A 57,671-nucleotide genomic window follows, 5' to 3' on the forward strand; every position below is an offset into this window, starting at 1 on the left:
TTCTACAGCAGCCTCTCTATCTGTCAAGCTGTTTTTCGAATTTGTTTCCGGAGAAACTTCTTTCTACTCAACCACTTGCGCCTTCAATCAGAACTTCTTCTCTCCAGCGGGAGGCGCATTCTACAGCGCTCAAAACCGCTGTCAACCACCTCTTTCAAACCGCTTTCGATCCATTCGACCGAAGCATCAACAGGATCAAACCACCACCCTGTCGACCGGCGCGCATTCTACACGCCTCACTTCGCTTTGCAACCCCTCTTTTAAACTTAACTTATTGATTAACAAGAAGTTTTTGAAGAGCTTCATCGCTGAAGTGGCGCGCATTCTACCGCCAGCAGAATGCACGTCAAGCAGAAATTGCAGTTTTATGACTTATAACGCTTCAAGTGCTTCACGCAGCCCGCTGCGTCGCTCCACGCGTCGCTGCACCGCCTGCTCAAAGATGCCTGGGCGACTTTCAATGAGGCTGAACCAGTGACGCGCTCGCGTGATACCGGTGTAGATCAGCTCTTTGGTCAGCACCGGGTTGAGGCTGTCAGGCAGGATCAACGCGCAATGAGCGAACTCCGAACCCTGCGACTTGTGCACGGTCATCGCGAACACGGTCTCCACCGCGCTCAGGCGACTGGGCAGGATATGGCGCAAGGTGCCACTGCCGTCATTACGCGGGAATACCACTCGCAATACCTGGCGTTCAGGTGCACCCGGAAATTCAGGCGGTTCCGGCAGGCGCAGTGCAATACCGATGTCGCCATTCATCAGCCCAAGACTGTAGTCATTGCGCGTTACCAGCACAGGCCGGCCTTCATACCAGCCCTGCGACTGCTCAAGGAGGCCACGGCGCACCAACGCTTCGGCGATGCGCTCGTTAAGCGTTTCCACGCCCCAAGTACCTTTACGAACCGCACAGAGCAGCTGGAACCGGTCGAACGCAGCCAGGACGTTACCGGCCCAGCCGTCCCAGGCATGGGAATCGGCATCTGAGGCGGGACGCTCGGCCTGCATCAGCTGCAGATAATGTGCATAGCCCTGCGGACGAGGCTCGCCGTCGCCCTGCCCGTCTATTAATAGTCGCTCCAGCGCGCGATCCTGCTCGCCCGACAGGCGCAGCACATGCAGGTCGTCCGCGCCAGCTGCAAGGATTGCACGGGCCGCCTGCGCATCGCTCTGGTTGACCGCACGCGCCAGGCGTCCGATGCCCGAGCCACTGCCGAAGCGCCGTGAGTGGCGCAGCATGACGATTTGCTGTGCCAGCGCCTGGTCACCGGATACCAGCGCCGGGTCTTCCAGTTGCTCGCCTGTCTGGCTTTCCAGCCAGGTACGCGTGGCTTCGCTGTAGCCACCACTTTCTGCCTCGCGACACAGGTCACCCAGTACAGCACCGGCCTCCACCGACGCGAGCTGATCCTTGTCGCCCAGCAGAATCAGACGCGCATGCGTCGGCAAGGCATCCAGCAGGCTGGCCATCATCTCCAGGTCGATCATCGACGCTTCGTCGACCACCAGCACGTCGAGCGGTAAGGGGTTGGCCGCATCGTGACGGAAATGGCGGCTGCCGGGACGACTGCCCAGCAGGCGATGCAGCGTCGTCACCTGAGTCGGAATCTGCTCACGCACGCGCTCGTCCAGTGCCAGCGACTGCACTTGCGCGCCGATGGACTCGGTCAGCCGCGCGGCGGCCTTGCCGGTAGGCGCCGCAAGACTCAGGCGCAACGGCTCGCCAGTGGCCATGGCGGATTCCTGCAACAGCGCCAGCAGACGTACTACCGTGGTGGTCTTGCCGGTTCCGGGCCCCCCGGTGATCAGCGTGAAGCGCCCCTGAGCCGCCATGGCGCAGGCCAGCTTCTGCCAATCGGTCAGGCGCTGGCCGTCCACCACCAGCGCGTCGGGAAAGAGGGAAGCCAGACGCGCGGCCAGATCGGCGGGTGCGGCTGCGTTCGCCTGCAGGCGCTGGGCGATATTGCCGGCCACCTGACGCTCATAATTCCAGTAACGACGCATATAGAGGCAGGCGCCACTGAGCACCAACGGCGCACCTTCTGACTCCAGCAATGAGCTGCCGGCAAGAGCCGCCAGCCAGGACTCCAGACTGAGCCCGGCCAGCACCTGCGACGGCAGGATCATCGCTTCTTGCGGGTCCTCACCTTCCGGTGGCAGAGACAGGATGAAATCAGGGTTAGCCAGCGTGGCCGCCAGGTCGAGACAGACATGCCCCTGCCCCAGTTGATGGCTGGCCAGTGCGGCGCCGAGCAGCAGCAAGGGCGAAGCGTCCGCATCCAGTTCGGCGAACAGCTGCGCCAACGCCCGATCCAGCTCGCGCAGCCAGCCACGTTCGCTCCATGTCGATAGCAGGGCAAAGAGTTCAGCGCGATCACGCAACGCCGGCGCCAACATCGCACTCATGCCGCGCCCTCCTCTGCTTCGCCCATGAACAGCGCATCCAGCCGCTCGATCAGCTCGCGAGGCGGCCGGGCCAGGTAAACGCCCTGCTGCGGTGCTCGGATAAAGAGGTAAAGCGCGCCCCCCAGATGCTGGTCGTAGTCGTAATCCGGCAGGCGCAGACCCAACTGCCGGTGCAGCGCCAGCACGTAGAGCACGTATTGCAGGTCGTAGCGATGGCTGGCGATGGCGTCCTCCATCGCTTCACGGGTGTAGGCGCCATCGTCGCTGCCGAGCCAATTGGACTTGTAATCCGCCACGTAGTAACGCCCCTGATGTTCGAATACCAGATCGATGAAACCCTTGAACATGCCGTTGAGGGTGTCGGCACGCAGCGGCTGCCTGGCGATACCCGGCAACTCGCACTGCTGCACCCACTGATCCAGCAACCTGACGTCCACCCCGCGCGCTTCGAACCAGAACTCCAGCTCGGGCTGATACTGCGTCAGTTGCGCCAGCACGACGGTATCCACGCCATCCAACGTGAGCGGCTGGGTCAGCAGCGCCAGTAGCCAGTCCTGCAACGGATCGATCCAGCTTTCCAGTCCACGACGCTGGCAACGCCTGGCCAGCGCCTCGCGCAGCCTCGACGGATCCTGCACCAGAGCCGCGAAGCCTTCCTGCGCCGCCATTTCCAGCAGGCCGTGGAGGAAGGTGCCGGGGTTCGGTCCGCGCGGAAAACGATGCAGCCCCTGAGCGGATGCCGGCAGCGGCGCCAGAGCCAGCAACGGATCTTCATCGTCGACGGCGTTCTGCATCGCCGGACTGTCGGGTGCGGCGTCTTCGTGGCGGCTGGCCTGGCGGGGCGCGTCCTCGTCCAGACGCAGCGCACTGTAGGAGGCGATCCACCAATGTTCGGCGGCGCGTCGTACAGGCGTACGCCAGTGCGGCTCGAACTGCTTGTCTTCGATCATGCGATAGCGCTGCTCGCTGGCGGCCGGCACCGGCGCCACGGTGCTTTCCAGCCCAGCGGCAAAGGGTGCGAGCCCAGCGGCGAGTTCGTGACTGGTTGTCAGCGACGCGCCACCACCGAGCAGGTAGCCCAACGCCGACTCATGCAGGCGCGACTTCTTGCCGTTGCCGATCTTCAGATCCGCCACACCCAGCCAGCAGGCATGCCGGGCGCGGGTCAACGCCACATAGAGCAGACGCAGGTCTTCGCCCAGGCGCTCACGCTCAGCGCGCGCCAGGCTGACTTCATCGGCCTTGAGCACCAGCCGGCGACGTTCACCGTCGTGGATCTGCAGCGGCTTCTTGTCGTCCACTGGGCGGAACGCGCAGATGAATGGCAGAAACACCAAGGGATACTCCAGGCCCTTGGACTTGTGAATGGTCACCACGCGTACCAGTGCCTCGTCGCTCTCCAGGCGCAACACCTGCTCGTCGGCAGCCTGCCCCTCACCGGCCAGCAGCTCGCCCAGGTGGCGAATCAGCGCCAGCTCGCCATCGAGTTCGGCGGCAGCCTGCTGCAGCAGTTCGGCCAGGTGCAGCAGGTTGGTCAATACCCGCTCGCCATCGTCACGTCCCATCAGCCGCTGCGGCAGCTCGAAGTCCTGCAGCAACTGGCGCAGCATCGGCAGCACACCCTGGCGCTGCCAGCGCCGGCGGTAGTCGCGGAACTGCATGACGCGGCGTTCCCAGGTGCGCTCGTCGAGGTTGAGCTGCTCCAGCTCGCTCAAAGTCAGCCCCAGTGTCGCGCTGGCCAGCGCCGCACGCAGCGGGCGATCCTGATCCGGCTCGGCACAGGCGCGCAGCCACAGCAGCAGGTCGCGTGCCTCCTGGGCCGCGAACACCGAATCCTTGTCGGAGAGATAGACACTGCGTACGCCGCGCGCTGCCAGCTCGCCGCGAATGGCCTGCGCCTCGTTGAAGTCGCGCACCAGCACTGCGATATCGCTGGGGCGCAAGGCACTCAGCGCACCCTCTTTGCTGAAGCCGGCCTGTCCGCGCTGGCCCAGATCCAGCAGACGCACGATCTCGCTGGCCGCGCCGGCCGCCAGGCCGTCCAGATAGGCGCCCTTGGCAACCGGCTCGTCGCTCGCCAGCTGCCACACCGTCAGGGCTGGCTGCGTCTGGCCGTCGACGCTCCAGACTTCGCGCCGGCCCTGCGCGCCCACCTCGATGAAAGGCAGATCGTCGCGCAGCAGAAAGGCCCCTTCGCCGCCGTCACGTTGTTCGGCACGCAGGAAAACCCCGTTGACGGCATCGACCATGGCTTGGCTGGAGCGGAAATTCTTCTCCAGGTTGTAGTGCCGACCGAACGTCGCCCGACGTGCGCGCAGATAGGTATGAATGTCGGCGCCACGGAAGGAATAGATGGCCTGCTTGGGGTCGCCGATCATGAACAGGCCGCAGTCGACGCGGTTGGCTTCGACCTCGTAGAGCGTATCGAAGATGCGGTACTGCAGCGGGTCGGTGTCCTGGAATTCATCGATCATCGCCACCGGGAACTGGCGGCGGATCACCTCAGCCAGGCGCGCGCCGTTGCTGCCTTGCAGGGCAGCGTCCAGGCGCAGGAGCATGTCGTCGAAGCCCATCTCCGCACGCTGGCGTTTCTCCCAGTCGAAGCGCTGGCGAACCCAGGCTGCCGCGTGTCGCAACGTCGCATCAGCGGGGTCAGGCAGGGCATCGAGTTGCGCCTTGAGCAGTGCCATGGCGTCCAGCGCTGGATGACCCGGCACTTCGCCCTTCCAGGCTTCTGCCAGGCCGTCGGGGGTAAGACGAGTGAACCCCGTGCCCAGGTCGAGGCGCGACTCTTCGCCGCCGGCCCACTCACGCAACTTGGCCAACCAGGGGTTGTAGAAACGCGCCTGGATTTTCTTGCCATCGACCTGTTTGGCCGCCACCGCCGCATCCAGCAACACCTGCAACTCATCGGCCCAGGCCAGCCACGGCGACTTGAGCTCGGCAAGCGCCTGCTCGCGCTGCTGCAATGCGTTGTCGAGCAGTTCGCCCAGCGCCTGCGCCGGAGCCTCGCCCTCTTCACTCAGCAGCGGTCGTAGCTTCGCTCCCAGCACGGCGGGCGTGCCCCAGGCACTTGCCACCCATTGCAGCGCCGCGCCCTGCAGCGGATAGCAGTGCTGGCGCCAGTAATCGCGCACCACTTCGGCCAGTAGTTCGCTGTGGTCGGTCTCCAGGGTCTGGCTGAACAGGCTGCCGCTGTCGAAGGCATGCTCACGCAGCATGCGCTGACACCAGCCGTGAATGGTGGACACGGCGGCCTCGTCCATCCACTGCGCCGCCAGTTCCAGGCGGCGGGCGCACTCGTCCCACTGCGTCTGGGTGAAATCACCGCGCAATTCGCGCAGCAAGTCGTCGCCCTGGGCATCGCCACGGAATACGGTCGCGGCCTCGACCAGGCGCGCGCGAATCCGGTCACGCAACTCGCGCGTGGCCGCATCGGTGAAGGTCACCACCAGAATCTGCGGCGGCAACAGGGCCTCGCGAAACGCGGCCTCACCGCCATGACCGAGGATCAGCCGCAGGTAGAGCGCGGAAATGGTGAAGGTCTTGCCCGTGCCGGCGCTGGCCTCGATCAGGCGGCTGCCGTGCAGGGGAAACGTCAGGGCCAGAGGGCGCTGTTGACTCATGCTGCGTCTTCCTCGAGTGCCTGGGGATTGCTGTCGAGCAGCGACTGGTAGAGCCGCTCGCTCCATGCCGGAAACTGGCCGTCGGCGGTGAGCGCAACGTAGTCTGGGAACTGCCTCGCCAGGCTGGCGCTGCTCTGGACTTCACCGGAGAGGTTGTAGCTCCCCTCATAGACGCTGCGGGTCTTGTCTTCGTTGTTGTCCTGCAACCAGGTCAGCGAGGTTTTCAGGGCGACCGGCAACGGCGCCTGCATGCCGGCACTCCAGGCGTCCAGCCAGGTGGTCAGCACACGGGCAGCGTGCTCCACAGGCAGAGGCTCGAAGGCCAGGCTGCGATCCTCGCCGACCAGCAGGGTGGTCAGCGGCACGCCGCAAGCCGCAGCGATGACGTGCAGTGCGTAGGGCCGCAGCAGGCGATGCCACTTCCAACTCTTGTCCTTGTGCAGCGCGCCCGGCAGCAGCTCCAGGCGCGCCAGGCTGCCGTCGGCCTGCTGGCGCAGCCCGGCAAGCCAACCGTCGAGCTCAACACCGGCTGCGGTGAAAGTCAGGCGTTGCGGTGACTCCAGCAGGGTCGGCCAGCACAGGCAAAGCCCCTGGTAACGCTGCACCTGCGCCGGCAGGGGTTCCAGCAAGGCATTGCGATACTGTTCGCCGAAGCCGGCCAGCGGCAGAACGCCGCTGCGCTGCAGACGGTCGGCTGCCGACCTCAGCGCATCGTCGCTGTCCCCGTCACCTGAGACCGCCGCCTTGAGCAAGGTTTCCTGCAACTGATAGCGCTGCAGACCATCGAGGGCGAACGGCTCGCTGTCGAGTTGCGCCTGCTGCTGCTCATCGAGAAACACCTTGAGGCGGCGGGTGAAGAAACACTTCACCGGATCACGCAGGAACGACTGCAACAGTTCGGGCGTGAGCTGTTGCCCTTCCTCCCAGACCGACAAGGGTGCAGCACTCTCGCGGGTAGAAACCTGGCCATGCAGGGCGGCCCACTCGTGGGCATAACTGAACAGCCGCGCCTGACCATCGAAATAGCGGCGGCTGAAGGGTTGCAAGGGGTGCTCGGTGGTCAGGCCATGCAACAGGTCGCCACCACCGACCAGCGTCCAGGCACTGGCCAGATGATCACGCAGTTGGCCAACCAGCACGGACGGCGGTCGCTCGCTGTTGTCGCGGATGCTGCGCCCTACCCAGCTGACATAGAGACGATCACGCGCCGCCAGCAGCGCTTCGAGCAGCAGGTAGCGGTCATCCTCGCGGCGCGAACGGTCGCCGGGGCGGTAATCGCCAGCCATCAGGTCGAAATCCAGTGGCGCCTGGCTGCGCGGGTAGTCGCCGTCGTTCATGCCCAGCAGGCAGACCTGACGGAACGGGATCGCGCGCATCGGCATCAGGGTGCAGAAATTCACCGCACCGGCGAGAAAGCGCTGACTCAGCCGCCCCTGATCGAGCCCACCAAGCCAGGCTTCGCGCACCACCGGCAAGGTCAGCGCTTCGTCCAGCGTCGCGGCCTCGCACAGCTCCAGCCAGGCATCCAGCGCATCGAGCAACTGAGTCGTCAGCACCTCTTCGCGGTCGCTCTGCGCCAGGAAGCAATCATCGAGCACGCGGCGCAAGCGTTCGCCCCACTGCCTCGGCGTAGCCGGCTCACGCAGTTGCTGCAGATGCCGGTCGAGGGTTTCCAGCAAGCGCGTCACCGGGCCGATCAGCGCGGCATCGAGCCCGCCGATCTCGTCATAGGGTTCGATGCCGGCGAAGGCATCCGCCGTGCCCACCGCGTAGCCCAGCAGCATGCGCCGCAGGCCGAAGCGCCAGGTGTTCTGTTCCAGGTCATCGCCCAGGCCGAGCGATTGCCGCTGGGTCGCGTCCAGCCCCCAGCGCACACCGGCGCCTTCCAGCCAGCGGCGCAGGGTGGGCAACTGATCCTCGGCGATGGCGAAGCGCTGACGCAGCGCGGCAACGTCCAGCAGGTCGAGAATCTCGCTCACGCTGAAGCGGCTGTCCGGCAGGCGCAACAAGTGCTCCAGCGCGATGACCATCGGCTCTTTGCCGCGCAGTCCCTGGTCGGCCAGGGTGAAGGGAATGAAACGCGGATCGTCGCTGGCGAACTGGCCGAACACGGCCTGGATATGCGGAGCGTAGGCATTGACGTCCGGCACCATGACGATCACATCGCGCGGCCGCAGCGTGGCGTCCTCGCTGAAGCTGGCCAGCAGTTGGTCGTGCAGCACCTCCACTTCGCGCTGGGCACTGTGGGCGATGTGAAAACGCAGCGAATGGTCATGCTCAGGGTCGACCGGCGGCCAGACGCTGCGCGTTTCCGCCAGCGGGCGCAGGTCGAGGATGTCGTTCTGCAGTTGGCCGAGCAGACTGCTCTCGCGGGCCGGGCTGAACAGGTCGATGCGTTCGAACTGCTCACGGTAGCGCTGCGGCTCGTCGTACTGATCCAGCAGGTTGATGTAGTCGCGCCCCTGCTTGCCCCAGGCGGCCAGCAGCGGTTGCCCGTGCTGATGCATGTCCTCCTGCTCGAACAGGCCGATCTGGGCATCCGGCCTACCCTTGCGCTGCTGCCGGCGGTACTCGTGGCGCAACAGATCCTTGTCCTCGACGATATCGCCCCAGTGGTGCTGACAGGGGTTGTGCACGTAGAGCATGACCTGGCTGAAGCGCGCCATGGCCGCCAGCGCCTCCAGCACCTGGGCCGGTAACGAGGAGATGCCGAAAACGCTGATGCGCCGTGGCAGCCCGGGTGGCGGCGTGTCCAGCTCGCCCATGCGGGCAACGAAGCGCGGATGCACACCGGCGCGGCTCTCGGCCAGGTGCTGCTCGCCGACATCCGCCAGCAAGGCGCGCCACAGCGCAGGTTGCCAGCAGGAATCGCCCTCCAGAATCCGCTCGCCACCGCGCGAGGTACGCAGGCGGTCCTGTCCCGCGGCCCAATCCGCCAGCCAGTCGGCGCGATAGACCTGGTATTGGTCGAACAGATCGGCCAGGCGCTCGGCCAACTGGTGACGCTTGCGCAGATCCTGGTCATCCGCAAGGAAGCGGCGCAACGGCGCGAACGCCTCATCGGCCAGCAGCCCCGGCAACAGCCGCATCAGACGCCAGGTCAGCGGCGCCTTGTCCAGCGGTGACTGCTGCGGAATCGCGTCCTTGCCCAGCACATTGCGGTAGGCCTGCCAGAGAAAGCGCGCCGGCAGATCAACGTCCAGCGCCGCAGCAATGCCACAGCCATCACGCTCGGCCAACGCCAGCTTGAGCCACTGAGCGATACCGTTGCTCTGCACCAGCAGCACTTCGTTCTCCAACGGCCGCAACGGATAGCGCCGCATCCACTGCACCGCCAGAGCACGCAGCTCTTCGAGGTGGTTGCCGTGAATGACGATAAGGCCGGGGGACAACTCCGGGCTGGCGGGCATCGACTGACTCCTGTCGAAAAACGAAGCGCAAGTTTGCCAGCATTTGGCGACAAGGTGCGTCATCCATCGCAGCCCTCTCGCATCAGACCAATCCGCCATTGGCGCGCAATACCTGGTCTTTGACCCAGGCTGCATCGGGCCCGGCCAGAAACGACACCACGGCGGTGATATCTTCCGGCAGCCTCACGCGCTCCGGCGGGGGGCATCTTGGCGAAGCGTTCGATCTGCTTGTCGCTCTCGCTGCTCAATAACAGCTCGAAGGTGTTTGCGGCCTACCGCGTGCTACCGCCCATGCCGATATCAATATCAACACCAGCCGAAACGGAGGCAGCGGTGAGTCAACTCCTGCCGGCCCTCATTTCCTTATGCATTGAAGCCCGCATCCACCGTGATGACAGACCCAGTCATGAAGCTGGCGGCCGGACTCGCCAGAAAAGTGACTGCGGCGGCGATATCAGCCGGCGTGCCATAGCGTCCCAGTGCGGTGAACTGTCGATTGATGTCCGCCCAGGGACCATTCGCGGGATTCTGATCGGTGTCGATCGGCCCAGGCTGCACCAGATTGACCGTGATTCCCTGCGGGCCAAGATCGCGGGCAAGCCCTCGCGTCAATGCCAGCATCGCGGACTTGGTCATCGAGTACACCGTCAGCCCGGGAAAAGGCACGCGCTCGGCAACGCAGGAGCCAATGGTGATGATGCGCGCGCCCCGCTTCAGATGAGGCAAGGCTGCCTGGGACGCGAGCACGGCGGCTCGTGTGTTTACGTGTAGCAGCGCATCGATGTCTTCGAGGCTCATCTGCGCGAAAGTACCGTCTCTAGAGATGCCCACGTTGTTGACAAGAATATCCAGCCCACCAAGGCCGCCGACCGCCTCTTCGATCGACCGCCGCACCGCAGCAGGGTCCGCACTGTCGGCTCGAATGGCGACGGCACGCCGACCTTTGGCCTCGATCATGCGAACCACTTCGGCAGCACGTTCCGGCGAGTTCAAAAAGGTGATCGCGACATCGGCTCCTTTGTCAGCAAGCGCCAGTGCAATCCCTGCACCGATCCCGCGCGAGGCGCCCGTCACCAAGGCGCGCTTGCCTTGCAGTTCCACTGTTCGTACAGCGCCAATCTGCTCTCCGGCAACATCGGCTTGTCTCGCTGCCGTGGCTAGGCTGGGGAGCGTGACCGCGGCAACGCCTGCTGCTGCCGTCATCAGCATCCGGCGTCTACCGATATTGGTCAGGGGAATCTCGCTCATGAAGGTTTCCTCGCTAGTGGTCATTTCGTCGGTTGATCGTCTGCTGGCGAACAGGGGCGCAAGGTAGGATTGCTATTGCCCCCTTGCCGCGCTCTTCAAGCACAAGATGTTCGGGATCAGCTGTCTTTGCCCTGTCACGGCGGCACGCTCGACCGCTGCAATCAGCCGGCTGCTGTGCAATGCGTGAGCAAAACCCGGGGTGTGGTACGTGCCCATCCTGAGATCGCGGGCAAGACTTGCGTAAACCTCGCCCACATTGATTGCTGCGCCGGCCCAAAATTCGTCGGCCGTCGGGCTGTTCCCCATTGCGACAGGGAGGTCAGGCAATGCAAACGGCACGCTCGCAGAAAGAGTCAGATCCCCGACCTGGACGCCCGCCAGGTGATGGCCGCGCAGCATGAGCGTACCTTTCGATCCACGGACCTCCATCACGAACTGCGGGTCGTTTTCAATGCCTGCGAGGACCTGCACGGACACAGAAGCGCCCTGGCTCGTTTCGGCGACCAGATCCAGGTGATCGGCAACTTCACGGTGAGATGTTTCGCCGGTATCGACCACCCTTACGGTCGGCCAGATCAGCTTTGTCCGTGCATCAACCTCCGTGATGGGCCCCAGCACGGCCTCGACCACGTCGAGCACATGCGCCACCGTGATTGTCAGAAAGCTCGCCCCGGATGCAGCCTTGTTGAAATAGTCGTAGTTGCTGAGCGTGGTCGGGCCGTACCCGAATGTGGTGGCTTTCACGTTCGCCGACAGCAATGTTCCAAGCTTGCCCGACGCAATGATCTCAATGGCGCGTCTTACCGAAGGGTTCAACCGCCCCTGCAGTCCGATTGCGGTATGCAGCGAACCCGTGGCAGCGGCCATTTCTTCGGTTTCTGTCAACGTCGCGCCCAGTGGGGCTTCGCAATACACGGCTTTGCCAGCTTTCAAAGCGGCCAGAACCAGGTCCCTGTGCGCCGGCACTTTCACCGCAACGGTGACGATATCAATGCTGTCGTCACGCAAGAGATCGTACGGGTTCGCGTACCAGCGTTCGGCGCCGAACGCGTTGGCGGCCAGCCTGGCACTTTCTTCCTTGCGGGTAGCGACAGCCGCGAGTTTCAGTCCGGGTTGCGCCTCAATGGCGGGAATGTGAGATGCGCCGGCCCAACTGGCCCGAATATCGGCGCCGATGATGCCGATGCGCAGGGGCATGCTTGTCATGGAATGTTCCTTCCAGAGAGAAGAGGGATGGAGTCGTGAGCGGTACAGGTCGGCGCACGTTGATGGACGCAGCTGCTTGCTCGATGGAAGTGAAAGTACGCCGACGATTGATCGTGAAAAAGAGCCAAAAACCCACATCAGTGTTAACTATTTATTTACAATGAGATCATGACTCCCTCACTGCTCCCCTCGCTTGCGTGGTTTGCCCACATAGCCCAGCACCGCAGCTTTTCGCGTGCAGCAGAGGCCATGGGGGTTTCGCGGGCGGCGCTATCGCAAAACCTAAAGGCGTTGGAGCAAGAGCTGGGGGTGAGGTTGATCAACCGCACCACACGACACATGTCCCTGACCGAAGCGGGACAGCAATTGTTCGACACCTTGCGGCCCAGTCTTGGTGAGATCGAATCGGCTATTCGTAATCTTGGCGACGCGACAGGGGTCCCTTCCGGTCTGATCCGGATCAACACATCACGCCTGGCGGCCAAGGCCCTGCTCGAACCGCATCTGACAGAGTTTCACGTACGCTTTCCGAAGGTCGCACTCGAACTGGTCATGGCCGATGGTCTGTCGAATATCATCGCCGACGGGTGCGACGCGGGCATACGACTGGGGCAGGCGCTGGCTGAGCATGTGGTCGCCGTCCCGATCAGCCAGCCTCTGTCCATGGCAGTCGCGGCGTCCCCGGCCTATCTCGAACGGCATGGCACCCCGAAGACCCCCTCGGATCTCGCCGCGCACAACTGCATCAACTACCGCTTCGCGGGCAGCGGTGCACTGCATGACTGGGACTTCACCGAGCCCGGCCAGAACGGACGCCACTTCACCCAGGCGGTAACCGGAAGCCTGACCGTCAACGACGATGGCTGCATGACTCGGGCTGCCCTTCAGGGGCTTGGTATGATGCAGGTCGTCGACATTGCCATCCAGCGACCGCTGGCAGAGGGTCGCCTGGTGCGCGTCCTGCACGATTGGACCCATCACCATGCGGCCTTCTGCCTGTACGTATCCTCACGGGAGCAAATGCCCGCCAAGATGCGTGCATTGATCGATTTCCTGGTGGAGAAACGAGAGCAACTTCTACACCGTTAGAGCGCTGATTTCGCTGAGAGCGATGCCGGCCCGGAATGATGTACCCACGCGTGTAAGCATGCTCACTGGTGATGATCCACGCTGGATAGCGAATAGTGCCGAGTAAAAACTATCGCCTTTCGTCACAGCGCCACGGCTTGTGCTACACGCAATGACCAGAGATCACTGCAAGCAGAAACCTCAGCCGCAGCAACACCCCTCCAGCCTGCGATTGCGGTACGGCTGCAAGAACGGGGTCACTATCAACATCAGCATCCCTACAGCCACCAACAGCCACAAGGCTGACTGGAAGTGGCCCGCACTGTCGCGCAGGTATCCCATGAGGAGCGGACCGGCAGCGCCGACCAGATAACTCTGCAACATCACAAAGGCCGTCCAGGCGCCAGCCTCCTCAGGCGTCGAAGCATTGTCCAGCGGTAAGGTCATGCCCAAGGTGAAGGCACCTCCGGTACCAAAGGCTGCAATCGCCGCTGTCACCAACGGCATGGCATCAGGCGCAACGGCCATCGCCAGGCTGCCCAGCAAGGCGATGCTGGAGCTCGCGGCAAGCAACAGACGCCGATCATCGCTGCGGCTGAGCAAGCCAAACACCGGGTTGGCGAGCATGAACCCCAGGGTATAGCTGGCCAGGATCAAGCCAGCCGAACTGGCGCTCTCGCCACGCTCGATATACATCGGTGCCAACCAGGCAATCAGGGCGTAGAACACCAGGTTGTTGCAGGCGAAGAACAGTGCGATCAGCCAGGCCGTAGGATTGCGCAGCGGCATCCTGGGCACCGGCTTCGATGAGACGGCGACGGGTTCGGCAAGACTGCGACGTTCGATCACTCCCCAGGCGATGATCGCCAGGAGTGCCGGCAGTACCCAGAAACCGCCTGCCCAACGCCAATCACCAATCAATTGATCGATCGGGCCGGTCGCCACCGCAGCGACTGTGCTGCCCAGGCCGATTGCCGTTGCATAAATACCCATGAACAACGCGATACGAGTCGGCGAGCGCGCCTTCACGTAACTGGAAAACAGCGTTCCGGCGACCGCGATACCTGCCCCGACTGCCGCAGTACTGGCAAACAACTGCCCAATGGAGCCAGCCAGCGCACGAAAGTGATCGCGGCGCCCAGCACGATCAGCGCCAGCAGGATGATCCGGTCACGCCCAAATCGATGCGCCAGCCAGGGTGCGGGCAATGCCAGCAATCCCATCAGCAAGGTCGGAATCGCGGTCAGCAGCGAGGCCTGGGTATGATTCAATCCCAGCTCATCGATGATGGCGGTCAGCAATGGCCCCATGGAAACGATGCCCGGGCGCAGCGTGAGCGCGACGAGCAGGATACACAGGATCACCCCTGCAACTGACGGAGCACGGACGTCGCTGCCAGCCAAGGCCGGATACGTCAGACCCGGCGTAACATCGCGTTTGATCGGTACGGATTTGACAGACATGACGAAGACTTCCTACGCAGTGAGCAGTTACGCAGGCGTGTCCTCGTACATTCGCATCGAGGCCACGCCGCCAGCTGTGAACGTCAGGCCGAGTAGGTCGGGTAGTCCGTCAGGCCCTTCTCCGTGCCACCATAGACAGTGGCAGGATCCAGAGGGTTGAGCGGCCAGCCATTGGCGATGCGCGCGGGTAGATCGGGGTTGGCGATGAAGGGACGACCGAATGCGATCAGGTCGGCCAGCCCCGCCTCGATCAGCCGCTCACCACGCTCGGCGGTATAACGACCGGCGTAGAGAATCTTCCCGCTGAAGCTCGAGCGTACGTCGCGGCGGAAGCTCTCGGGCAGATCCGGCGCGTTGTCCCAGTCGGCCTCGGCGATCGACACATAAGCCACACCTGCTGCCTCCAGCACCTTGATGGCTTCGATATAGGTGGCATGCGGGTCCTCTTCGACCAGACCGATGTACACCCGGTCCTGATCCGTGCCGGTGAACAACGGCGTGAAGCGCACACCAAGGCGATCCGCGCCTACGGCAGCGGCCACGGCCTCCACGATCTCGCGCAAAAAGCGCAGGCGGTTCTCCAGTGAGCCACCGTAAGCATCATCGCGCTGGTTGGAATGTGCGGAGATGAACTGGTTGACCAGATAACCGTTGGCTGCGTGAATCTCCACGCCATCGAAACCGGCATCGATGGCATTGCGCGCAGCCTGGGCGTACTGCCCGACCAGATCGCGGATTTCAGCCAACTCCAGTGCACGCGGAAGCGACGGCTGAACCAGCTCGCCGACACCAGGGCCGGTCTGAATGAATGCCTTGACCTTCTGCGCCTGAATCGCGGACGGCGCCACGGGCGCCTGCCCGTCAGACTGAAGCGCGCTATGGGACACGCGACCGACATGCCAGAGCTGGGCGAAGATCACCCCACCTTCGGCATGTACCGCTTCGGTCACCTTGCGCCAGCCATCTATCTGAGCCTCGCTGTAGATACCGGGCGTCCAGGCATAACCCTGGCCACGCGGTTCGATCTGGGTGCCCTCGCTGACCATGAAGCCGGCACTGGCACGCTGGCGGTAATAAGTGGCCATCAGATCAGTCGCGATATCGCCTGGCTGGGCGCTGCGCTGACGAGTCAACGGCGGCAGCACGATGCGGTTCTTGAGAGTGATACGCCCCATGTCGATGGGGGTAAACAGAGCAGCATGTTTCATGATTTCTATCCTGTTGTTCAGGCGACTGCACTTATCGACAGGCGCGCGGGCGCGACTGGACGCACCTGGCGCCCAATGAGCTTGATGATTTTTTGGGGGCGACGTCTCGGAGCAGAGAGGCCGCTCAGGCACTACTTCTTGATGCAATGCAATCGCAGACGCTCAGAGCGGGCGCACAGTGCGCCCGCTCATTACTTGCACGGGCTCGTCTGAACCTTGCAGATTGCCCGAATCAAGCCAGCAGTTTGAGCAAGGCGTTGGCCGCGGACTCGGAACTGGCAGGGTTCTGACCAGTGACCAAGCGCCCGTCGACGACGGTGAACGGCTGCCAGTCGCCGGCTTTCTCATAACGTGCGCCCAGTGCCTGGAACTCGTCCTCGATGAGGAAAGGCACCACGTCAGTCAGCTCGACAGCGGCCTCTTCGCTGTTGGTGAAACCCGTCACCCGGCGACCCTTGACCAGCGGCTCGCCATCCGCAGCCTTGACGTGACGCAGCACGCCCGGAGCATGGCAGACGAAGCCGATTGGCTTGCCGGCGCGCTCGAAGCTTTCGATCAGGGCGATGGATGTATCCGACTCGGCCAGGTCCCACAGAGGGCCATGGCCGCCTGGGTAGAACACCGTGTCGAAATCCTCAGCCTTCACTTCACTGAGTTTCACCGTACTGGCCAGGGCTTGCTGCGCGGCCGGATCGGCAGCGAAACGGTGGGTCGCCTCGGTCTGGAAGTCCGGCAGATCACTCTTGGGGTCCAGAGGGGGTTGGCCACCGGCTGGCGAGGCCAGCACGATGTCGGCACCGGCGTCCTTGAAGACGTAGTAAGGCGCGGCGAACTCTTCCAGCCAGAAGCCGGTTTTATTGCCGGTGTTACCCAGCTTGTCATGGGATGTCAGAACCATCAGAACTTTCATGATCATTGCCTCATAGTGGGTATTGCATTGGTTTCGACCGACCCTTGCCGGTCATGGGTTCACTGGTTATCAAGAAGACTTCGTGTCTGCAGCAGGGCCTCTTCGAACGCATGGGCCGTACGGGTGATCTTGGTCATCACACTGGCCCCCAACCACATCGCATAGAGCCTCAGTGCCAACTGAGCGGGCGTAGCAACGATGGTTAGCGTGCCCTCCTCCACACCTTTGCTGATCGCAGCCTCCAGCCGCTCGACGATCTGCGCGGTACCGCGCTCAAGTGCCAGGCGCATCGGTTCGGAAAGATCGGCGACTTCAGCGCCCAGCTTCACGGCCAGGCATTTACCGCACTCAACCTGACCGCTCTGGTTGGAGATCCACAGTTGCCAGTAACGCATCAGCGCGTCATGGGCGCTGATTGCCGGGTCCTGAAAAATACGATCCATGTCAGCCAAATAGGTCTCGAAGTAGTGCTCCAGCAGCGCCGTGCCGAACGCGTCCTTCGAAGCGAAATAGTGATAGAAGGACCCCTTCGGCACACCCGCGGCATTCAGCACCTCATTGAGCCCAACAGCAGAGAAACCTTTGCGGGCGATGATCGATTGAGCGGCGTCGAAAATGCGCTGCCGGGTCTGGTTGCTGTCAGTGGTTGTCATGGCTGCCCGTCTCAGTAGACCAGTCGTCTAGTTCGTTGGGGCCATGTTAGGAATCGCCACCGACAGCAGCAATGTCATATCCGCAAGGATTTCGGACATGCACGGCAAGCTGATTGCGCAAACCACCTAGCCCTCCGACAATCGACGCATGCCCGCAGAAAGGAAATGATCGATGCATACCGTGGCGTTGGTGGTTTATCCGCAATTCCAGGCGCTGAGCCTGTCGGTCGGTTCCGTTTTCGAGTGCGCCAACCTTCTGCATGGCGAGCCGGTCTACGGATTCACCCTGGTATCGGAGAGCGGTGGCGCGGTGATGTCGTCTCAGGGCTTCTCGGTCAATACCGAGGCGCTCGGCCTGGCTGGCTATGACACCATCATCGTCAGCGGCTACCTGGAGTTGGGTGAACCCAGCCCCGAGCTGTTGACCTGCCTGTCCAGCGCCAGCTCGCAATCGCGGCGTATTGCATCACTGTGTACCGGTGTCTTCGTGCTCGCCGAAGCTGGCCTATTGGAGGGCAAACGGGTCACGACTCATTGGTTGCACGTGCCCGAATTCAAGAAACGTCACCCCACCGTCAGAATCGATGATGACCGGCTATTCGTGGTCGACGGGCAGATCTGGACGGGTGCAGGCATGAGTGCCGGCGTGGACCTGGCCCTGGCCATGGTGGAGAACGACCTGGGCCCTGATCTGGCCCGTCGCGTAGCCCGCAAACTGGTCATCGCCCAACGCAGAGGCGCCGAGCAGTCACAGCTCTCGGCGCTGCTGGAAATCGATCCGAAATCCGACCGCGTGCAACTGGCCATGGCCTATGCGCGCGAAAACCTGCGCAGCGATCTCTCGGTCGAGGCACTGGCGGATGTCGCGCGACTAAGCCCGCGCCAGTTCAGCCGGGTGTTCCGCGAGGAAACCGGGAAGACACCGGCGAAGGCAATCGAAAGCCTGCGACTGGAGGCCGCGCGCGTCATGATGGAGACGAGTCGTCATCCCGTAGAAGTGATCGCCCGCGAAACCGGTTTCGGCGACCGCGAACGTATGCGCCAGGCGTTTCTGCGCGCCTACGGCAAACCGCCGCAGATGATGAGAGACGAGCTGTACGAAACGGCTAATGGCCACAGCTGAACATTCTGATCAGAGCCCGCCACCGATCGATGCACCTGATGGCACTCATGTTGACCACCACAGAGCGGTATCGGCCAGGTGAACGCCACATTCTGCCCTCTGCACAGTGCAGAGAACGCTCTGGCACCTGATGTGAGAATTTGCAGAGCCATCACTCGGCTGCTGACGACGCCTTCGAAGAGAGTTCTACCGGTTCGACCAGGGCTTTGTGGCTGCTGCGGCCAAGCAGGTTGCTGGTCATTTCCAGCTGCTTATCGAGATCGAGGTTGATAGCGTGCATACGCTTGATCATCCGCCGTGCGGAGCGCTGCAGATCGGCATCCTGACTGCGCAGTTGCTCGAACGCCATGAAGGTCACGGCCGAAGCCATACTCCTGACGCTACGCGTAGTCGCGCCGAGCAACTGAGCCAACAACTCATTGTTCGTCGTATCCAGGATGTCGCGGTACATATCTTTCATAGCCATGCCTTTGTACAAAGAGAGCGGAATGGGCGTCACCTCGGCGGACTGCCCGCCAACAGAGGGTGGCGCACCGATCCACCGATGCAGCCAGATTGCCATCACGCACAGAATGCGGAAAACATGATTGCCATCACATCAGAAGAATCCTAAAAGGCCCGAGCCCTGGCAGCACCGGCTGCGCGCCATGAAGCACATCAGCGCTCGATACATGAACGCCTGAGCGAGTCGTCCCCCATAACGTCATGCCCCGCTCACTGCCGCAGCCGTGAGGGAGCGCGGCACGCGCAATGAGATGACGTTTTGGGGGAGGCGCGATAGCTGCTGAGGCGCCTCAGGCGCAGCCACTCAGGCAGGGTGGCGATGGCAGCAGAACAGGTTCGCGCAAGAAGAAGGCTCGAAAGAGCGATGAGTCCGCTGCTCGGGATGCTCTTGGCGTGCCATGCCGCTCAGCGCTGTCTGCCGCAGAACCATCAGCAGGATGGACGTCCCTCATCAGGCGCCATGAAGTTCATGAAAAAATTATTTTCAGTCAATATGACGTTTATTTAGCGTCAAAATTTTGCACATTCGCCGTTGAAACTCAAAAACCCAAATCAAAACAAGCGCTTAAAAATAATTGGCGGCGCCTTTCCTTTTTCCTCCACGTCACCTAAACCTTAAGAAAATTCTGAAAATGTGCTGATCGACGAGCGGCATGCCTACCGCCTGAGCAGCCTTGGACGAAGCCGCGACACGACGCAAAACGCAGTGTGACCTCTGGAGCATGATATGAACGCTAAGACAAGATTGGCCTCACTCCCCCTGGTACTGGTGGCAGCACTGGGTTGTTCCACCAGCCAGGCGGCGACGCTCTCCGGAAAAATAACCGTCACCGGGCAGATCGTAGAAGCCCCCTGTACGTTGCAAAGCAATGTGCAACTCATCAGCACCTCTTGCTGGATCAATTACAAGACAATGGAACATGAGGTCCAGACCCAAGCGCTGCGCGCGACGAACCAGGCGTTCTACCTGGACGACAAGGGTCTTTCCATCGCTTACAAAGAGCAGCGGGCGAACACTCAGTTGTATCAGGTCGACTACCAGTAGCCTGCAGGCGGCAAGCACCTGCACGAAGAGCCACAGTCCGCCTCCTGATTACCGGCATGTGCAGAGCATTCGAACAGGCTCTTCATGGAAGCAGAAGACAGTAGGCCGCCTTGACGGCGGCCTTACTCCAAGCGCCCCGCCCACCCAACGGCCGAACAACCGACCGGCGAATGACACGAGATACTGGCCCAGGCTGCTCCGGCATCTGCCTGGCTATCTGAAAGCGCGCATCAGTCACTGCCCAGGGATATTGCGAGCATCGCTTGTTGCAATGAACGCTGGAGAACGGCCATGGCAGGCGAGCCCGATCTTGCTCGACTCTTGCGATAATGTGGAGGGCACAGCCTCGGCCCTGCACGTCATAGTCGTTTCAACCCAGGTGCATCACCCTGTTGGCCGGCAATCTATTGATAATCCAGCGCAACGAATGCCGTGGCATTGAAACGTTGAAGCACGATGTTGCGGCTGCTCTGGGCTGAGGGTTCGGCCTCAAGATAGGCTTGCAGAGCAATCGTCAGGTCTCCAGGTGCGAGCGCGAGACTCCATGCATCGTCGCCGTTGACCGGCAAAGCCTGGCCGCTTGCTGATTGCAGGCCGATGACCACGCCATTGGCCGTGCTGGTACCGTCCAAGGTGAGCAATCCTGGCAACTCGGTACTTTCACTTCCAGTCAGGCGCAGCCTGGCTCCGGTCAGTAGTTGGCTGTCGCACGCCTGCAGACGCAGCGCGAATGCTCGTACGGGAGTCAGGCCGTAGCGGTACAGGTAGCGGTCGATGACGCGCTTGAAATCCAACTGCACTTCGTTACTATCCGAATGCAGGGTACAGGGTGTATTGGCTGGTACCGCCGAGGGGTCAGGGTTATCCGTTGCCTGAACAAGGCCGCTCTGCAAGGCCATCGCCACAAGGATTAACAGGCTGGTTAAAAAGGTCTGTTTCATGTTGATCCTTTGCACTTGCAAGGTCCGCCAGCAGTGGACTGCGGGGTAAAAAAAGGCCGCACGGGTGGCGGCCTGAAAACAGGGATTCAGCAAACACTTGGCAGACTGTCGCAGTGAACCCCCGCTAGGGATGTGCCGCGAGGACTTACTCCAGATTCACGAAGACGATCAGGGTGCCGGATAAAGGACCCGGCTGCGGGTTGACGGTGATCAATTGCGACTCAATTTTTACGTCCAAACCCCAGTCCGGCACGCCGTATCGTACGCTCCCGCCACCACTGCCCATTGCCATACCGTTGATGGAAATGTCTGTGGAAACACCATTGCCCAGGTAGATTCGCGGCTCGTTGACCCGGAATGTGACGACGGCGTCGTCCGAGCAAGTAACCCGTGTGGTCACCGACGCCTTGTGCCCCCTGACATCGGTGTCACGCAGGTCGCCGTGGCTGATCTGCAGCGCAGGATCGGTGATGTTACAAGTGACATTGGTCCAGGGTACGCTACTGCAGGAGTTCGGCATGTGGGTCATCCTGGGGTTCCCGCATTCTGCGCACTCGGATACCGACATACAAGCCTGATACTTATAATCTTGATTCAACCCCCACGTCCCTGTTCTTGATCCTGTGCCATACTTGGCTATGTATTTCTGCGACAGTGTTTCCCAGGTATCACCTGCTTCCACCCTAATCGTATTTGAATAACCAAGCATAGTTCCATAGCCCGGCGGCAGCGGAGACGGATCCCCATTACTCTTCCCGACTACAACGGCGGTAACACCGTAATAGCGCCCACCTGCCGCGAACAGATCCCTGTTATCCGAGGATGCAGGACCGTTGAAATAGTAGATAGTTGGAACTTTATTGCTCATCGTTACGCTTGACGTATATATTGCCGCCTGTGCCGACAACGAAAACAGCAGAAATAAGCTGATCAGGTATCTCATCTTTGGACTCTCGAACACTCAAGAAAATGATGCGCGTCGGGCCTTACTATCCCGGCATTGATTACCCGCATTACAACCTCGGGGCTGTTTGCTCGTAGCCCAGTGCAAAGGTTGTTGTTGCCTTGAATCACCCAGCACAATTGAATGGTTGCTAAGCGCAGCTGGCTCAATCTTGAGTTGAGGTTGAACAACTACAACAGCAGCGCGCTTGCCTGAAGGTTGATGAGCCAGGCTGTTCATAATACTTCCACCGTCAGTGTCGCCGAGGTGCCAAAGTTCCCTGTCGGCAAAATGGCCCCAGGGTTCTGTACAGGCACAGCCATGAAGTTTGGCGCTACTGCGGTGTAGGTCATTTCGAACGTTTCATTGAGGTTCAGCGGGGTATTGTCGGGCTTGAGCAAGCGCACACCCAGGTCCGTAAAATTGGTTGCCAGCACGTTGGGGTCGAACGTGGCACCGGGATTACCCGCAAACTTAAAGCGCAAGGTGGAGGGATTGCCCGTGCAGTTCAAACCAAAGATCATGTTTTGCCGGTAATTGGTGCCGTTGATCATGTCAGTGCGCAGGGTGTCACCAAAGTGCACCTCAATATGATCACCGACGTTGCCATTGATCACGCAAGCCGGGCCGCTGAATACAGTACCGCCGATGCTGACCGTCGTCGTCGTACCGGCCTCGACCGCTGCAACACACAGCAAGGTGCCGCCCAAAACAGCGAGCGCGCTACATAGCGCGCCTTGGCGCGGGATAACTCTAGAAAATCTATTCATTATTCCTCCTGACGTCGACATAGGGTCAGGCGACATACATGCCCGCCCTACCCGCCATTCTTGCGGCAAGCCAAAGACTTGCGACGCTCCCTATAACTTAATGACTACCCGACTCGTACAAATGAATGCCTTCAATGTTTAATCCGAACACATCCAGCCTTGATAACACCCATTTGTCAGCTGCTTGATGCTGCTCTACCAGGTATCAATCCGCACAGTTCACCTCACAACTGCGCCAGTGCTACTGAGCAAGCCGCCGGATTTGGGGATGCCGGACGACACTCAGTAGAAGTCGGCAAACACCAGGAAATACAGCTCAGCCGGCCCCGCCGGAGCATTGGCCTCTACAGTCAGTTCGCTTTTCAGGGTGAAGCTCGCGGTTCCGTTCACCGTCAGGTTTCGGGTGGACTGGTTATCGAACAGCAGCTTGCCGGATACCCAGACCGTGCCATTGACGAACTGTGAGGAAAGTTGCGCATTAACCGATTGGTTGCAGTTGACCGTACCGGTGACTTCCTTGACCGACGTTTCTCCTGTAGTGACAGTGCCGTGATCAATCTGAGACGGGAGATTCAGCGTACAGCTCAGGTTGGGCGGCGGCACCTTGCCACATTGCCCACCTGGCAATACCTGGCCTGTCCGAGTTCCCGAGCCAGAGCCCGCAAACACTTGGAAGGCATAGCAAGTGGTCTCCAGCCTAACGTTATAAGGCCACATCTGCCGGGTGTAACCACCAGAGGTGCCGTGTTGAGCAACCCACTTGACATAAGCGTCATAGGTGGTCTGGCCCTGTTGAATGATTATTTTTTCAGCGATGAGAGAGGGGTTGTTGAGAGCACCATATGGAAATGAGCCTCTAGGATCATAAGGCCCAACCGTCACGATGCAGCCGTCTGAAGTAAAACAAATGGGCGAGTGGTCCGACTCCGAGGGCCAGCCCCATAGAAATGTTCCATAGCCATTGAATGGAGTAGCGTTTTCCACAGCACCCCAGGAGGCAGCCTGCAGATCACTGGCGACGGACAACAACACGCCAGAAACGAAGGTCGCGACCAGGTAACTGAGCCTGTTGCTAAATAGTTTTTTCATACTTCATCAAACCTCTGCCCACGTACCGACGCGAACAATGACGCTGTGTTCTCTGGCCAACAGCGGATCACGGTGTCCCCGCTGCCGGTAACGTTAAAACCCTGACGACAGTTGCCTTTCCCTTTGCCGCAACCGGCACGATGCACTCATGCATTACGTGATCTCACTGATAGGTCAGCAAAAACTCCGCCGTGGCTTTGAAGTTGCCCAGTTCTATTGCCTGAGTGTTCTGCGCCGTGGGCTCTGCCTTGAGGTAGGCCTGCAGCGGAATAATCAGGTTGCCGGATGGCAGCGTCAGGGACATGCCGCTGGTATCGTTGATCGGTAGCGGTTGCCCACCTGCAGTCTGCAGGCCGACAACCACGCCGCTTGCCGTACTGCCGCCATCGAACGCCAGAAAACCAGGCAGCTCGGTGCTTTCCGTACCTTTGAAAGTCAACTTGACGCCGGTCAGTACGCTGTTGTCGCAGTCGTCCAGGTGCAGCGAGAACGCACGAACCGGCGTCTCGCCATAGCGGTACAGGTAGCGGTCGATCACGGTGTTGAAGTTCAGCTCGATATCGTCGTCACCCGCACGCAGGTTGCAGGCTGCCTCGACCAACGCACCGGTAAATTCAAGGTTGTCTGCCGCCTGCGCGGGGCCGCCAAATAGCAGCGGCGATACCAGCGCCAGCGCCAGGCCGGCGCGCTTGGCGCGGTTTGGGGTGTGCCATTGAGTCATCGTGCGCGCTCCTATTGGTAGTCGGCCATCAGGGTGGCGGTGGCATTGAATACGCCTGTTTCCGGGGTATTGCCCGGGTCAGCCACCGGCACGGCCACCAGTGCAGGCAGGCTCGCAGGATTGACGACGATTGGCGTATTGAGCGTGAACGGCTGCCCCCCTACGTTGATGCGAATGCCCAGGCCGACGACGTTGGTCTGGATTGCCGCATCATCGAACAGTGTTTCCGTCCCTTGAAGGGTCAGACGGACCGTGCCGGGCGCATCGCAGACGATCTGGTAATTGATGGGTTTGCTGTAATTTTCACCATCGAGGTTGCGTATGATCACGCCGTTACCGAAGTCCAACCGGATCACGTCATTGTTATTGATGGTGCACGGGATGGACTCGACCAACCCGCCAGAGAAGTTGACCTGCACGGCCTGGGCACCACTGGCGACAGCCAGGGCCAGCCAAAGCAAGCCTGAAATGTGATTCGCTTTCATTTCTGCGTCCTCAATCATAGTCGACCAGCAGCGTGGCGGCTGCCGTGAAAGTGCCACCGCTCAGGGTGCTGCCGACTTTCTTGATGGGGATGGCGGTAAATGTGGGTACAGCCGGGTAATCAAAATGAACCCATGTGTTCAATGGCATCGACAAGCCGCCATCCCTGCGCAGCTCAATCGCCAAATCGGTCTTGGTCGTAGCCAGCGTAAGTGGCTTGATGGCTGTGGCAGGATCACCTACGAACTGTAATTTGAGCGCACTACGGTTGATGGCGGCTGCCTTGGTGCAGTCCAGCGTAAAATTGATCGGGCGCTCATAATTCACGCCATCGATCCGCCCAGCCAGCATGTCATTGCCAAAGTCCACGCTGATATCGGTGTTGCCGTTGATCACGCACGGTGGCGGATCAATCAGCTTGCCGGTGAAGGAGACGTCGATGGCCTGAGCGGAGGCGGCGCAAGCAAGCGTGCCGAGAAGCAGCGCCATGCTCAAAGCGGCGCGTTTAAAGGAGCATTGATCAATCAGCATGTTCATTGAACCTCCATCGTCAGTGTTGCCGAGGCTGAAAAACTACCGGTTGGCAAAGTGGCCCCAGGGCGCTGTACCGGTACGGCCTTGAAAGCGGGCGCGCCGATGACGGTCACGGCGAATTCGTCGTTGAGGTTCAGGGCACTGCCATCGGGCTTGAGCAAGCGCACGCCCAGGTCAGGAAAACTGGTTGCCAGCACATTGGGGTCGAACGTGGCGCCGGTATTACCCGAGAACTTGAAGCGCAAGGTGGATGGGCTACCCGAGCAACTCAGGCTGAAGGGGATCGGCTTCTCGTAATTGACACCGTCGATCATGTCGGTGCGCAGGGTGTCGCCAAAGGGCACGTCGATACGCCCGGCCGCATTACCCACGATGGAGCAGCGTGGCCCGTCGAGAATGATGGCCTTGACCGTGACGTAATGGGTGAGCGCGCTCGCCTGTTGCAGCGAACACGCCATGCCCATGGCGACACAGACAGTCACACGGGATACACCCTTGACCCACCTGCGCATGGGGCTCTGCTTGGAAAACCTGGTCATCACTCAACCTGACGTAGACAGGGGCCAAACCAACCAGAAATAACCCTGGCCTGGCCTGCTTGTGCATTGAAGTTTCCAGCAGGTGGCATCCTGCCTGCTGGCTGTTCGTTACTGGCTGCGCTTGGTTTCATCGACGCTGCAGCTCGTGCCGTTGCAGCGGAATGTCAGCACGGGCTGACCGCCGTAATCGTTGACGTACACGAGCACCGGCGTGGCGCCGAGTGCGGCGGCGCTGCCACCGAGTTTGGCGCTACCCAGCGGCGGAACCATGAGGGGCTCGAACCCATCGACCACGTCGCCGCCTTTCTTGGCGCTGGCCCCGACGAGGGTGACGTAGTACGGGCTCGGGTTCTTGACGGTGTAGCTGTCGCCTGTTTTTTCCAGGGTGATTTTTTCCTGGAACGGGATGGCCTGCTGCTTGGCGGCTTCTGCGGCCAGTTCAGTGGGGCGGTAGAACATCTTGATACGGGTCTGCAGGGCGATCTGCAGGACGTTGGGCTTGTCGCTCTGCGGCGGAATCTCGCGCAGGTTGAAGTAGAACAGCGACTCACGGTCCTGCGGCAGCTGGCTGGCACCCGGCAGCGCCTGGATTTTCACCTGGGTCTGGCTGTCGGGTTCGACGCGCTGCACGGGTGGCAGCACGGCAAAGGGGCTCTGGTTATCGAGCTTGACGCCCTCCTCGTTCTCCAGCCAGCCCTGCGCCAGGTAGGGCAGTTCGGTGTTCTGGTTGCGCACGGTGAGGCTGACCGACTTTTCGTTACCGGGGAAGATCACCCGGGTACGATCCAGAGCGATGGCCGCCTGAGCCTGCGGCGCCACGGTGGCGACCGCCATGATGGCCAGCAGGCCGGTGATTACAGTCTGTTTCATGTTCATCTTTACTCCTGAGGGCGACGCCGAGGGTTGTTTTGAGTCCCGCTCGGCGTGCCTTTCACTGTTCATTGGCGTCGTGGCGACGGGTCAACCCTTGATGCAAGACAAGGGAAGTGTAGTGGCCATGTCTGCGGGCAAATCATTCGGGATGGTCATGCGGCATTGCTCACGACCCGCCCAGTGTGCGGTGAAGGTGTCACCTGGCTTGAGTCCGGTGAGGTAGGCTTCGCCGGCATCGGTCACCATGCCCACTTCCTGCTGCCGGGCATTGAGCACGGCGGCGCCGAAGGGCGGTGTGGACCCATCACCAAGACGGATCGCGGCAATGGCCTTGGCCCCGGAGATCACGTCGAAGTGACGGTAGCCAATGGCGCCTTCGGTCAGCGTGCCCTGCACCACCGAGGCCGTGGCATCGGCGTTTTCCGGCAGTTTGTTGACATCGATCTGCACGCTGTTGCGGTAATAGCTGCTGATGTCCGTGACCACAGCTTTGCCGAAGTGGTTGGTTCTCACCGAGCTGCCATAACCGCCGACCGGTACATCGGCCACGCCATCGGTGTCCACGAGCATCCGGGTACCACCGAGGGTATTGACCCGGTGCAGGGCTCCCCCTTCAGCCGTCAGGGTTGCACCACCGACCATCGACACACCGACCTGGCGATACTGACTGCCGACGGCACTGGCCGTGGCATCGACCTGGGCGTAGGTGCCGCGGTGCGAGTAATAGCCACCGACATCGGACTTGCCGTCCGTCTCACCGGCGCGAACCTGGTAGTAATCCGCCTCGTTCACACGGTCGGAATAGGTGGCCGCGTTGCTGTGGCTGCCCGCACTGAACGAACCGTTGTAGCCGACGGTGCCGCCCTTGCCCCAGGGCATGGTCAGTGACAGGTACATGCCCTGATCGCGCTCGTTGCTTCTGTCCTGATTGCGGTAGGCGGTCAGTGACAGGCTGACGTTGCGGTACTCGCCGAAGTCGAAATAGCGTGCGACCGACAGGTTGTAGCGGTCCGACGCGCCGCGGTTCCAGTAGGTCTGGTGGTTGACGTTGAAGTAGACGCTGGTCTTCTGGTCGGGGAACTGCTGGTTGAAGCTGACGGTGTAGAGTTCCTTGCCACGCGACAGCACCTGACCACCGGGGCTGTCCAGTGCGCTGACGTAATCGGACATCGACAGGAAGGTGTCGTCCGAGAAGCGGTAGCCGGCGAACGTCACCTGGCTGTTGGTTTCGTCGAAGCGCTTGGAATAGCTCAGGCGATAGGAACGCCCGGTCAGCTTGCCGGCCTCCGGCAGATCGGCACTGGAGTGAGTAACGTCCGCAGACAGTGCACCAAAGGCCATCAGGTCACGACCGATACCAGCCGACAGGGCGTTGTAGTCGTTGCTGGTCAGCGCGCCGCCGTAAAGCGACCAGCCATTGGTCACACCCCAGGAGAACTCGCCACCGGCGAACAACGGACCGTTGACATTGTGGTCCCAGTCAGTCGGCCGGCCGCCCATGAGCTTGTAGCGCAACTGGCCTGGACGGGTCAGGTACGGAATGGACGCGGTATCGACCTGGAAATTCTGCGTGCTGCCGTCGGCTTCTTCGACGCGCACGTCGAGCTTGCCCGCCACCGCGCTGTCCAGATCCTGGACGCGGAACAGACCGGCCGGTACCAGCACTTCCTTGATGACGCGGCCCTGCTGGCTGATCACCACCTTGGCGTTGGTACGGGCGACGCCGGTCACTTCCGGGGCATAGCCACGCAGGTTGGGCGGCAGCATGTTGTCGTCGGTCACCAGGCTGGCGCCGAGGAAGCGGAAGCTGTCGAACACATCGGAATAGAGGTAGTCCTCGCCCACCGTCAGCTTGGCGCGCAGCGGCGCAATGGCGCGGTACGCGTTGTACTGGGTCCAGTCGAAGGTATCCTCGCTGCCACGCCCGGAGCCGGACTGATGGCGCGCCTGCCAGTTGGCACGCAGGCGCCATGCACCGATGTTGGCGCCCACCACCCCGATGCCACCGATGCTCTGGTTGCGAGTACCATCGCGGTCCTGCCACTGGTTCTGCGCGTTGACGTTGTAGTCCAGCAGCAGGCCGGCAACACCCTCTTCCCACCGCGCAGGCGGATCCCAGTTCGGACTGCTGTACTCGATATAGGCTTGCGGGACACTCATGCTGAGCACGCCGGCACCGATGTCACCCGTGACGGACATGCCGTCAAGGCTGCTCAGCGCCAGGCACTGCTCGCCGCTCCACCAGGTCAGGGTTTTCTGGGCGCTGGCGGTAAGACCGATCAGCTCGACCAGCTCAGGGGTCAGGCACGCCTCGCTGCCTTTGGGATCATCTTCCGGCGCCATGAAGGACACGCTACGTGCCGGCATGGTTACGCCATTGAGTTTGATCGCCAGTTCATAAGTGCCGGGCAGGATAAAACCCTTCTGGTTGAATACGCTCAGATCGATGTTTTCACGATCCTTGCTATCGAGAATATCCGTGTTGAAACGAATTTCTTTTGCCTGAACAGCACCGACAGCTCCAACCAGCGCACCCAAACCAAGGCTTATGGAAACAGCAAGAAGGGAGCGGGAAAGATTCCGCGCCATGAAATGACCCCTTTAGTAGTAATCCATCTTGAAACGGATAACAGAGCGGTAATCACCCGCTCGAAGTGGTTGCTGGTTGGCGACCACTGCCACGGTGTAATCCAGTTGTTTTTCACCCGAGGCGAGCGCGCGCTCAGGCAAAGGGCGTCCGGGCTCAGCCACAGCGCCAAGCGCATCGCGGATCACCAGAGCGATGCCCTGGGCACTGCCGATAACGCCAAAGTAATCGCGCTCTTGCTGACCATCGAAGGTCACGGCAAAGCGCCGCCGATCCGACTCGAGGTCGGTACGCCCGGGATAACAGCCAACCAGGCGAATGGAAAAATCTCGTTGCGGGCCACGCCCGGCGAGCGCGAGCTCACTGAGGGGAAAGGTATCCATGACCAAGGCCTGGTCACGGTCGCCCACTTCAATGTCGCAAGGCGCCTCCAGAATGGAGCCCGTCATGCCGACGTAGCCGCGCCCAATGATTTCGGCACTCTGAGCACCGCTCGAAAGCACCAGGACCCCAAACATCAACAGGCATTGCGCCACGCGGGGCGATACGTCATGAGTCGATCTCATCTGACCTGCTCCACGCACTCAAAAAAAACCTGCGACAAGGAAGGACTGCCGCAGGTTATTCGTCGCCGTCAGGAAGACGGCAAGCGGCTTACTGGTAGGCCAGGACGAAGTTGGCCGGTACCTGGAAGCTACCCGGAACCACGTCGATGCCAGTGCCAGCGCCTTTGAGCTTGGCAGTGAAGGACAGAGTGGCGTTGGCGCCATCAGCGATCTGACGAGCAGCAGTGGCGGTGTTCAGCTCAACACGAGTGCTGTCAGCAGTGGCCAGCTCGATGAAGGCACCCGAGGCGCTGCCGAGCAGGCCGAGGTTGCCGGCACCCGACGGGTAGGTGGACTCGGTACCAGTGAAGGTGACGGTGACGGTGTCCTTGACACCAGCGACCGGAACGGCGCAGTCGGTCAGCTCGATGCTGAAGGCAACCGGAGTGGAAGCACCGCCATCGGCCAGAGCGACGTTGGAAACAGCACCCAGGGAAACGGTCTGGTCCAGGGACTCAGGAGCGATGGAGCAAGGCGCGTCGATGATCGAACCAACGAAGGTCACTTTGCCCGAACCCTGGTCAGCAGCATTAGCGGCAGTAGCAACACCGATAGCCATCAGAGTAGCCAGTGCAATGCGATTCAGTTTCATGTGTATACATTCCTATGGATTAGTCACTAGATCCAAACTCCGGAGCAACCGAAGTACGTCAGGAGTTGGTGAGCGAATTGTCATGGGAAAAGCACGACACGTATTTAAGAAGATTCTGAATGACGCATTGCTTTGTTTTTTTAGGAAATTTCTTAGACCTGCGCAGCACGACCTTTGTATTAAGAAGATACCCAATGAAACTTTGCAAATAAACTTTGTGCCCTTGAAGTTTATCTGTCGCAGCAACGCGCCTCGCGATAAATCGTCAACAGCACCTGCACTCGAGCCAACGATTTCAACGAGCGCCACGGGTAAATGAACGCGACAGACTCCCGCGCCCCCTTACAGACAAATAAGAAAATTCCTATGGAATAAGAATTTTCTTATTCCCGACCGATCGGTCACAACGCGAAAGTAGCGCGGCTGCATCGGCTGGTGATCTACGACAACCACTGCCCTGTACCGCCCATTGCAGACAGGCCAGATGCGCTGCCGACATGCGTCACCGGCTCTGATGAACAGCCAACGCCGTACGAACACCCGAATGTCGCAGCCATTTCACAACCGAAAGGAAATCGTTATGCGTAAATCATTTATTGCTTTGGCTCTTCTCGCCGCGATGGGCTCCGCCCAGGCAGCCAGCAACGCAGAGATCACCATTACCGGTAATGTGGTGAAGGTCACCTGCGATGTCAGCCTGTCCAAAACCGCTCTCGATCTGGGCAACTGGGCGCCGGCCGACTTTACAGCTGCCTCCACGCCCGTCACAGGCAGTATCAAGCAGTTCACCGTCAGCCTGAACGATTGCGCCGGTACTCCGCTGGCCGGTGAGCAGGCCAGCCTGCTGGTAAGCGGCCAAACCCTCGCGGGCTTCAACAGCATCTTCCAGGGCAGTGCCGGCGACAACGGCAACGTCGGCGTGATGATCGCCCCGGTGGCAACCCCAACCGCCTATATTTCGGCCGGTGACAGCATCCTGAACACCACGGCAGGCACACCGCCAGCCCTGAGCGACTTCAACGGTCAGGAGATTGCCTTGCAGGCGGGCCTGGCGTCCTCTTCGGCGACCGCGCAAACCGGTACTGTGCACGCGCCGATCCTGTTCTCTTTCGCTTACAACTGAGCAGAAAGCTGATCGGGCAGGTTCATGCGCGGGCCAGATACCGCGCATGAACCGCACAGCATGTGGCGCCATACGCTAAACGCGTCGTGCAGTCGAGCCCTCTGGTTTATCTGCGCTGATACCTGGGCACGGCCCCTTGTTCTATCAAGCAGCCTGCCAGGCATCGCCGCTGAGTATTGCGTCGGGATGCGGATCCGCCGTCTGACGTCCAGCGAGCACGCCACGGCGCGCCGCCTGTGACTTCCGGCCAGCGGGCGAAGCCCCTGGACACGTGTCGATCACTCGAGCCGAGCCGATCCATCGGCTGGCCTTGCGTATGCCCAACGCTCGAGGCGCAGGAACGCTTGTATCGGGACGGCCTCACTTGCAGGGAGTGTAAAACGCTCATGAATTATTTCGCCGCACGCCCGCTGATCACGACGCTGGTGCTGTCGCTGGCTGCCATCACTGCAGCGCGGGCCGATGGCTTCGGCATCAATGCAACCCGCCTGATCTACCCCCAGGGTGAGCAAAGCATTTCGGTCACCTTGCGTAACACGCAGGTCGATAAACCCTGGCTGGTTCAAGCACTTGTCAGCCAGACGCAGGACAAGCCGGCAAAGGCGCCATTCATGGTCACTCCGCCGCTGTTTCGACTGGAGGCGCAGAGCACCAACCAGGTGCGTATCGCATTTCTCGATCAGCCACTACCGACGGACCGCGAATCGGTCTTTTACTTTTACACCACCGCCATCCCGGCCAGCGAAAAACCCGGCGAGCTCGTTGCAGCATCAGGGATCAAAGGCATGGTGCAGTTCGGCGTGGGCAACATCATCAAACTGTTTTATCGGCCCACGGGGTTACCCGGCTCATCGACAGAGGCGCAGAAGAATCTGCACTTCAAGCGCCGCGAGCATGAGCTGGAAATCAGCAACCCCTCCGCCTTCTTCGTCAGCCTCAACAATGTGACGGTCAATGGCGAGAGTCTGCCGCTCTCCACGCCCGAACAACGCATGCTGGCACCTTACTCCAGCCATGTATGGGCGGTGCAAAAGCCCTCCGGCGAGGTGCTCTGGACAACGATCAACGACTACGGTGGTTTCGATGCGCATCGTGCTGAACTGCATTGAGATCGGCGCACTGGTACTGCTCGGTAGCACGTGCGCGTTTGCAGCGCCTACACAATTGAGGTTTTCCGCGACGCTGGTCGAAGCCAGCTGCGCGATCAGCCTGAGCACGGACACACTTGCGCTGGGCGCTGTCACGCTCAATGACCTGACGCCCAATCGCCTGCTCCTGGCCAAGCCGTTTTCACTGACCGTCGATAGCTGCACCGGCAACCCCCAGCAGTTCGGTCTGGCACCGAAAATCAGGATCACGGGCGAGGGGATCAGCAAGGGCAAGTGGCTGTTTCGCAACAGTGGAAGCGATGCCGCTACCGCCGGCGTGGGTGTCGTGCTGTACAACACCGATAGCCTACCGGCTTACGCCAACCCGGCGCTTCAGAACGGCAGCGTTCTGAATCTGGGCCCCATTGGTACGCTGCCTCTGGGGCGAACACTGACGTTCCATGCCGGCCTTAGCTGCGGCAACGCCTGCACGGCCATTCAGCCAGGCCAGGTGTCAGCCACTGTCCTGTTTGACTTCATTTATCAATGACGCCCGGACGATCAGGAGCATTGAGCATGCACGTCGAACGCTCCCTGGCAGGCTGGCTGTTGTTGACGCTCTCACCCTGCCTCCTGGCCTCCCCTGCTGGCGGCATCAGTCTGGGGCAAACCCGTCTCATCTTCCCCGCCAGTGAGCACGCTCAGAGCCTGTCGATCAAGAACGCAGGCTCAACGCGTTATCTGGTGCAAAGCCGCGTGCAGACGGGTATCGACGACACCTCCGCAGCGCCGTTCATGGTCACCCCGCCGCTGCTGCTGTTGCCTGGCAAGAGCGAGCAATTGCTGCGGGTGCTGTATCAGGGAGCAGCACTTCCCGAGGACAGGGAATCGGTGTTCTACCTGGCGATCACCGCGGTTCCTGCGCAAACCGCAGATACATTCAATGACCGGAAGAATGCAAAGCTGTCGCTGGGTATCCGCTTCATGACCAAGCTGTTCTACCGCCCCGCCAGCCTGACACCCTCGCACGCAGATGCGATCTGCCGGCTGCAGTTCCGGCACACGAACCAGACGCTGCACGCTCATAACCCGACGCCCTACTACATCACCCTGGGCACCCTGATCGTCGCCGGCAAGACGCTCGATCTTGCCGACCTGGAGCCCATGCTCGCGCCGCATGCCAGCGCAGGTTTTCCCCTCTCAATGCCAGCCGGCCAGGTGCAATGGCAAGCCATTACCGACCACGGCGGCCTGTCGCCGCCGTGCATCGCCAACGCTCAATGGAAACAACCATGAAAGGCGCCCTGACATTCGCACTCGGTCTTTTGCTGACCACTGCAGCGGCGACTTCGCCGGTACAGGCCGCAGCTGTCGATAGCAGCACTGCCCCGTCCTTGCAGCAGGCTCGGACGGGTCTGTCTTTTTCACAACTGCGCATCATTTATCCGGCCCACGCCAGCAAAGGCGTTTCGCTCAACATCCACAACACGAGTGACAGCGCCTATCTGGTGCAAGCCTGGGTCCGGCCGGTTTCCCCCGAGACAGGCAGCGTGGATCTGACATGGGCAGGAGAGCCCAAAATGCCATTTATCGTGACACCTCCCCTCTCTCGCCTGGAGACCCATAGCGAGCACGTATTGCGCATCCGTTACACCGGAGAAGCACTGCCGAAGGATCGGGAATCGATCTTCTTCGTGTCATTGCGTGCCCTGCCGGCACAGCTCGCAACGCAAGGCGCGAATCACGTGGTAATGACGGTCGTCAGCAACCTGAAGCTCTTCTATCGCCCCGCTGGGCTGGCTGAAAAAGCCATTGCCAATGCGTCACGGCAACTCAGATTTCGTCGGGAAGGCGACAGGCTCATCGCGATCAACCCAACGCCGTACTGGTTGACGTTCGCCGCCCTCAGCCTCGGCAGCTTCACCTATGAGGCAGCTGATTTGCGCCTCATGGTTCCGCCCATGGCGGAGCAGCACTACGCCATCCCATCAGCAGCGGAACGCGACGCCAGCGTGAAGTGGCGATTGATTGACGAAGGCAACTGGGAAACACCGGAAAGCCAGCAGGCCCTTTAGGGGGCGTGCGATGCCCAATGCGCAATTACCTGGGCCTGTTGTCGCTTGGTTTGCGGTCGCGCAAGAACGTACGGGAAATGCCACCGCGCTGTCGTTGCTGCGCTAGCCGGAGGCCAGTGCTCGCGGCAATCCGACTCACGGTGAAACGGCAACAGCCCCCAAGCAGTTACGGACATATCGACATGAAGAACAGCCACAGTGGAACGATCATGGCGCGGGCGCTCTCAGCATGGCTGGTCTGCGCCATCATTCCGGCATGGGGCAAGGAATACTTCGACCCGCGCCTGCTTTCAATCGACGGGCAGAGCGTCACCACCGACCTGAGCGCATTCGAGAATTCCGGCCATATCCCGGCGGGCAACTATCTTGTCACCCTCTATGTGAACCAGATTGCCAAGGGTGACTACGCGCTGGACTTCAAACCCGATGCGCAAGGAAAGATCATCCCGATGATCACACCCGCCCTGCTCGATGAGCTGGGCGTCAACACATCCGCCCTGCCGACGCTCAGAACACTGCCCAGGGATGCACCGCTCGATGACCTTGCATCCGTGATCCCGGATGCCTTCTTCAGCCTGGATTTTCCGCAACTTCGACTGGATTTGAGCATTCCACAAATTGCCCTGAAACCCAGCGCGGCAGGTTACAGCGACCCATCGCTCTGGGATCAGGGGGTGCCGGCCATGGTGCTGAACTATTCGCTAAGCGGCGGGCGAAACTGGCAGAGCCTGGGCAATGGAAGCCCTGACAGCACGCAGGACAATCTGTTTCTGAGCCTGCGCAGCGGCGCCAACTGGGAAAACTGGCGCCTTCGCAGCCAATACATCTACACCTACAACAAGGGACACAGCAGCGGCCAACCCGGCTTGCGAACGCATACCAGCGACTTTTCCAATACCTACCTGCAAACCGACATACAGCCGTGGCGGGCGGAGCTTGCCATTGGTGAAACCAGCACGGGTAACGATGTATTCGACAGCATTGCGTTCAAGGGCGTGAGGCTCAACTCGAACGATCAGATGCTACCGATCAATCAGCGTGGCTTCGCGCCCATGATCAGCGGAATCGCCAACACCAACGCGCGCGTAACCATCACGCAAAATGGCAATGTGATCTACCAGACCTATGTCGCTCCCGGTGCCTTCCGCATCAATGATCTGCATCAAACCGGGCTCGGGGGCGACTTGCTCCTCACGATCACCGAAGCAGACGGCAGCGTGCGTACGCAGACCATCGCCAGCTCCTCTTTGCCGGTCATGCTGCGCCCCTACGTTTCGCGATTCGAGATCACCGCCGGTCGTTACGACGGCGGCGTCACCCTGCACTCTCGCGAAGCGCCCTTCGTGCTGGGTACGTTGATCTACGGCCTGCCGCACAACTTCACACTTTATGGCGGGACACTGGTGGCCGATGACTATCTGTCGGCTGCCGGTGGCATCGGTTTATCGATGGGCTCTCTGGGCGCCCTGTCGGCCGATGTCACAGCGGCACGTGCCAGACTCGATGACAACGAAGGGCTCAGGACGGGCAACTCCTACCGAGTGCGCTACGCCAAAAACGTCATCACGACCGGCACCTCGATCGATCTGGCCGCCTACCGCTATTCAACCCGCGACTACTACAGTTTTGCCGACTTCAACAACGCGGGTTATGAGCTGACACCAGGCCAATTGCCCTGGACCCTGGCAAGACAGCGTTCGAGTTTCCAGGCACGCATCAATCAACAGTTGAATGCCTGGGGGGCCCTGTACCTGTCGCACTCGCGTTATGACTACTGGGGCAACGACGAGGTCAACACCAATATCGCCGCGGGTTACAGCACCAGCTTCCACGGCATCAACTACGGCCTTGCATACAGCGTCAGTCGGGTTCAGCGGCAAGACAATTCCTGGCCGGAAACCCGTCAGATCGCGCTGACCCTGCAGGCGCCACTGGACCTGTTCACGGGTCGGGCAAGCCTCAGAAACAGTCGCGCCACCTATCAGATCAGCCGGCGCAACGATGGCGAACTGCAACAGCAAGTGGGTCTGAGCGGCAGCGATGGGCAGGGTCGCCTGTCATGGAACGTCAGTCACAACCGTTCCAACCAGGACGAAAAAGCCAGCAGCAGTAACCTGAACCTGGGTTATCAGGGCAGCAACGGCGCAGCCAACCTGGGCTACAGCTACAGCGATAGCTACCGTTCGCTCAATCTCAACGGCAATGGCGCTGTGGTCGTGCATCCTCAAGGCATGACCCTGAGTCAATCGACCGGAGATTCGATCGCAGTGGTCAGCGCGCCCGGCGCAGCTGGCACCAGCGTCATGAATGGCGGGGTAACAACGGACAGTCGTGGCTATGCCGTGGTGCCTTATCTGTCGAACTACCAGAGCAACGCGATCAGCCTCAATCCGTCGACGTTGCCGGACGATGTCGACCTGACCCAATCGACCGTGAATGTGTACCCGACCAAGGGCGCCGTGGTGCTGGCCAACTTTGCCACGCGCATCGGTCTGCAGGCACTGCTCACCCTGACGTATCAGGGTCAGCCCCTGCCCTTCGGCACCAGCGTGGCGGTCGAGCCCTCAAACCACGGCGAGGCGGATCGGGGCATCGTCGGTGATGCCGGGCAGGTCTACATGAACGGATTGCCTGAGAGCGGCACGCTGCGCGCGCGTTGGGGCACGGCAGAAGATCAGCAATGCGAAGCGCATTTCGATTTCAGCGAGCAGCGCCCAGAGGATCAGAAAGGCCCGATTCGCAGCCAGTCGACAACCTGTTATCGCATCGATGACGAGCGCCATCTTTCGCTACGGTCATCCCTACACGAAGTGAGCTTGCCATGAATACTCAGTCGCCCCACAAGGCAACCGCCTCGCCAGTACCCGGCCCTGCATGGCTGTTGGCGTTACTGCTGGCGCCCGCCACTCTGCTGGCTGAAACCATCACCATCGGCAAGGGCAGCGGAATCATCTGGGAAGGACTGCCATTCAACGCGACGCTGCAGCATACCGGCAACAATGGCAGCGCCTCTGAAACTGCCCCATTGGCGGGCATCGTGGATTCGTCAGCCAGCAGCATCATGGCCAGCTCGACGCTGATGAATATCGGTGGTTTCCGGGCATTCCCGATTCTGCGCAATGGTCAGCCCACCGGGGTTGGACTGGTGCCACGCACCCAGGTAATTGGCACCTTTCCCCTCAGTGGAGTCGACTCGCCAACACCGTTCAGCGGCACGATAGGGTTACCCACAACAAGTGGCAGCTACACCAACAGTTATGGTTTTCAGTTACCGCTTGGAGAACCCTCTGGAAGGGCCTGGGCGCTGACACCCTGCATCCTGAGCGGTATCTGCAGCGGTATATACAGAGGTGGCGAGCCCATCAACGTGACGCTGGCAGGCAGTTGGGTCATGGTTGCGGACGGCACGCAGCAGGCAGCAGGCAGTATTCCTCTGCCGCCGATGTGGGCAGTCAGCCATGCGTCGCTTCCCTCTACCCGTAAGAACCAGCAGATTTTGCCCGGCGGTCTCGATCTGCGCATTTCCACCATCGATTGCACAGTCAGCGCACCTGCAATCATCAACTTTGGCCAGGTGGGCAAGAATCTCATCGCGCACAGCGAACTGAGCCGCAAGAGCATGCAGGCAGGCGTGAGCTGCAACCAGGAAGCCGATGGTGCGATCTCGGTCGATGTAAACCTCCAGTTCAGGGCGACATCCGGGCTGCACGAAGGCAATCCAGCCTGGCTGGGCGTCAACCAGGGGGCTTCAGGCTCAGTGCCGGCAGCGGCCTATATCACTGGAGAGGTGAGCGGCTTGAGTGGCTCAGGCACCTGCGGCGCCAGCACCGGACTGAAATTCGATCTGTCGCGCACACGGATCGGCCATCTGAACAATACCGAACTGTTGAAAACCTTCGTGCCTCAGTTCATCTGGCGGTTGTGCTCAGGCGGCAGCCAACTGGCGACGGGCGAAGTCAACGCCTCGGCAGAAATGATGGTGACCTTCAATTGAAGGCCACTCCCAGAGCCAGGGCGGCGCGGTATCCACTGACGACATCCGCAACCTGCCCGGCTGGGACACACGATCTGCGGCCTGCACTGCGCGAAGGCAGTCCCTCTTAGCCATCCGCGCGCAAGGCCACTGCGTCATGTGGCTGCGCCGGGTGCGCTGTGTGGCAATCAATAAAACAGTGCCCGCAGTCACCAGCAATCGCTCAAAAAACGCGAGCGAAGTCACTGCGCACTGTCTGCGCTCAGGCTTATGCTTGAGGCACTGATTGAAGACCGTGAAATACGTGTAGGCACAGGCACTTCAGTTGAAGAGATTGGCCTTGAGACAAAAGAGCAATAGCGCCTGGTCAGTATCGACTTCCAACTTGCGCATCGCGGAGATCTTTTGCGCGCTGACCGTCTTGACACTGCGGTTAAGCATCTGGGCAATGTCCCCGACACTCATGCCGGATACGAAGTGGCGCAGCACCTCGTATTCCTTGACCGACAACGACGCCACCCGACCCAGCGTATCATCCTTGCTGGTCATCACCGTATTGGCCGATTGCATGTGGGCACCGCGATACACCTTCCCGCGCATGATCGACCGGAGCGCTACTAGAATTTCCTTGCGGTCGCCGTTTTTCAGCACCACACCGGACACGCCCAAATCGTAGAGGCTGGACAGGATAAGCGGGTTGGACAGCATCGTGAAAATCAGGATACGGGTATTGGAATAACTGCGAAGCAGATACTCCACCAACTTGATGCCATCACCGTAGACCTGGTCACCTGGCATATTGAAGTCGGCAATCGCAATGTCGGGTGCTTGGTTTTGGTAAAGCTCGACCAGTTCGGTGGAGTTCTTTGCCTCACCGACCACGACAATGCTGTCTTCGGCCTCTACGACCTCGCGCACCCCCATCAATACGATGGGATGATCATCTGCCAATACTACTCTGACTTTATCCATACGCTTTTTGAATACCACCCTTCAAACTCAATCCACACCTCGTCAAGGGTGCAGCCGTTCTACTTCGCAGTGATGCCAGAAAGACTAGCAGAGTCGTTCCAACGCCGACTCGACGCGGTTCATCAGTGCACCTACCGCCGCGTGAAGCTCAGAACCGGATTGTTCAACCAGCGCGTCCTCCACTTCACCGCATGCGTCACTCAGCGTCTGGGCCTGGACAACCGCCAAGGCGCCACGCAGCCGATGGACCTGCTGGCGCGCCGTTGCCATGTCGTTGCACTGCAAGGCTCGCCAGACCTCCTGAATATCCTCACGCATGGTGCGCACAAACAAGTCACGCATTTTCTCCGAGACTTGTATGACATCACCCTCCTCCTTGTGTGGCTCCATCTGCTCCAGCGGAAATGGCTGGATAACGATGCCGGCGCAGGCCTTCAGCAAGCTGTCGTAGAAGGTACGGAGGTTGATGGGCTTGACCAGCCACGCATTCATGCCGACAGCGATGCACCGCTCACCCTCTTCCTTGAGTGCGTTTGCCGTAACGCCGATGATGGGAATCGTCGAATCGACTCTGCGCAGTTCCTGCGCCAACTCGTAGCCGTTCATGAGCGGCATGTTGACATCCGTGATCAGCACATCGAAAACGCCCGGACGCCAGCTTTGCATGGCATCACGCCCATTACCGGCGAGCGTCACCTGGCACCCCAGTTCCTCGAGTTGTTCGCGCAGCAGCACCTGATTGATTGGATTGTCCTCAGCAACCAGCACGCGCAACCCCAGTTTGCCCAGGCGCTCCTGGTCGAGAACCGGCATTCTCCCACTCGACTCCCCTTGCTGTGCCAGTTGCAGTGCCCGGGCTATTCCGGCCAGCGAATAAAGACTGACACTCCAGCCATGCGCACTGACCTGAGGCTGTACCCCCGCCTCTGGCAGGGCACTGACGCACACGCAGCGCCATTGAGGATCGAACTCATCGCTGCTCAACAGATCGAGGAGCACGCTATCGGCTGGCACGTGCCCAGACGAGGTATCGAGCAACAGGGCCGTGCCCCCCCAATGCTCGATCCAGCTCTGAAGGTTCTGCGCAAGCTCCTTGACCGGCGAACGTATATAGATATCGGTTGCAGCCAGCGTGAAGCGCTCACGCAACGGCTGACTCCGCTTTACCACCGGGAGCGGCAGAGAAAAGGTAAAGCTGCTGCCCAAGCCGATTTCGCTGACCACTCGCAGGCTTCCACCCATCAACTCGCTCAATCGCCAGGAGATCGAAAGACCCAGACCAGTCCCACTGACAGTGTGCTCCTGGCCGTGCGCCTGGTAGAAAGGCTCGAACAGCCGCAGTTGCTGTTCCTGGGAAACCCCGATACCGGTGTCGGTAACTTGCCACTGCAAAGTACCGCTGCCGGGTGCCTCGTCGGGCACGAACTTCAGGCGCAGGACCACACGCCCGACATCAGTGAATTTCAGGGCATTGCTCACCAGGTTGTTGAGAATCTGCCGAATGCGCACCGCATCGCCGCGCACCGTACCGGGTACGTCGCTGTCGATGCAGGCGTAGAGCTTCAATTGCTTGGAATGCGCCAGCGCGGCATACCCGGAAACGACTTCCTCAGCCAACTCCAACGGATTGAGCTCGACATCTTCGATGGCCATCTGACCCGCCTCGATCTTCGAAACGTCGAGGATGTCGCTGATCAGTTGCAGCAGCACCGCAGAGGAGCGCTGCACGGTGTCCAGATAATCGCGCTGCTGCGGCGACAACTCCGTAAGACCCAGGAGTTCGAGCGTACCCAACACGCCGTACAAAGGGGTACGAATCTCATGGCTCATGGTCGCCAGAAATACCGACTTGGCCTCGCTGGCGGCATCCGCCGAGAGCTTGGCTTCAGCCAGGATCTGCTGCGCCTGCTTGTGCGCTGTGATGTCATTGAAAGCGCAGAGCACGGCACTTTCGCCTCGGTAAGGGGCCTGGGTGAAGCTCGCATGCAGGATGCGCCCGGAAATATCCAGCACTGATTCACCACCGAGACACTTGCCACCCTCGTCCAGCGACCAGTCACGACTGAGTCGACTGATGGCTTCGGCGCTGCCCAGCCAGGCATCGGCCAAGTGGTTTTGCATGACCACCTCGCGCGTTTCGGGACGCAACACACATAGCGCCACGGGAGCAGTCTGAATTACGGCGCGACTGAACTCATCACTTTCCACTATTTTCTGGTGCGCCAGACGGGCCGGCGCCACTACTCGTATGGCATACCAGCGAATCGCGACCCAGCCACCGGCCAAACTCCCGAGAATCAGCCCGACAACGCCTAGCAGTTGCCATTTGACGTAGCGAAAGAAGCTCTGATAGCTCAGGAGATATAGACCACTCCAGCCATCGTAGCCATCGTAGCCATCGCCGCCAACCTTGAACACGATACCGTTGCCGAACAGGTTGAGACCGTCATGATAGCCGCCAACCTCGTCAATGGCATTGGTCAGCACCGTGCCATCGGGTGCGATCAGTTCAAGCTGATCGTACAAAGGGCGGTCGAGAATTCGTTCAAAATCGTTGATCAGTTGGATGTCGAGCAGCGTTACCGCGACCGGCTTGATGTTCGGCTTACCCTGCCTCAGGAGCCCAGCTGGCAGATCTGTGCTGATGTAGCCCATCAATTCATGCCCAGACTGATCGGCATTGTGATCGAACGAAACCCAGTGCACACGCCGGTCTAGCTGCTGCTCAGGTGAAGTGCTGAGCAAGGCTCTGATGCGCTCCATGAAAGGCCAGTAGGTCTGAGGGGTGAGGTTCGTACCATCGGCCAACGTACCCAGCGAGGGCACCGCGATGCTCGTCGTCCCCTCCACATCGAGCAGAAAAATCTGCGGAGATGGGTAGGCCGACATGCTCCAGAAGCTGCTGTAGAAATTGGCGAGCTTGACCCCGAAGGAGAAAGTTTCCTGAGTAGCCGCAGACATGGGTATGGCTGGCCGGACCAGGGTGAACGGCATGGCGAAGGAGAATTCACGCCCTTCGTAAACCTCCCTCTCTGGGCCACGGTCGATCAGTTTCGATTGCACCGTAATCACTTCACGACTGGGCGCCTGTGCGCTTTCGTCACTCTGCTGAGCGATGCGCAGGAGAAAGGCCTCATGCTCACGAATGTCGCCCACCAGCCTTCCGAAGTGAAAGTAGAACTTGTCGCGCTCCTGTTCCACGACACGACTCAACGCCCAGTAAGAGACCCCCACCAGCAGTAAAGTCAGCGCCACCACGCCCAAAAGCATGGCATTCAGGCGCAACGAACTATTGGCCAGTTTACGGATCAAGCCGTTGTCATGAGACTGCATAGGGGTACCGGACTGGGATGAGCAAATGACAGCGTCGGGCTATCAGTACCCTTACTCTAGAAGCAGTTGGGGATTAAAGCGATAGACGGCGACACGACTCCCGCCATGGTTGGCAAGGGGCTTGCTGATTACAGACAGAGCTGTGACCAGACGCTCAAAGCATGCGGGAAAACGCGGCCGGAGCCACTGCCTCCGAGATCAGATAGCCCTGCGCAAGATCGCAGTTCAGGCGGCGCAGAAAATCCAGCTCATCGGCATGTTCGACGCCTTCAGCGACAACCTCGAGCCCGAGTTGGTGCCCCAGCTTGATCATGCTTTCCAGTGCGGCCGCCAGGCGTTCATCATCCATACAGCCACCCACCAGGGTGCGATCGATCTTCAATTCGGTGAAGGGTGTGGAAACAAGATTGTAAAGCGAGCTGTACCCCTGGCCGAAGTCGTCCTGCGCCAGACCGAAGCCCATCATTCGTAACCGGCATGTTGCCGCGTAGTAGTCTGCGGCTTGCGCAGTGGTGCTCTCCAGCAACTCGAACACGGTATTGGCAGGAGTGCCGCCGTGCCTGGCAACGAATCCAGCCATTTCGTCAGGCAGATTGCGGTTTTCCAGCAGGTGAGTCGGCAGGTTGACTGCGACTTTCACACGAGCCCCCTGTTGTGCCCACTCACGCTGCGCCTCTATGGCTTGACGGAGAATCTCCCAGAACAATGCTTCGTCCATGTTGGCTGCACTTATCGCGTCCATGAAGCTGGACGGACGCAGAACCCCGTGTTGCGGGTGGAGCCAGCGAACCAGCGCTTCGGCCGCGACGATACGCCCATCCGCGAGCGAGTACTTGGGTTGGAACCAAGCCTTGAATTCGCCTGACGCAAGTGCCTTTTCCAACGAAGACACGCTGGTCAGCGGCGACGAGCTCTTGGTCGAACCCGGAGCCTCGCTACGCTGGCGATGCAGTATCAGCTTGTCCAGAAGACGCCTGACGCCATGAGCCTTCACCGGCTTGGTGATTTGCTCCAGCACCGTTATCCCGTGCGCCCGAGCGGCCAGGCATGCACTGTCCATGAGTTGGGGGGAGACGGAACTCATGATCACCAGTGGTGGCGGCTCTACGTGATTGGCCAGTTGCTGAATGAACTGTACGCCATCGAGGCCGGGCATCATCAGGTCGCTGACCACCAGATCGAAGGACCCCAGCTCCAACTGTCGTAATGCATCGTTGCCATCTTCGGCCACGTGCAGCTCGACAGTGCCTTCTTCGCGAAACAGTTCAAGCAGGTACTCACGCTGAAACGGCTGATCTTCGACGACTAGGATTTGGTGTAGGCGCATGCAGTGGACTCATTTGGTAAACGGCTAAGGCTGTAGCGCAGCGTCTGCAGTTCCAGAGGTTTGAGCAGGAACATGTCCATACCCGCCTCCAGGCAGCGCTCGCTTTCATTATTCATGGCGTTGGCCGACGCCCCAATGATCGGAGTGTTACAGCCCATCTGACGCAAAGTGGAGGCCAACTCGTATCCACTCATGTTGGGCATGTTGACGTCAGTGAGCACGACATCGAAAACGCCCTCCTGCCAGCGACGGAGGGCCCGCTTTCCATCGCTGACCATGTCAACGTCGCAGCCCAGGCTGACGAGTTGATCGCGCAGGATCAGCTGATTGATCGGGTTGTCCTCGACGACCAGCACGCGCAACCCCAGCGCCTCCTCCCGGGACTCATCAATCACACTGTTGGAGGAGACGCCCTGCAGGCCTTGAGCCCTGCCGATGGTCTCGTGGATACCGAGCAGGTTGAAGCGCCCGATGTGCCATTCGTTATTTTCCTGGCGAGGATGGTCACCGCCAAGATCAGACACCACGACCCGTAAACCCTTCCAGCTCGGGAAGGGTTTGCGCTCGGCGGAACTGAAACGCAGCTCCATCAGAATCGCCCGCGCGTCCTCATCGAACGTTTGCTCGGGAGAAAGTATCTGCGCTCTCGCGCCCCAGCGATTTATCCAGCCGCATATCGACTCGGACAGTTCGCGAACCGGAGTGTGAACCCAGACCTGAGTGGCACGCAGCTTGCGCTCGACAGGCTGCTGCGTGACTGGCTGCATCGGCAGTTCGAGGAGGAAGCTGCTACCCAGACCGGTGTCGCTCACCACTCGCAGTTGCCCCTGCATCAGATCGCACAGACGCTTGCAGATCGATAGCCCGAGCCCCGTCCCGCCGGCCATCCGAGCCTGCCCGGAAACCTGATAGAACGGGTCGAAAAGATGCTCCTGCACCTCGCGAGAAATGCCGATACCCGTATCCACGACCTGCCAGTACAGGCGTATCGGTTCAGCCTTCAGGCCTTCTTCCGCCCATACGCGCATGACGATGCGACCGTTATCAGTGAACTTGACCGCATTGCTGAGCAGGTTGTTGAGAATCTGCCGGATACGAACTGCATCGCCGATCATGCGCTCGGGCAATTTGGCATCGCAGCAGGCGTAAAGCTGTACGCCCTTCGCCCGCGCTGCTGCTGCGTAAGCCTGCACCGAGTTGAGTGCCAGCTCCGTAGGGGAAAATTCGGTCAGTTCGAGGCCCAGTTGTCCGGCCTCGATCTTGGACACGTCGAGGACATCGCTGATCAACTGCAGCAACGTCGACGACGAGCGTTCGATGGCCCGCAGATAACCCGCTTGCTGGTGATCCAGCGCGGTTCGGCCGAGCAGCTCGAGCGTACCGAGAACCCCGTACAGGGGGGTACGAATTTCGTGGCTCATGGTCGCCAGAAACAACGTCTTGGCCTCATTGGCAGCATCGGAGAGACGCTTGGCCTCCGCCAGTGCTTCCTCGGTATGCTTGCGGGCGCTGATGTCACTGAAGGCGCAGCACAGCACCTCCTCGTCCTTGTAGCGCGCCGCCGTGTAGCAGAGATAGAGGTGCATGCCGCTGGCCGTCTTGATCTCGATAAAACCGCCATCATCGCCCTGCTCGAAGGTACGCTCGAGCCACTCCAGACTCCACAGCTTGCGCGCTTCGCCTCCACCCAGCCAGGTGTTCGCCAGACGGTTCTCCATCACTACACTGGCATCGCGCCGACGCAGGACGCAGACCGCCATCGGCAGCGTCTGGATCATCACGCGCAAGAAACTTTCGTTCTCGACCAACGCCACCAGACGCTGCTGCGCCGGCTCGATCACACGTTGATTGATACGCCAGTACAACCACCAGACAAACAAGCCACCGATGATCAGCAGCAGCGCACAGATGAACAGTTGCGGCAGAAGCGGCAGCAGAAGCTGGGGCAAATCCACGTAGTAGATCAGCGACCAGTTGGAGCTACCCAGGTGCTTGAGCAGGGCCACATGACTGGGAAACCAGCCTGCTCCGACGAAAGCGAAGTTGTCATGATCCCAGACCTGACGCAAAGCCTCGACCAGGCTGGCAGATACGGAACTCCCGAGAACGATTCGGTGTTGCTGGTCAAGCAGCAGATAATGCCCCGCCGAGGTCGAGTTGAACGCAGCGCTGATGTCCGCCGCGAAGATCTCGGCGCCCAGCCAACCTTTGTTTCCTTCGAGCTCCACACGTGAGAACAGATACTGCCGTGACTGCAAGTCCGCCGGGTCGCTCAACCATCGGACATGCAGCTCTTCCCTCTCGGTTCCGGTCTGAGCGAGAAGCGCCATGACACCCGGCGGCACGGCCGCAGCCTTGGCCGATGGACCGACCAACCGCCAGGCTTTCAGGTGCTCACCGGCATAGGCTACGTAGATCAGGTTCATACGCCGATCCTCGAGTTCCTGCAGGTCTTCGACAGCCAGGGTCAGACGCATGGGAGACGACGAATCACCCAGAACGAAATGCGCCTGCCTGTCTTGAAACCCTCGCGGAATTGGATCAGCGCGCACTGTATAGGCACTGTGCGTGACGTCACGACTGATATGCTCAAGCAACAGTTCGCGGGAATTGATATAGGCCTGTGCTTCATACATGGCCGCATTCATCTGCCTGCGCAGCTGCGAGATTTCATGATTAAAGACGGCCGCAAAGAACATGCCGCAAGCAAAGACAAGGCACACGATTACCGAGCAGGCCAATAGACACAGCAGCTTGCGCGCGGCATTCGGCGTCGAGAGAGAGTCTTCATGGAGCATGGTCAATTGCCTGTAGGTCATCTCACTAGGCTGAGGCAATTGTCTACATCACACTATGAGAAAACTCTGAAAAGCAGTCCGCTCTGCGGTACCGCGACACACGTTTACAAGCAGGCCAAGGTTGAGCGGCCAGATATCCCTGACCGGTTGAACCGCGAGTTCAGCACCGAACGACCCAACCAGGTGTGGTGCGGCGACATCACTTAGATCCGGCCACAAGGCCGACATTACTTGGCGGCAGTGTTGGAGCTGCATACAAGGTGAGCAGTCAGCTGGGTGCTTTCCGCCAAGCCGGATGCAGAGCCAGTGAGCAAGGCACTCGACATGGCGCATGAACAGCGAGGCAGGCCGCTGTCCGCATTCCCATGGCAACTGCCAGCGCTGCCCCCATGCGGATTGATGACTGGAACAGACTTATGACAGCGCAATCCGCTTGGACAGGAAGATCAGGGCAAGCGACCTCCTCCCTGGATCAATCTGGGCCAGCAAAAGCCAATGGCTCATATTTGAACCACTAAAGGATTTATCTGGTGCTCATCGCTACAGCACTTGGTGCCACACGCCAACTCGCTGAACTGTTCAAGCATGAACGACCTGTCTCGCTTGAAGAAATCAAACAAACAGGACGTACCCGGGGACGCCAATGAAATCCATCAACACCATAGAGGTATTGCTCGCCGGCACACCGGTCGGGAGCTGGTGGCCAGTCGACAGGGTATCTACTTTGCCTATCACCCACAGTGGGTAGCGCAAGGCTTCAACCTGTCGCCCCTGAACATGGACTTCACAACCCCAGAAAGCTGCTGATCCAGTCCTTTTCGCAGACCTGCCAGGCGCGCTTGCCGACTCCCTCCCGGACGGATGGGGCATGCTGCTAATGGATCGTTATTTCCTCGCCAATCATGGCATAGACCGTAGACACATTTCCCCGCTCGATCGGCTGGCTTACATGGCAGACAGGGGTATGGGTGCACTGGAATATCGCCCGGTACTCGAGCACGGCACCGGTGAAGATGATATTGACCTGGCCCAGCTCTATAAGGAGTCCCGGCGGTATACGTCGGATCTACCTGGCGACGTTATCGCTACGGTAACTGAACCGGTCTACGACAGCGCCACAGGTGAACACGTGCTGATCCCCCAAGGCGCCCGCCTGCTGGGCCGCTACAACAGCCAGGTGAACTACGGACAAAGCCGCGTGCAGGTGGTGTGGCAGCGGGTGATCTTGCCAGATACCTCATCTTTCCAGCTCGACAACCTGGTCCGTACCGACGCTGCGGGTATGCCGGTCTCGAGGATGGCATCGACTGGCACTGGGATCGGATCGGCGCCGGCGCCGGCGCGGCCATGACAAGTCTTCTGGGTATCGGTGCCGAGTTGGCGGCACCGGCCAACTGCACCGACGGCGACCGCGTCATCATCGCCCTGGCCTGCCGTTACGCGTGATCGTCAACCGCGATCTGGTGCTGCGCCCCTATCAGCCTTTCTCCATCCACCAGAGGAGCCAGCCATGAGCATGACCAAGCTACGCCTCGGCCCGTCGCCGAAAACCGAAAACCTTAAGCTGACCTTCACCTGGCCCGCCATCCTGAAGGCCGACCTCGAGCGATACGCGGCGCTGCACTCGCAGACCTACGGCGAAAAAGTCGACGCCCTGACGCTCATCCCGCACATGCTGGAGGCATTCATGGCGAGGGATCGGGTGTTCCGGAGGGCCAACACGGAATCCACCTCTTGAGATTGGATGCCTTGTCACAAGCCAGCCATCGCGATCAAACATGAAAATCGCCATTGATCAGCCCCGCAAATCGGCACTAAAGCACCCTTTAAGTCTACGCCCGGAGTAATTTGCGGCATTTTATTGCCTTTAGCTGTGACAACCAGTAGCTTTAAAGGCATTAAAGTGCCGGAGCCAATATGCACTCTCTCACCCTGCAACTGTACAGCGGCCATGCCTGGCATGACGCCATGCGCCTCAACTTCGAGCAGCCCGAGGCAGGCCTGACAGGGGTGTGTTCTTTTGGCTATGAACAAACATATTTGCTTGAGACGCTGGAGCACATCGGCAGCCGCCTTGAGCATGCAGTTAGCGCCACAGTGCCATTGGGTTGGGACTCCTATCGGGGTACCGCTGCTCCCGCGTTCCTGCACGACATAGTACCCGCAGGCGCCGCACGCCGTTTCCTACTCCAGCGTTTGGGCGAACAGAAACCCGAGAATCTGGAACTGGACCTATTCCTCCTGAGCCGGTGCGCTCCGGCGCCAGTGGGCAACCTGCGTATCAAGGAGGCGGCATTAGCACTTCAAGGAAGTCCGCTGCTGGGTTTCTCTCGCGAAGATGTAATCAACCGCGACTCGCGCTTCCTGGAATACGCCTACGAGCAAGGTGCGGCTATCGGCGGCGCCACTGGTGCGGGTGGCGAAGCGCCCAAACTGTTGCTGACTGAAGACCGAGAAGGTGCCTTGCACCCAGATGCGGCTCTGCCGGATGTCTATGCGACCTGCCACTGGTTTGTGAAATTTGCGCGAAATCAGGCTAGACAGACCGACCAAGATATCCTGCGTAGCGAGTTCTGCTTCTACAGAGCCATTCAGCAGCTTGGCCTGGATACTGTACCTGCCGAAGGCCTGGCTCTGGAGGAAGGCCGTAAACCTAGCCTGTGGATGCATCGTTTTGACCGCCATCTTAGTGACGCCGGTGTGGAGCGCAGCGCCATGGAGTCCCTTTACTCACTGGCAGGAGTGACAGTGCCGGGCAGTTACCTGCTGCATACCGACGCTCTGAAGCACCTGGCCAGGCTGTGGCAGCAGACGGGACAAGGCGCGCAAGTTGGCGACATGATCTATGAGTATCTACAGCGCGACTTGCTCAACCAGATCCTTGGCAATTCGGACAACCATGGCCGCAATACTTCAATTTTGCGAAACAGCACGGGCCTGAAACTCGCCCCCATCTACGACCTTGCCCACATGGTGATGGATGATGAAGGCATCACTCGCACCACTAAATGGCCTCAACCTATAGAGGTTGCCGGTGAGGTCAACTGGCGCCAAGCCTGCGCAGCACTGGGGCAATTGACCGACGCAGATGTTCTATATGAAAGGCTCAGAGGCGCAGCGCACAACTTCCTCGCCCTTCCCGACCTACTGAGCGATCAGGGGCTACCAAATTCCACCATGAATCATCCGCGTATTGCGCTGCGAAACCTCCAGCAGCGACTCAGCAGATGGGGGCTTGTCTAAGTGGACATCATCGAGCGCAACCGTATTCTGAACGAAATACAGACCCAACTGGCGTCGGGCGAGTTGAGCATCGGCCAGGCTGTGCGCAAGTTGCGGAAAGAAATCACCGGGTTGCAGCAGGCCCGTTTCGCGCAGATGTGCAAACTGTCCCTGCGTGCCCTTCGTCAGCTGGAGCATGACGAGTCAAATCCAACCGTGCAGACCCTGAACAGCGTGTTCAATCCATTTGGGATGCAAGTCGGCATTGTACCGAAGACACGCAATCAATAGAGGCAGCCAGTCGACAGAGTGGTCTGTCCCGGGCTGAGTGGACACTGACTTAAGGTGGATAATGCCCACCGCAAGGAGTATTCATGACCCAGACTAGACGACGTTTTCCCGAATCCTTCAAACGCGAGGCGGTAGACCAGGTGCTTGCCGGTACACCGCTTCGTCATGTCGCTGAGACGCTCGCCATCTTATCGCAGCCCACGAAGTGAAGTTCCGCGCCATCGAGGCGCTGGCCGGTCGCTATCCCGGTAGCGCCGATGTGCCGGCTGCTGCGAGTATTCCGCAGCGGCTTCTATACTTGGCAGCAGCGGCCACCTTCGGCGAGAGAGATAGCGAATCGGCGTCTGAGCAAGGAGGTCCGCACCATCCGCCATGAGGTGAATGGGATCTATGGCCATCGCCGCATCAAGGCCGAATTGGCGGCCATGGGGCATTCGTGTGGTCGACACCGGGTTGCTCGACTGATGCGCGAGGCCGGCCTACGCGGCCAGTTGCGACCTGCTTAGCCGCAGTCATTTAACTCACACCAAGCGCCTTGAACGCAGCATCCACCGGGTCGCTGTAAAAGCTGGTCTGGAATTTGGCGAACAGCTCACCAGGTACGGTTGGGATGTCCGTCACACTGGCCATAGGCAGGAGGATGCGTTTCGCTCCCGCATCGAAAGCCACCTGCATGCATTCAGCCAAGTTTTCTACTGGCACCACATTACCCCCAAGGCTCATGTCGCCAAGTACCACCATCTGCGCTTGCAGTGGCCGCTGCATCAAAGCTGAGCAGTAAGCAACGAAGCCAGCGAGGGTCAATGCTTTGGGAGCGCCCGTGTTGTGAAGTTCAACGGTATGCAGGTGGTAGTCGTGATCGCCTACCTTTGACGCTGCGCTCACCCGATTGATGTTGGCCTTGAAGTAGTCGAATGCGACCTTCAGGGCCTCTTTCGCTGATGAGCTGCTTCCGAGGCCGGACATATTCAGCTTTCCGCTACCAGCAGTGATCTGGGTTTCCAGCCGGTAAAGTCCCAGGTGCCCACTGGCACCGGTCGACACCAGATGCATTGTTCCTGGCTTGCCCTGCCCTTCAGGGATCAGGCCACCACCACCCTGCTCCGGCACGCTGATGAATGTCTCCTCAAGGGTGTCGGCGTCGATGTAAGAGAAGTGCACATCGAAGAACTCCATCCCACCGATTTTCTTCAGCTGCTCCTTCACCCGCCGACGGGTTTCCAATGCGTACTCAAGGCAGCGGCGCACAGCTTCGCGGTCATAGTCGGCGCTTGGATGTAGCAACTTGAGCAAACCGGACACCGTCCGGCGCACGGCGATGGTGTCACGCTGATTGAGGTTGTTACCCAGCTTGAAGAAACGATCGATGGCATCAGCAAAGTTTCGTTTGCGCATCTCGCGCATGAACTCGGCGAGGTAATCGGTGATCAGCCCGTAACGGTTAGTGAAAAATTCAGGGCGCATCTTCGGCACCTCCCAGCCTGGAATGTAGGCATGGAAACGGTCGAAAAACGCAGAGTCGATCATCGCGCTTGGAAACGGTGCCAGGAGGTGGCTGGTCTTGACCAAGGTGTCCACGGGTTGGTTGATGTTGCCGACAAACATCATGCTCGCAGACGCTGAGATGGAATCACGCCCGCGGGCGAAGGAGCCAGAGGCCATGTAGTCCTTCATGATCTGGACGCCGTCCTTGTCCTTGAACGAAATGCCTGCCACCTCATCGAAGGCCACCACATCCCACATCCCGACCAACCCGACTTGCCTGCGCGACATGTTGTAGAAGAGGTTAGCAACAGTGGTCTGCCCGCCGGAAACCAAGATGCTGTTCGGACTGACCTCCTTGTAAATGTGGCTCTTACCTGTACCCCGGGGGCCAAGCTCGCAGCAGTTGAAGTTGTTTTCGACGAAGGCAATCATCCGCGTCAGCAGATGCCATTTCGTGCGGTCATTGAAATGAGCTGGCTCCATGCCCGTTGAGCGCAGCAACACATCAATCCACTCGCTTTCACTGAACGCCTTGCGCGCTTCCAGCAACGCGTCCATATCCATGTTCGGCATCTGGATGGGCTTGAGATCATGCACCGTGAAAGGCGAACCCTTGGCCCCTTCTTCGAAGAAGTAATTCAGGGTCACGATGCACCAGATACCCCCTGCCAGGAGCTTCTCGAACTCCTTGATGAAGCGGCTGGGGATCTCGGCATCTTTGACGCCCAGATTCATGAAAAGCGCCTGGTAGATATCCCGACGCTCGTTCAGGCTGACTGAAACCTTGTCGATGATTTTGAAACTGCCTCGCTCGCGGATCTTCGACTTAACCTTTTCGGCCTCATCGGGGCGAACGTAGTTTTCAGCAAGGATGCGCTTTACGGTTTCCAAGCCATCGGCAATGACCTCCTCATTATCCGAGGCGCAGTACATGCCGAGCAGATACTCAAGCACGTACACCGGCACATTGATGCCTTCCTTCAAACGCTTGGTCAGATCCTTGCGCACCACCTTGCCGGTAAAAAAGCGGTTCAGCAGAGCGTCGAGATCCAGGTCAAGATTGCCGCTATCAGAAGTCAAAGTCATTGCTAATCGCCAGGTTGATACGGACATCAATTCGGAACTGCTCAACGTCGGTTTCGGCGTCTAGCAGCTTAAAGAAGTAGCGTTCACTGGAAGAGAACGGACGATTCAATAGCGTCAGAATGACTTTGCGTTGGCGCTGATCAAGATTCTGCGAGTCGCTATCCAGGGAAACCAACTCCACTGCCGATACAGCCTCCCCCGCATCATCGTAAAGCCCTACACGCAGTACTGCCGGCAGCACCCGCTCGGAGACTGCCTCTGTCTGCAACAGGTTGAACACATAGCGGTTGGTGGTGATGGTGAAGTTGTTACCCAGCACCGTGACCTGTGCTTTGCGCACCGCCGTGTCTTTGGCCTTCTGGCCGCGCACCTGTTGCACCTTGAGCACAGGCACAGCCACTTCCTGCAACGCAGCTCCACCGTGGATAAAGCGTGCGCCGCCGACAAAATGGAAACGGTTCACCCCGCGTGGTGACCAAAACATCATGTCGTCACTGACACCTGCGGTGTCCCTAATGTAGCCAGCATGCACCTGCTCGCTGATGCCCAGGTTTCGACCAATCAGATAGCGCTTCTTCGAGACAACAGCTCCAGAGGGCTTGGTGACCAGCTTGCTCTTGTCTAAGGCCTCAAGCGCTGAATCCTGGAACAGGAAACCGTGATCTGCTGTGACCACCACCCGATGACCGTTCAGGTTATTGATGATGCGACTTACGATGGACTCCAGCTCTTCAATGGCATCGCGGCAAGCACTGAAGGTGCTGCTCTCAGTGCTTGCGGTGTCACCAACGGCATCAATCTTGTTGTGATAGATGTATATAACACGGTAAGGCTTGATCAGCTCTCGCCCATCAGTCTTGTTCATAGTCAGGAAGTCTTCGGCACGCAGGGCCAGACCATTCACGCTGGCTAGAATCTTGTTGCGAGCCTCCAGACCATCGCTGCTCAGTCCATCCACTTGCACCAAGCCAGCATCGGTATAACTCAGCGTCTTGTGGGGCAGCAGGCTGGCCATACCGAGCTTGGTGTAGGACGGCAGTACGCCCAGCTGGCTACTTAGCTTTGCGGCGAACCGATACTTGCCATTGAGGGACTCACTCAGCTCCTGAGCTACCTCGTAGCGCAGCGCATCGCTGATCACCACGAACACCCGGCGATCCTCGCCCCCCTTCAGGTAGCGATCCACCTGGTCGGCATAGAAGTTTTGCTGATTGGGTACATCAGGTAATTGCCACTGTTGCAGCAGGCCGCCATCGACGAAGCTGCCCCACTTCTGTGCCAGTGGTTGCAGGAAGCCGTTCAAGTAGTCCTGCTCAACTCGGGAGGTCAACGGGGACAAGGCATCTGGACTACGTGCGTACACAGCATCAGCGGCTTCGTGATACATCCGGTAGAGCTGATCGAAACGATAAAGCTCACCGGTGTAAGCGCTGTAGCAGGCCTCAGCGGAAGCAAAAGAAAAACCACCGGCGTAACGTAGCTTCAGCTCGAACAGTTCAGATGCTGCAATCAGCGAGCGGTAGTAGGCGTACCACACCGACCGGTTGGCATCCTCGTTATCCGGCCAGCGAGGATTGGCCCAATAGCCATCCATGCGCCGGCTGGCCATATCTCGCAGTTTCTGGCCAACCGTTTCGCTGGTGTTGTTAAGCACAGCGTCGCGCAAACGCTCGGCAATCTGACGCTCAACATCAACAAACGTACTGACGGCCATCAGTGCCTCCAAGGACACCTGAGCCAACAATTCTGTCGGGCGCAAATCTGCCGCCACCCGCTTCGATAAACGATCATATGCACGCTGCCGCAAGGTGCTGTCGCGCCACTGCGACAGGAAGACCGCGACATTGGCAGCGCGTGCGGGATTGAGCTGAAGGGCCTTTAGGTTGGCCGGGGCATGAGTATGCAAGGCATGCCCGATATCAGTAGCAAACAGACGCACCAAGAAATGACGCAGGGAAGGCTCACCATGCTGATAGCCGAAAGCCTGCGACATCAGCTGCCAGAACACCGGCAGCATGTCGAACTTGCAGATCGACTCCCACAGTGGGTTATCTTCCAGCTCCTCAGACTCGGCCAAGGTGGCGAAAATTGCCGTGAGCACTGCAAACATTTCAGCCTGTTCAACCTTGGCCAGTACCGCGAGGATCTTCAGATCCAGCACCGACTCATCGTCATCCGGATTGAGCAATCGTTGGATCTTGGAGACCCGATCTTTGCTGGCGAAGAACGCACTACGCAGCTTCAGGTGCTCGCGCAAACTCTGCTGACGTAGCCCCAACTCCTGCAAGAGCATGGACGTCCGATCTGCGGCGAATGGCGCTGCATACAGACGAATATCCAGCAACCAATCCTGCTCTGGCTCAGGGCGAGCACTGTCTTCGTAAATAAGGAAAAGGCCACTCGGATTCAGCAACTCGACCTGTTGCTTGATCGCCAGGGCCGGCGACACCGACCGACGCAAAACCTGAACATTTTCCAGTACCAGGGTATCCAGAGTCTCACTGAATTCGCCCTGCGGATCCTCCCACCACACCACACGGCTGGATGCGAACTGCTGTTGCAGACCATCGATGATCCTGGCGAGTTGTGCGGATAGCTCAGACATCAATCACCGCCCCCAGCGGTATGGAAAAACTGAAAAGGCACCTCAAGTACCCCTCTGTGGAAAAATGCAAAACAGAACCATGCCGGCACATCAAAGCGTGCCAATCAGAAATTCAGCCTGCTGGCGAAATATACCTTAGGCCTCATCGAAGCTAGGGCGTACCGAGCCGAAGACCAAAGGAATCAGGTGGCGTTCATACTCCTGGCGTATCGCCGGATCATGCTCAGCTTGCGCTAGCGCTACCTGTAGCGTGGCCTTGGTCGCAGCAGCGAACGGCGGAAATTGCTGGCCAAATTCCTCGGCGTCGAACTGCACCAATGCTGGAAAACCTGCGGAGGCCTTAGCCGTGACCTGTGAATCAACACGGCAGATGCAGAACACGTCATAAACATGCCTGACCAGCGTCTTATCCCATTCCTGGTGCATAGCGCCTGCGCGATGCTGGGCATAACGACGCAAAAAAGAGAGCACCTTCTCCGCCAAGGTCTCCTCAACCGCCACACACTCTATTTGCCCCAAGGGCCGGGGGCGTGACGCCAAGCGCTCAACCAGGTAATCCATGGGCTGACGCGTAGTAGCGAACTGCGGCGAGCGAACCGTAAGTTCAAGGCTCAGGTAGGGTCTCAAGCTGGCGTCATGCTGATAGCGGGACTCGTACTGCCATCGCGTAGCAAAATAATGGTTCTGGTTACGAGCAATGCGTTGCTGAGAGTCTTCGACGAACCCCAGGGTCTCCAGCTGCCGCGCCACCTCCACTTTCAGCTGGCTCAGATGCTTTTTGATGGCGGAAGCGCCGCCGATACTCGGCTCATCTAGCACGACCTTGAGATCCACATCCTCAGACATACGCTCGATCAGACCGTATGCCTTAGACAAACTGGTACCGCCGCAGAACACCAGATGGGTCGCGGGATACTCCATGCCCAGCAAGGCGCACAGGGCATCCGTAACGTGGACATCCTTTTCCAGGATGCTGGCAGTCAGCAGGCCGACATCGAGCTCAGCCAATACCGCCTCGATCAGCTCGGCCTGATCAGGCGTGATGGCTTTCATAGGCTACCGTCTGCTTACCGAAGCCCAGCTTGCGGGTGATTCGACGGCGCCCCGTGTCCAGCACAATGCCAGCAGCCAACTGCTGAGATGCGCCCGAGTTGTAATCGCGCACAGCCTGAGAGGGCTTTACCTTGACCCCAAGCTTTTGCAAGACAAGCGGTGCAAGTACCTCAAGAGGTTGAACAGGGATAGGCTTGCCGGACAGCGCGCTGGGCTTAGCCTTGGCGAACACACCAAGCCCCAGCTTGACCAATACGCCTTCAGCAATGAGCTGCCTAATGGCGCGAGAGAGCTGAGCCGGGCTGCCAAAACGCGCGAACTCGGAACGCAAGAACACATCGTCCTTGCGCAACGCAATAGCCCTTTTCAAGCGCTCTTCGGTAACCATCTCGCCCTCCTCACCTTCAACCAAAAACAACCTAACCTATTGACTCAAAAAGGTATTATGGCAAAAGGCATGATCATGAATGGTTACAGTATACGCCGCCAACAGGCCTAGCTCCATGTGCTTAACGCCCCTGAGCAGAGCTCACAGGGGGTGGTTACCAGCTGCTGCGATCCTCCAAATGCTGAACGAGCGCCGACTCTAACTGGGCATCAAGCTCAGCTAAGACACTCAAGACAACTTGACGTCCTTCATCTGAAGCCATTTTGGATGACAACTCAAATCGATCATTAGGATCTGCAAATGCATCG

Annotated in this window: 46 protein-coding genes and 4 pseudogenes (1 of these 50 running past the window's edge); 17 read left to right on the top strand and 33 right to left on the bottom strand. The window is 59.8% G+C overall.

The annotated features are described in order from the left end of the window. Positions 1 to 372: 372 nt before the first annotated feature. The 6 genes and pseudogenes from recD to INS93_RS22530 all read right to left on the bottom strand — a co-directional run bounded on the left by recD (position 373) and on the right by INS93_RS22530 (position 11,893). Positions 373 to 2,403, bottom strand: a complete 2,031-nt coding sequence (recD, locus tag INS93_RS22510; protein ID WP_192985588.1) for an exodeoxyribonuclease V subunit alpha — start codon at positions 2,401 to 2,403, stop codon at positions 373 to 375. Further along, the gene (recB, locus tag INS93_RS22515) at positions 2,400 to 6,029 is read right to left on the bottom strand and encodes an exodeoxyribonuclease V subunit beta (protein ID WP_192985589.1); all 3,630 of its coding nucleotides are present in this window, start codon (positions 6,027 to 6,029) and stop codon (positions 2,400 to 2,402) included. The genes recD and recB overlap by 4 nt, the downstream gene beginning before the upstream one ends. Continuing rightward, positions 6,026 to 9,439 (bottom strand): exodeoxyribonuclease V subunit gamma, encoded by a 3,414-nt coding sequence (gene recC, locus INS93_RS22520; RefSeq protein ID WP_192985590.1) that lies wholly within the window; start codon positions 9,437 to 9,439, stop codon positions 6,026 to 6,028. Before recC ends, recB begins: the two co-directional genes overlap by 4 nt. Before the next feature lie 82 nt (positions 9,440 to 9,521). Further along, positions 9,522 to 9,663 (bottom strand): annotated as a pseudogene (locus INS93_RS25180) (3-ketoacyl-ACP reductase); the annotation flags it as partial. Positions 9,664 to 9,802: 139 nt separating this feature from the next. Then, positions 9,803 to 10,687 carry an SDR family NAD(P)-dependent oxidoreductase gene (locus INS93_RS22525; protein WP_226945688.1) on the bottom strand — a complete coding sequence of 295 codons (885 nt, stop codon included), beginning with the start codon at positions 10,685 to 10,687 and terminating at the stop codon, positions 9,803 to 9,805. 72 nt (positions 10,688 to 10,759) lie between these two features. Then, the gene (locus tag INS93_RS22530) at positions 10,760 to 11,893 is read right to left on the bottom strand and encodes a Gfo/Idh/MocA family protein (protein ID WP_192985591.1); all 1,134 of its coding nucleotides are present in this window, start codon (positions 11,891 to 11,893) and stop codon (positions 10,760 to 10,762) included. 168 nt (positions 11,894 to 12,061) lie between these two features. Between INS93_RS22530 and INS93_RS22535 the strand changes: the two genes are divergently transcribed. After that, positions 12,062 to 12,982, top strand: a complete 921-nt coding sequence (locus INS93_RS22535) for a LysR family transcriptional regulator (RefSeq protein ID WP_192985592.1) — start codon at positions 12,062 to 12,064, stop codon at positions 12,980 to 12,982. A gap of 180 nt (positions 12,983 to 13,162) precedes the next feature. Here INS93_RS22535 and INS93_RS22540 read toward each other — a convergent pair whose 3' ends face one another. From INS93_RS22540 to INS93_RS22555, 5 genes are all read right to left on the bottom strand, one after another. After that, complete coding sequence (locus INS93_RS22540) at positions 13,163 to 14,056, bottom strand: CynX/NimT family MFS transporter (RefSeq protein ID WP_420707342.1); 894 nt, start codon at positions 14,054 to 14,056, stop codon at positions 13,163 to 13,165. Further along, positions 13,987 to 14,424 carry an MFS transporter gene (locus INS93_RS24755; RefSeq protein ID WP_226945690.1) on the bottom strand — a complete coding sequence of 146 codons (438 nt, stop codon included), beginning with the start codon at positions 14,422 to 14,424 and terminating at the stop codon, positions 13,987 to 13,989. The genes INS93_RS22540 and INS93_RS24755 overlap by 70 nt, the downstream gene beginning before the upstream one ends. An 83-nt stretch (positions 14,425 to 14,507) precedes the next feature. Next, a complete protein-coding gene (locus INS93_RS22545) occupies positions 14,508 to 15,632 on the bottom strand; it encodes an alkene reductase (protein ID WP_192985593.1) in 1,125 nt (374 codons plus the stop codon). Positions 15,633 to 15,864: 232 nt separating this feature from the next. Beyond that, positions 15,865 to 16,542 (bottom strand): type 1 glutamine amidotransferase domain-containing protein, encoded by a 678-nt coding sequence (locus tag INS93_RS22550; protein WP_192985594.1) that lies wholly within the window; start codon positions 16,540 to 16,542, stop codon positions 15,865 to 15,867. Positions 16,543 to 16,601: 59 nt separating this feature from the next. After that, on the bottom strand, positions 16,602 to 17,195 hold the full coding sequence (locus INS93_RS22555) for a TetR/AcrR family transcriptional regulator (RefSeq protein ID WP_192985595.1): 594 nt from the start codon (positions 17,193 to 17,195) through the stop codon (positions 16,602 to 16,604). A 172-nt stretch (positions 17,196 to 17,367) separates the two neighbouring features. On the opposite strand from INS93_RS22555, the gene INS93_RS22560 reads away from it, so the two are divergent. Next, complete coding sequence (locus INS93_RS22560) at positions 17,368 to 18,318, top strand: GlxA family transcriptional regulator (protein ID WP_192985596.1); 951 nt, start codon at positions 17,368 to 17,370, stop codon at positions 18,316 to 18,318. A gap of 151 nt (positions 18,319 to 18,469) precedes the next feature. Here INS93_RS22560 and INS93_RS22565 read toward each other — a convergent pair whose 3' ends face one another. After that, positions 18,470 to 18,880, bottom strand: a complete 411-nt coding sequence (locus INS93_RS22565; protein ID WP_226945692.1) for a hypothetical protein — start codon at positions 18,878 to 18,880, stop codon at positions 18,470 to 18,472. Between the two features lie 669 nt (positions 18,881 to 19,549). On the opposite strand from INS93_RS22565, the gene INS93_RS22570 reads away from it, so the two are divergent. Further along, positions 19,550 to 19,867: a hypothetical protein gene (locus INS93_RS22570; protein WP_192985597.1), complete on the top strand. Its 318-nt coding sequence runs from the start codon at positions 19,550 to 19,552 to the stop codon at positions 19,865 to 19,867. Positions 19,868 to 20,271: 404 nt separating this feature from the next. On the opposite strand, the gene INS93_RS22575 is transcribed toward INS93_RS22570, so the two are convergent. The 12 genes from INS93_RS22575 to INS93_RS22630 all read right to left on the bottom strand — a co-directional run bounded on the left by INS93_RS22575 (position 20,272) and on the right by INS93_RS22630 (position 30,544). Beyond that, positions 20,272 to 20,808: a fimbrial protein gene (locus tag INS93_RS22575; RefSeq protein ID WP_192985598.1), complete on the bottom strand. Its 537-nt coding sequence runs from the start codon at positions 20,806 to 20,808 to the stop codon at positions 20,272 to 20,274. A 145-nt stretch (positions 20,809 to 20,953) separates the two neighbouring features. Beyond that, positions 20,954 to 21,751 (bottom strand): hypothetical protein, encoded by a 798-nt coding sequence (locus INS93_RS22580; protein ID WP_192985599.1) that lies wholly within the window; start codon positions 21,749 to 21,751, stop codon positions 20,954 to 20,956. 236 nt (positions 21,752 to 21,987) lie between these two features. Further along, positions 21,988 to 22,521, bottom strand: coding sequence for a fimbrial protein (locus INS93_RS22585; protein WP_192985600.1), 534 nt, complete (start codon positions 22,519 to 22,521; stop codon positions 21,988 to 21,990). A 282-nt stretch (positions 22,522 to 22,803) separates the two neighbouring features. Further along, positions 22,804 to 23,610: a hypothetical protein gene (locus INS93_RS22590; RefSeq protein WP_192985601.1), complete on the bottom strand. Its 807-nt coding sequence runs from the start codon at positions 23,608 to 23,610 to the stop codon at positions 22,804 to 22,806. Between the two features lie 163 nt (positions 23,611 to 23,773). Then, on the bottom strand, positions 23,774 to 24,331 hold the full coding sequence (locus INS93_RS22595; protein WP_192985602.1) for a fimbrial protein: 558 nt from the start codon (positions 24,329 to 24,331) through the stop codon (positions 23,774 to 23,776). An 11-nt stretch (positions 24,332 to 24,342) separates the two neighbouring features. After that, the gene (locus tag INS93_RS22600; RefSeq protein ID WP_192985603.1) at positions 24,343 to 24,816 is read right to left on the bottom strand and encodes a fimbrial protein; all 474 of its coding nucleotides are present in this window, start codon (positions 24,814 to 24,816) and stop codon (positions 24,343 to 24,345) included. Between the two features lie 10 nt (positions 24,817 to 24,826). Then, complete coding sequence (locus INS93_RS22605) at positions 24,827 to 25,351, bottom strand: fimbrial protein (RefSeq protein WP_192985604.1); 525 nt, start codon at positions 25,349 to 25,351, stop codon at positions 24,827 to 24,829. Continuing rightward, a complete protein-coding gene (locus INS93_RS22610; protein ID WP_192985605.1) occupies positions 25,348 to 25,860 on the bottom strand; it encodes a fimbrial protein in 513 nt (170 codons plus the stop codon). The genes INS93_RS22605 and INS93_RS22610 overlap by 4 nt, the downstream gene beginning before the upstream one ends. A gap of 135 nt (positions 25,861 to 25,995) precedes the next feature. Further along, on the bottom strand, positions 25,996 to 26,757 hold the full coding sequence (locus tag INS93_RS22615) for a fimbria/pilus periplasmic chaperone (RefSeq protein WP_226945694.1): 762 nt from the start codon (positions 26,755 to 26,757) through the stop codon (positions 25,996 to 25,998). Between the two features lie 90 nt (positions 26,758 to 26,847). Continuing rightward, complete coding sequence (locus INS93_RS22620; RefSeq protein ID WP_192985607.1) at positions 26,848 to 29,349, bottom strand: outer membrane usher protein; 2,502 nt, start codon at positions 29,347 to 29,349, stop codon at positions 26,848 to 26,850. Between the two features lie 12 nt (positions 29,350 to 29,361). Continuing rightward, positions 29,362 to 29,913, bottom strand: coding sequence for a fimbrial protein (locus tag INS93_RS22625; RefSeq protein ID WP_192985608.1), 552 nt, complete (start codon positions 29,911 to 29,913; stop codon positions 29,362 to 29,364). Positions 29,914 to 30,001: 88 nt separating this feature from the next. Next, the gene (locus tag INS93_RS22630) at positions 30,002 to 30,544 is read right to left on the bottom strand and encodes a fimbrial protein (RefSeq protein WP_192985609.1); all 543 of its coding nucleotides are present in this window, start codon (positions 30,542 to 30,544) and stop codon (positions 30,002 to 30,004) included. Between the two features lie 544 nt (positions 30,545 to 31,088). Between INS93_RS22630 and INS93_RS22635 the strand changes: the two genes are divergently transcribed. From INS93_RS22635 to INS93_RS22665, 7 genes are all read left to right on the top strand, one after another. Then, entirely contained in the window at positions 31,089 to 31,667 is a 579-nt protein-coding gene (locus INS93_RS22635) for a fimbrial protein (RefSeq protein WP_226945695.1), read from the top strand. A gap of 386 nt (positions 31,668 to 32,053) precedes the next feature. After that, positions 32,054 to 32,776 (top strand): molecular chaperone, encoded by a 723-nt coding sequence (locus INS93_RS22640; protein WP_192985610.1) that lies wholly within the window; start codon positions 32,054 to 32,056, stop codon positions 32,774 to 32,776. Next, entirely contained in the window at positions 32,751 to 33,305 is a 555-nt protein-coding gene (locus INS93_RS22645; RefSeq protein ID WP_192985611.1) for a fimbrial protein, read from the top strand. Before INS93_RS22640 ends, INS93_RS22645 begins: the two co-directional genes overlap by 26 nt. 26 nt (positions 33,306 to 33,331) lie before the next feature. After that, on the top strand, positions 33,332 to 34,051 hold the full coding sequence (locus INS93_RS22650) for a molecular chaperone (RefSeq protein WP_192985612.1): 720 nt from the start codon (positions 33,332 to 33,334) through the stop codon (positions 34,049 to 34,051). After that, positions 34,048 to 34,830 (top strand): molecular chaperone, encoded by a 783-nt coding sequence (locus tag INS93_RS22655; protein WP_192985613.1) that lies wholly within the window; start codon positions 34,048 to 34,050, stop codon positions 34,828 to 34,830. Before INS93_RS22650 ends, INS93_RS22655 begins: the two co-directional genes overlap by 4 nt. Before the next feature lie 182 nt (positions 34,831 to 35,012). Then, positions 35,013 to 37,655 carry a fimbria/pilus outer membrane usher protein gene (locus INS93_RS22660; protein ID WP_192985614.1) on the top strand — a complete coding sequence of 881 codons (2,643 nt, stop codon included), beginning with the start codon at positions 35,013 to 35,015 and terminating at the stop codon, positions 37,653 to 37,655. After that, positions 37,652 to 38,824 (top strand): hypothetical protein, encoded by a 1,173-nt coding sequence (locus tag INS93_RS22665; RefSeq protein ID WP_192985615.1) that lies wholly within the window; start codon positions 37,652 to 37,654, stop codon positions 38,822 to 38,824. The genes INS93_RS22660 and INS93_RS22665 overlap by 4 nt, the downstream gene beginning before the upstream one ends. A gap of 300 nt (positions 38,825 to 39,124) precedes the next feature. Here the strand turns inward: INS93_RS22665 and INS93_RS22670 are convergent, their stop codons facing one another. From INS93_RS22670 to INS93_RS22685, 4 genes are all read right to left on the bottom strand, one after another. Then, positions 39,125 to 39,775, bottom strand: coding sequence for a response regulator (locus INS93_RS22670; protein ID WP_192985616.1), 651 nt, complete (start codon positions 39,773 to 39,775; stop codon positions 39,125 to 39,127). Positions 39,776 to 39,859: 84 nt separating this feature from the next. Next, positions 39,860 to 43,108, bottom strand: a complete 3,249-nt coding sequence (locus tag INS93_RS22675) for a hybrid sensor histidine kinase/response regulator (RefSeq protein WP_192985617.1) — start codon at positions 43,106 to 43,108, stop codon at positions 39,860 to 39,862. Between the two features lie 154 nt (positions 43,109 to 43,262). Beyond that, positions 43,263 to 44,435: an EAL domain-containing response regulator gene (locus INS93_RS22680; RefSeq protein WP_192985618.1), complete on the bottom strand. Its 1,173-nt coding sequence runs from the start codon at positions 44,433 to 44,435 to the stop codon at positions 43,263 to 43,265. Then, positions 44,414 to 47,233 carry an ATP-binding protein gene (locus tag INS93_RS22685; RefSeq protein ID WP_226945697.1) on the bottom strand — a complete coding sequence of 940 codons (2,820 nt, stop codon included), beginning with the start codon at positions 47,231 to 47,233 and terminating at the stop codon, positions 44,414 to 44,416. Before INS93_RS22685 ends, INS93_RS22680 begins: the two co-directional genes overlap by 22 nt. 96 nt (positions 47,234 to 47,329) lie before the next feature. Between INS93_RS22685 and INS93_RS22690 the strand changes: the two are divergent. The 7 genes and pseudogenes from INS93_RS22690 to INS93_RS25185 all read left to right on the top strand — a co-directional run. After that, a pseudogene (locus INS93_RS22690) lies at positions 47,330 to 47,584 on the top strand (DDE-type integrase/transposase/recombinase); the annotation flags it as partial. A 466-nt stretch (positions 47,585 to 48,050) separates the two neighbouring features. Beyond that, a pseudogene (locus INS93_RS24760) lies at positions 48,051 to 48,203 on the top strand (HipA N-terminal domain-containing protein); the annotation flags it as partial. Between the two features lie 90 nt (positions 48,204 to 48,293). Then, positions 48,294 to 48,747: pseudogene (locus tag INS93_RS22700) on the top strand (TrbI/VirB10 family protein); the annotation flags it as partial. Beyond that, entirely contained in the window at positions 48,744 to 48,971 is a 228-nt protein-coding gene (locus INS93_RS22705) for a DUF2274 domain-containing protein (RefSeq protein ID WP_192985620.1), read from the top strand. The pseudogene INS93_RS22700 and the gene INS93_RS22705, both read left to right, overlap by 4 nt. A gap of 179 nt (positions 48,972 to 49,150) precedes the next feature. Further along, the gene (locus tag INS93_RS22710; protein ID WP_192985621.1) at positions 49,151 to 50,476 is read left to right on the top strand and encodes a type II toxin-antitoxin system HipA family toxin; all 1,326 of its coding nucleotides are present in this window, start codon (positions 49,151 to 49,153) and stop codon (positions 50,474 to 50,476) included. Continuing rightward, positions 50,477 to 50,746: a helix-turn-helix domain-containing protein gene (locus INS93_RS22715; protein WP_160017776.1), complete on the top strand. Its 270-nt coding sequence runs from the start codon at positions 50,477 to 50,479 to the stop codon at positions 50,744 to 50,746. It begins immediately after the preceding gene. A 257-nt stretch (positions 50,747 to 51,003) separates the two neighbouring features. After that, positions 51,004 to 51,252, top strand: a complete 249-nt coding sequence (locus INS93_RS25185) for an IS3 family transposase (RefSeq protein ID WP_192985622.1) — start codon at positions 51,004 to 51,006, stop codon at positions 51,250 to 51,252. 10 nt (positions 51,253 to 51,262) lie between these two features. On the opposite strand, the gene brxL is transcribed toward INS93_RS25185, so the two are convergent. The 5 genes from brxL to INS93_RS22745 all read right to left on the bottom strand — a co-directional run. Beyond that, the gene (gene brxL, locus INS93_RS22725; RefSeq protein WP_192985623.1) at positions 51,263 to 53,317 is read right to left on the bottom strand and encodes a protease Lon-related BREX system protein BrxL; all 2,055 of its coding nucleotides are present in this window, start codon (positions 53,315 to 53,317) and stop codon (positions 51,263 to 51,265) included. Next, positions 53,301 to 55,922 carry a BREX-1 system phosphatase PglZ type A gene (gene pglZ, locus INS93_RS22730; RefSeq protein WP_192985624.1) on the bottom strand — a complete coding sequence of 874 codons (2,622 nt, stop codon included), beginning with the start codon at positions 55,920 to 55,922 and terminating at the stop codon, positions 53,301 to 53,303. Before pglZ ends, brxL begins: the two co-directional genes overlap by 17 nt. Positions 55,923 to 56,057: 135 nt before the next feature. Next, on the bottom strand, positions 56,058 to 56,975 hold the full coding sequence (locus INS93_RS22735) for a nucleotidyl transferase AbiEii/AbiGii toxin family protein (RefSeq protein ID WP_192985625.1): 918 nt from the start codon (positions 56,973 to 56,975) through the stop codon (positions 56,058 to 56,060). After that, entirely contained in the window at positions 56,956 to 57,363 is a 408-nt protein-coding gene (locus tag INS93_RS22740; protein ID WP_192293230.1) for an S-adenosylhomocysteine hydrolase, read from the bottom strand. Before INS93_RS22740 ends, INS93_RS22735 begins: the two co-directional genes overlap by 20 nt. Before the next feature lie 154 nt (positions 57,364 to 57,517). Continuing rightward, on the bottom strand, positions 57,518 to 57,671 hold the 3' end of the coding sequence (locus INS93_RS22745; protein WP_192985626.1) for a hypothetical protein. Its footprint extends 2,081 nt past the window's final position; only the last 154 of its 2,235 coding nucleotides appear in the window; its start codon lies beyond the right edge, outside the window — the gene reads right to left on this strand; the stop codon is at positions 57,518 to 57,520.

It is taken from the genome of Pseudomonas sp. EggHat1 (genome assembly GCF_014892995.1).
GTDB lineage: Bacteria > Pseudomonadota > Gammaproteobacteria > Pseudomonadales > Pseudomonadaceae > Aquipseudomonas > Aquipseudomonas chaetocerotis.

Coding starts and splice junctions, on each gene's coding strand:
- INS93_RS22575 (WP_192985598.1), bottom strand. CDS start 20,808: ATGAAACAGACCTTTTTAACCAGCCTGTTAATCCTTGTGGCGATGGCC.
- INS93_RS22615 (WP_226945694.1), bottom strand. CDS start 26,757: ATGAAACAGACTGTAATCACCGGCCTGCTGGCCATCATGGCGGTCGCC.
- INS93_RS22670 (WP_192985616.1), bottom strand. CDS start 39,775: ATGGATAAAGTCAGAGTAGTATTGGCAGATGATCATCCCATCGTATTG.
- INS93_RS22645 (WP_192985611.1), top strand. CDS start 32,751: ATGCGCATCGTGCTGAACTGCATTGAGATCGGCGCACTGGTACTGCTC.
- recB (WP_192985589.1), bottom strand. CDS start 6,029: ATGAGTCAACAGCGCCCTCTGGCCCTGACGTTTCCCCTGCACGGCAGC.
- INS93_RS22525 (WP_226945688.1), bottom strand. CDS start 10,687: ATGAGCGAGATTCCCCTGACCAATATCGGTAGACGCCGGATGCTGATG.
- INS93_RS22550 (WP_192985594.1), bottom strand. CDS start 16,542: ATGAAAGTTCTGATGGTTCTGACATCCCATGACAAGCTGGGTAACACC.
- INS93_RS22530 (WP_192985591.1), bottom strand. CDS start 11,893: ATGACAAGCATGCCCCTGCGCATCGGCATCATCGGCGCCGATATTCGG.
- INS93_RS22680 (WP_192985618.1), bottom strand. CDS start 44,435: ATGCGCCTACACCAAATCCTAGTCGTCGAAGATCAGCCGTTTCAGCGT.
- INS93_RS22655 (WP_192985613.1), top strand. CDS start 34,048: ATGAAAGGCGCCCTGACATTCGCACTCGGTCTTTTGCTGACCACTGCA.
- INS93_RS22555 (WP_192985595.1), bottom strand. CDS start 17,195: ATGACAACCACTGACAGCAACCAGACCCGGCAGCGCATTTTCGACGCC.
- brxL (WP_192985623.1), bottom strand. CDS start 53,317: ATGACTTTGACTTCTGATAGCGGCAATCTTGACCTGGATCTCGACGCT.
- INS93_RS22535 (WP_192985592.1), top strand. CDS start 12,062: ATGACTCCCTCACTGCTCCCCTCGCTTGCGTGGTTTGCCCACATAGCC.
- INS93_RS22650 (WP_192985612.1), top strand. CDS start 33,332: ATGCACGTCGAACGCTCCCTGGCAGGCTGGCTGTTGTTGACGCTCTCA.
- recD (WP_192985588.1), bottom strand. CDS start 2,403: ATGAGTGCGATGTTGGCGCCGGCGTTGCGTGATCGCGCTGAACTCTTT.
- INS93_RS24755 (WP_226945690.1), bottom strand. CDS start 14,424: ATGTCTGTCAAATCCGTACCGATCAAACGCGATGTTACGCCGGGTCTG.
- INS93_RS22665 (WP_192985615.1), top strand. CDS start 37,652: ATGAATACTCAGTCGCCCCACAAGGCAACCGCCTCGCCAGTACCCGGC.
- INS93_RS22710 (WP_192985621.1), top strand. CDS start 49,151: ATGCACTCTCTCACCCTGCAACTGTACAGCGGCCATGCCTGGCATGAC.
- INS93_RS22735 (WP_192985625.1), bottom strand. CDS start 56,975: ATGAAAGCCATCACGCCTGATCAGGCCGAGCTGATCGAGGCGGTATTG.
- INS93_RS22605 (WP_192985604.1), bottom strand. CDS start 25,351: ATGAACATGCTGATTGATCAATGCTCCTTTAAACGCGCCGCTTTGAGC.
- INS93_RS22685 (WP_226945697.1), bottom strand. CDS start 47,233: ATGCTCCATGAAGACTCTCTCTCGACGCCGAATGCCGCGCGCAAGCTG.
- INS93_RS22570 (WP_192985597.1), top strand. CDS start 19,550: ATGAACGCTAAGACAAGATTGGCCTCACTCCCCCTGGTACTGGTGGCA.
- INS93_RS22620 (WP_192985607.1), bottom strand. CDS start 29,349: ATGGCGCGGAATCTTTCCCGCTCCCTTCTTGCTGTTTCCATAAGCCTT.
- INS93_RS25185 (WP_192985622.1), top strand. CDS start 51,004: ATGTGCCGGCTGCTGCGAGTATTCCGCAGCGGCTTCTATACTTGGCAG.
- INS93_RS22660 (WP_192985614.1), top strand. CDS start 35,013: ATGAAGAACAGCCACAGTGGAACGATCATGGCGCGGGCGCTCTCAGCA.
- INS93_RS22625 (WP_192985608.1), bottom strand. CDS start 29,913: ATGAGATCGACTCATGACGTATCGCCCCGCGTGGCGCAATGCCTGTTG.
- INS93_RS22640 (WP_192985610.1), top strand. CDS start 32,054: ATGAATTATTTCGCCGCACGCCCGCTGATCACGACGCTGGTGCTGTCG.
- INS93_RS22705 (WP_192985620.1), top strand. CDS start 48,744: ATGAGCATGACCAAGCTACGCCTCGGCCCGTCGCCGAAAACCGAAAAC.
- INS93_RS22590 (WP_192985601.1), bottom strand. CDS start 23,610: ATGAAAAAACTATTTAGCAACAGGCTCAGTTACCTGGTCGCGACCTTC.
- INS93_RS22610 (WP_192985605.1), bottom strand. CDS start 25,860: ATGCGCAGGTGGGTCAAGGGTGTATCCCGTGTGACTGTCTGTGTCGCC.
- INS93_RS22600 (WP_192985603.1), bottom strand. CDS start 24,816: ATGAAAGCGAATCACATTTCAGGCTTGCTTTGGCTGGCCCTGGCTGTC.
- pglZ (WP_192985624.1), bottom strand. CDS start 55,922: ATGTCTGAGCTATCCGCACAACTCGCCAGGATCATCGATGGTCTGCAA.
- INS93_RS22565 (WP_226945692.1), bottom strand. CDS start 18,880: ATGGCAATCTGGCTGCATCGGTGGATCGGTGCGCCACCCTCTGTTGGC.
- INS93_RS22740 (WP_192293230.1), bottom strand. CDS start 57,363: ATGGTTACCGAAGAGCGCTTGAAAAGGGCTATTGCGTTGCGCAAGGAC.
- INS93_RS22630 (WP_192985609.1), bottom strand. CDS start 30,544: ATGAAACTGAATCGCATTGCACTGGCTACTCTGATGGCTATCGGTGTT.
- recC (WP_192985590.1), bottom strand. CDS start 9,439: ATGCCCGCCAGCCCGGAGTTGTCCCCCGGCCTTATCGTCATTCACGGC.
- INS93_RS22580 (WP_192985599.1), bottom strand. CDS start 21,751: ATGAGATACCTGATCAGCTTATTTCTGCTGTTTTCGTTGTCGGCACAG.
- INS93_RS22585 (WP_192985600.1), bottom strand. CDS start 22,521: ATGAATAGATTTTCTAGAGTTATCCCGCGCCAAGGCGCGCTATGTAGC.
- INS93_RS22545 (WP_192985593.1), bottom strand. CDS start 15,632: ATGAAACATGCTGCTCTGTTTACCCCCATCGACATGGGGCGTATCACT.
- INS93_RS22595 (WP_192985602.1), bottom strand. CDS start 24,331: ATGACTCAATGGCACACCCCAAACCGCGCCAAGCGCGCCGGCCTGGCG.
- INS93_RS22560 (WP_192985596.1), top strand. CDS start 17,368: ATGCATACCGTGGCGTTGGTGGTTTATCCGCAATTCCAGGCGCTGAGC.
- INS93_RS22675 (WP_192985617.1), bottom strand. CDS start 43,108: ATGCAGTCTCATGACAACGGCTTGATCCGTAAACTGGCCAATAGTTCG.
- INS93_RS22635 (WP_226945695.1), top strand. CDS start 31,089: ATGTCGCAGCCATTTCACAACCGAAAGGAAATCGTTATGCGTAAATCA.